The organism is Mediterraneibacter glycyrrhizinilyticus (genome assembly GCF_015560805.1).
Classification (GTDB): Bacteria; Bacillota; Clostridia; order Lachnospirales; family Lachnospiraceae; genus Schaedlerella; species Schaedlerella glycyrrhizinilytica_A.
The window spans coordinates 115344-173014 of sequence record NZ_JADMSO010000005.1 but is presented as its reverse complement, the minus strand read 5'-3'; the positions used below and the strand labels follow the sequence as shown (position 1 = coordinate 173014).

The window sequence follows — 57671 nt, the reverse complement described above, 5'->3', positions numbered from 1 at the left end:
ACATCGACCAGTCGGAAATGCTGATGGATCATTCCGATTCCAAGCGAAAACGCATTCTTCGGAGAACGGATCGTCACCGGCTTCCCATGTACATAAATTTCTCCGTGATCCGGAAAATAAATTCCCGACAACATATTCATAAGCGTTGTCTTGCCGCTTCCGTTCTCTCCGAGCAGTGCAAGGATCTCTCCCTCCCGAAGTTCTAGATCGACGTCTTTGTTTGCGATAACTTTACCAAATGTCTTGGTTATCCTGTGCATTTTGATCGCAAGCTCATTTGATGCACTCAAATCTTCACCCTCTTTCATCATTCTCAGATCTCTTCTTATCGTACCAAAAGATACGGATTTTCACAAGAAAGAATCACCGGAAGTGCCAAAAGGCATATTCCGGGATTGTAAGCAGTCGCCAAGGTCTCGGGCAAGCCCGGACTTTGGCTCGTCGCTTATATAAAAAAACAGGTCTGCCCCGCGACAGACCTGTTTCCAATCACAGTGATTATTCTACCACATTACATCCCTCAACAATATAGCACCAGGACGGAGCGGATTTTTCTTCCTGCTCATGATAGTAATCTCCCTCAGCAATCTCGATAGTCTCGCCTTCCGGGCTTGTTCCTTTCAGCGGTCCCTCAAATACATGGATCTCACCGGAGATCAGTTTCTCTTTTGCTTCGTCAATTGCTTCCTGTGTACCCTCTGCTGCAATATCTGTATTCAGCGGAGACAGATATACGGCTTCATCTCCGAGACCTTTGCACCAGTCTGTCGGGATCTCTTTACCGTCGATCATCGCCTGTACCGCTTCTGTTACATAGATACCCCAGTCGATTCTTGCGGAGATCAGAGATGCTTTCGGCGCAGCCTCGATCATATCGTTGTTGTATCCAACCTGCCATACGCCGTTCTCTTCTGCTGTCGTAGCCGGTGCTGTAGAATCAGAATGCTGTGAGATCACGTCGCATCCGCGCTCGATCAATGCTTTTGCAACCTGAGACTCTACAGTCGGGTCGTTCCAGGAGTTGGTGTACATGATATCCATCGTCACATCCGGATTCACACTCTTTGCTCCAAGATAAAATGCGGTATATCCACTGATCACCTCTGCAAACGGGAATGCCGCTACATAGCCAAGCTTGTTGCTCTCTGTCTTCATACCTGCTGCGATACCTGCCAGATAACGTGCTTCATAAATAGAAGCGAAATAGTTGTGCATGTTGTCAAGTCCGGCATCCGATGCCTGATAACCTGTTGCATGGCAGAACTGCACTTCCGGATATTCTGCCGCAACTTCTTTTACATAATCTTCAAATCCGAAGCTGGTTGCGAAGATGATATTACATCCTGCATCGACCAGTTCGCGAAGCGCTGTGTCGCACTCTGCATCTTCCGGCACATTGTACTTGTTGATGATCTGGTCATCCTCAAGACCAAGCGCTTCCTGCATCTCTTTTGTACCGATCTCCTGATTATATGTATATCCCATATCACTCGGATCGGAAATATGTACAAATCCTACTTTAATATCTTCTTTTGCGATTCCCTCTGCCGCCGCTTCTGTCTTTCCCTCATCTGTCTTCTCTGTGGTATCTGCTGCCGCCGGTGCTCCGCATCCGCCGAGAAGCCCTACTACCATCGCTGCGCTGAGCAATACGCCCAAAACTTTCTTTTTCATAAATGCTTTCCTCCTATTCTAAAGGTCCTCCCCGCCTGTTCCTCCGTCAGTAGGGGATAAGTGTACACACTAATCTTACCTATTTGTATAAGATAAATCAACCGTAAGCCCCCACTTTTGTGATTACATTTACTTATAACTTATAATAAGTACTATTCTGACTTCCGCAATTTCCCGTTTTTTCCGCCTAAATGATCCGTACTGGTCAAAGTGTACACTTCCCTTTTATTTTTTTAGTCACTCGTGACATTGTCCCGTTTTCACTCTTCCCGTATACTAAGAACCAGATAACAACGACACATATTTAAAGGAGGCTGTTTCAAATGGCAAGTTTATCATTAAAAGGAATCGAAAAAAAATATCCGAACGGATTTCACGCAGTAAAGAACTTCAATCTTGATATTGCGGACAAAGAATTTATCATCTTCGTAGGACCATCAGGATGCGGAAAGTCAACAACGCTTCGTATGATCGCAGGTCTGGAAGATATCACAGACGGAACATTGGAGATCGACGGAAAAGTAATGAACGATGTAGAGCCGAAAGACCGTGACATCGCGATGGTTTTCCAGAACTACGCGCTGTATCCGCATATGACCGTATATGACAACATGGCGTTCGGACTGAAACTTCGTAAAGTCCCGAAAGACGAGATTGACAAAAAAGTACGCGAAGCCGCAAGAATCCTCGATCTGGACAAACTGCTCGACCGTAAACCGAAAGCGCTTTCCGGTGGACAGAGACAGCGTGTTGCCATGGGACGTGCGATCGTTCGTAACCCGAAAGTATTCCTGATGGACGAGCCGCTCTCCAACCTGGACGCGAAGCTGAGAGTTCAGATGCGTATCGAGATCTCCAAACTTCACGAGAACTTAGGCGCAACGATCATCTATGTAACTCATGACCAGACAGAGGCTATGACACTGGGTACAAGGATCGTTGTTATGAAAGACGGTGTGATCCAGCAGGTTGATACACCGCAGAACCTGTACAATACACCTTGCAACCTGTTCGTTGCCGGATTTATCGGATCTCCGCAGATGAACTTCATGGACGCAGTCGTAAATGTTGCCGGAAACGACGTAACACTTTCCATCGGAAACCATGTTCTGCGCGTACCGGAGAACAAAAAGAAAGCGCTCATCGACGGCGGTTACAACGGAAAAACAGTTGTCGTAGGTATCCGTCCGGAAGATGTTCATGACGATCCGGATTTCATCGCTGCAAATCCGGGCAGTGTGATCACATCCAAGATCAAAGTATACGAGCTGCTCGGTGCGGAAGTATTCCTGTACTTCGATGTGGAGGGAACTCAGATGACTGCCCGCGTAAATCCGCGTACAGAACTCAGAACCGGAGACGACGCTAAATTTGCTCTGGATATGAACAGAATCCATATCTTTGACAAAGAAACAGAGTTGACGATTACCAACTAGTCATATAAAATAAAAGCAGCGCAGATGCGAGGCATAAATCAGGAGGGGGGCTGTACAAAAGATTGTGCAGCCCTTTTTCTCTCTTTTATGCGGCGCAGCAGCAATAAACGATTAAAAACGAGGTCTATCTATGGAACAGGAAACATATACACCGGACTTACAACATCCGGATTTTTCATCCGGTAGCACGCCTGCTGTCCATCTGCAGATACAGGCTGCCCTGCACGAACTGAAGCGTCTGACCGGTGTGACGCTGACTCTCCCGGCAGAAACTCCCGAGGATGAGGAAGCGGCGCTCAGGCAGATCCGCTGTCTGTGCACTGCCTATAAAGAAAAATATAATAAAGCACAGTTTCTGCTCAGTCTGATGACCGATTCCGTCCCCTCCTATGATGTGGCGGAACGTGCACTGCGTCTGCACATCGCTCCGGATGAAAACCGGATCCTGTTTCTTCTGGAATCGCGCAGTATTTCCGATGATACGGTGCTTGAGATCCTCAAAAATCTCTTCCCCGCACAGAGCAGGATCTATCTGATCCCCGTAACGGAAACACAGCTTGCGGTCTTAAGACCGCTTCACGCTTCGGAAAGTGAAGAGGATCTTCCGCAGATCGCCCACACGATCGTAGACACACTCAATACCGAAGCGCTGGCTCATGTACAGGTTGCATACAGCGGACTTGTAAAAAATCTTCTGGAGCTCTCGCGTGCATACAAAGAGACGTCGCTGGCATTAAAAGTCGGGCGACTGTTTGGTTCCGGACAGAATGTATTTCCTTACAACCGTCTCGGGATCGGAAGACTGATCTATCAACTTCCCCGGTCTATCTGTGAAAATTTTCTCTCAGAGATTTTCGGAACAGAGATCCCGTCCGCTGCGGATGAAGAGATGACCGTCACGATCGACCGTTTTATGCAGAATAACCTGAACATCGCGGAGACTGCACGTCAACTCCATATGCACCGTAATACGCTGATCTACCGGCTGGAGCAGGTAGAAAAAAGGACCGGTCTGGATCTTCGCCGTTTTGAAGATGCCATGACCTATAAAATTGCCTCCATGGTACTTAATTATTTACAGACAGAAAGGAACTCTCAGACATGAATGACGCTTATTATGAACAACTTGTAGCCCGGAAATCCCGACCGCTCGACATGGTGATCCGTTTTCTTACGATTCTCGTGATCGTCGCCGTCGCTGTATTCGGAATGCCGTTTCTCGGAATTTTCTCCTTTTTCCTGGCAGTAGTTCTTGCATTTCTCGCATACTACTTTATCTTTCCCCGCCTGGATGTGGAGTATGAATATGTCCTGCTGAACCACGATATGCAGGTTGACGCGATTTACAGCAAAGCTAAACGTAAAAAAATGATGACATTCGACATCCAGCAGGCTGAGATCATGGCGCCGAAAGCATCGCCCCGGCTTCACTCTTACCAGCCCGCAAAAACATACGACTTTTCTTCCGGACGTGCGGACGCTCACAGCTATTCCATGATGCTGATGATCGACCAGAAGCTGACATGCATCGTGCTGGAACCGGATGAAAAGATGATGGATCATATGAAATCCTGGATGGGAATGAAATTGTATATGGACTAATGATCACGGCGTCAGTGTACAATGGATATACGCGATTGGGGTCTGCTCTTCATCGACCGTTCCACCCTTGTACACCGACGCCGACGCTACACTCTGATCTTTTCCATCACACTTCCGATCGGCGCTGCGATCGCCAGATTTGCGCGCACATCCCGGGCAGTCTCCGATTTGTTGATCAGCACCAGATATTTCCCATGAAAATAATCAATAAAACCTGCTGCCGGATAAACAACAAGAGAAGTTCCGCCGATGATCAGCATATCCGCCTCGCTGATCGCGCGCACCGCCCCGCTGATCGTCGCAGGATCCAAGCCCTCTTCGTAGAGCACAACGTCCGGTTTGATCATACCGCCGCATTTTTCACAGCGGGGGATCCCCTCGGCATTTTTCACATACTCCGCATCATAAAACGTATGACAGTCCATACAGTAATTCCGCAGAATGCTTCCGTGAAGTTCATATACCTGCCTGCTTCCTGCCGCCTGATGCAGTCCGTCGATATTCTGTGTCACAACCGCGGATAGCTTCCCTGCGCGCTCCAGCTCCGCCAATTTCAAATGTGCCGGATTCGGTCTGGCATCCAGAATCATCATCTTCTCTTTATAAAATTCATAAAATGCTTCCGGATGTTTCACAAAAAAGCTGTGACTGACCACTTCTTCCGGTGAATACCGGTATGCCTGATGATAGATCCCGTCTGCGCTTCGAAAATCCGGGATTCCGCTCTCCGTCGATACGCCGGCGCCGCCGAAAAAGACGATCCTGCTGCTTTCATCGATCATCGCCTGCAGCTGTTCGATCTCCTGCTCATACATTATGCCACCCCCTCTACTCGTCTGTCACATTCCCTGCATCGATATGTTTCTGCACGATCTCCTGCATACACTCCCATACTGTTTCTGACGTCTCCGCCACTTTTTCATTCCGCTTGTAAATCTGCGACTTCTTTACGTCATGTTCACTCCAACTGCGTCCGCCGCTCGCATCATTCAACAAAAGCGGCTGAAAATTATCCAGCAAATGTGCATACTTCGCATCTGCACTTTCATAGGCTTCAAATTCATCCCACAATTCCCGGAAATACCGTCCCTGATCTTCCGGGAGCAGTCCGAAGATCCGCTCCGCGGCGCGCACTTCCCGTTCCCGTTTCGTCTTCGCGCCCTCAGAATCGTATGCATAAGTATCCCCTGCGTCAATCTCCACGAGATCGTGGATCAGCACCATCAGCATCACACGCGGAACGTCTACCGGCTCTTCCGCGTGTTCCTGAAGCAAATATGCCATCAGCGCAATATGCCAGGAATGTTCCGCATCGTTCTCTTTCCGCTTGCCATCCGCCAGATAAGTCTGCCGGAAAATATTTTTCACTTTGTCGATCTCGGTGATAAACCGGATCTGCTGTTCCAGACGTGTCATTTTCGTTTCCTCCTGTTTCACTCAGCGATTCTTCCTGTCGTTTCAATCAAAAAGGGATCGACCCGCAGATGCGGCGACTTAGCCGGCTCTTTTGGAATCAATCCCTGCATTTTGTTCTTACAATTCATCCACATCGGCATACAAGGGGGAAAACGGTCGAAAAGCACCGATATCACACGGTTTGAAGCGATTTCCCCTTGTACACTGACACTACAATACGATCTTGCCTGTTGTCTCTTTATTGATCACATAATAAGCCGCGGACTCTTCCGGTTTCAGATAAATCTGAACCTCTTTCATATCGCCGACTTTATTTCTCAGTTCTTTTGTCCATACATTTTTTACCATCTGAAGAATCTCTTTTTCCGCATATTCTTTTCCGGCAAACTGCAGATACATCTCCGTTTTCAGTTCTGCCTTTGCTGCGGTCTTCTTCGCCGGCGCTTTTTTTGCCGTCGTTTTCTTCGCAGGAGCTTTTTCTTCCGTCTTTTCCTCTTTCGCATCTACGAGGACGGCTGCCTTTGTCTCGATCGCTTTTGTTGAATCTTTCTTTGTCTCGATTGCTTTCTGCGCCAGTTTTTCGACTTTCTTTCCTGCGGTTTCTTTGACTGGTTCCGCTTTGACCGCTTCTGCTTTCACTTCGTTTGCTTTTGCTGCTTCCGTTACTGCCTCTTCCTTTGCTGACTCAACTTTTGCTGTCTCGACTTTTGTAGCTTCAGCGGCTGTTTTTACTGCCTTTGCTGCTTTTGCCGCAGCAACTTTTTTTGCTACTCTTTTTGTTGCCATAAACTTACTCCCTCCTGCAAAACACTCAAGCAATTATAGTTTATGCCAGTTTCACTCTGACATCATAAAATTACTTTCCGTATTATAAGGACATTGTTATTTTTGCTACAAACGGTATTATAACGCAATTCCCCAACAAGGTCAAATTTTCCCGATCTCGGCTGTTTTTTACAATTTCTTATCTTCTGTCTTTTTCTCAGCTGCTTTCTTATAACGGAGCGCACAGACGTCGTCGCCTTTCGCGATACATTTCGGCAGTTCCAGAACGCTGTCAAACCGCGCACCGATCCCATGATCCCCGCACATTGCAATGTCACAGAGCTGCGCGATCTCTTCCTCCGAGCATCCGGCTTTCTGCCATGCCTTTACAAGCGGACAATAATGAAAATCCAGATACAATGTTTCGTCGGTATTCTCCAGTACGTCCATCTCAAATACCCACTGCGCCGGTTTCGTAAATAATGTTTTTCTCAGACCTTTCAGGCTCTTTGTCTTTCCCTTTTTCACAAGATTTTTCCCTTGCGCCAGACCGCATCTTTTGATCGCTGCCGCCGCAAAATCATTGGGATCCAGCCCGCGTTTCTTTGCCTCATCACAGAGCAGGTACAGCCATGACGCCCGATGTTCCAGCTGCTCCCGGATTGCCACGATCAGTTTGCTCTTGATCTTAGGTTCATTTTTCACTTTACTCATACGCCTCCGCCTTTCTGTTATCATTAGCGTCAGTGTACAAGGGGGAGCGTATATTTCCTTATAAAATGTTTTATTTCATATTTCTAAAATTCTTTCTTCTCCATGATCTTACTGCTTATTCTATAAGATATAAGAAAGAGCACAGCGACTATGGCGAACATGGCAGCGATCAAACCGCCGATCCCGAGATCGGACATGGAATTTAAAGAAGCGATGATACCAAGTCCGAGCAGCTGATCCAGCTTGACAAATAAAAATCCAACGATGAAAACGGCTCCGAGTACACCGAGAATGGCAATTTTTCCTTTTTCACTTCCGAATTTTAAATGAACCGGAAGCATAAGAAGAAGCAGGAAAAGAAACATCGGGAAAGACATTCCGGCGGTCATCAGCGAATCCGAAATAGAATAATTGCCGAAAATGAGTCCGAATATCATACAGAGGATCAAACTGATCAGGCAAGAACAAGCGCCGGTGAGGAAACCGAAGACATACTTCTCCAGCGCATAAAGTTTGCGTGTGATCGGCAGTGAAAATAAAAATGCGTTTCCATTGTCAAATTCATCGTAGCTGATCGTGCTTAAAGTGAAGACTGAACCGATGAATGTCAGGTATCCGATGATAAAAGACGGGTTTTTGACAAATACGGTTAGCACAACCGCGATCGCAATGATCGATAAAAAGAAATTTTTCTGCATCATCATAAGTTTAAAATCTTTGATCAATAATCCTTTCATATAGCGGCACCTCGAATCATCATAGTAATCACATTGTCGATCGTTCCGTTTTCGATCACGATCTGTGGGTAATTGTCCAGATAAAATTGCTTCTGATCTGTCAGACAGCAATATCCGAAAGATTCCTTTTTCACTTTTAAAATATACTGCTTTTCCAGCGTTTCATACTGTTCGGCATTGACTTTCAGAAGCGCGTAGTCAGAAAGCAGGACGTCGGTGTCTTCATGCAGGACGATCTTTCCGTCATGGATCATATACAGATCGTCGCAGAGACTTTCCAAATCGCTGGAAATATGGGAACTGATCAAAATAGAACGTTCCTCATCCTGTTCCATAAAACTGCGAAGAAGATCTAAAAGTTCGTCCCGTGCAATGACGTCCAGACCTGCCGTCGGTTCATCCAGAAGCAGAAGACGCGCATTGTGGGAAATGGCAACGAGAACTTTCAGTTTCGCTTTCATTCCGGTGGAAAATTCTTTGATCTTTTTCGTGCCGGAAAGTCCGAATTTTTCAAGATTTGTAAGGAAAAATGCTTTGTCAAAATCCGGGTAAAGATTTTTCAGGATCGGCACAAGATCCTGTGGTGTGATATAACCGCTGAATCCGGAATCGGACAATACAACGCCGAGTTTCTGTCTGTCTGCGATCGTCAGTTCGTGCATGTCTTTTCCGAACAGCGAGATCTGGCCGCCGTCAGTGGAGATCAGCCCGAGAATAGACTTAAATGTGGTGCTTTTTCCGGAGCCGTTCTGCCCGATTAGTCCGGTAATACATCCCGGAGCAACGTGCAGGGAACAGTCCAGTGAAAAGGACGGATAATTCTTTTTTAAATGATTGATCTTTAACATGGTCTAATCCTCCAAAATAAGTTCAAATAAGCTTCGGATCTCTTCAGTGCTGAGTCCGTAACGTCTGCCTTTTTGAATGGCCAGTTCCAAATCGGCTTCGACTTCTTTTTTTTGTTCTTCCAATAGAAGTTCCGGGTTTGCTGCAGCAACATAGGTTCCTTTTCCATGGACGGTGACGGCGAATCCCTCGGATTCCAGATGATCATACGCCTTTTTTACAGTCAGAGCGCTGATCTTGAGTTCTTTGGAAAGGGCGCGGACAGACGGAAGACTGTCGTTTTCACGAAGAGAGCCGTCGCGGATCTGCGTCTTGATCTGCTCCATGATCTGTTCATAAATCGGAACCATCAGAGAACTGTTGATAATGATATGCATATGGAAATACCTCCTCTGTACGATAAACAGTATATAACACATAATAACTGTCGTCAACTGTTATATGCTGTTTGTTTGAAAAAGTTTACTTGCGGGAGAGCATTTTTATGTGGTTGGAATCCATGTCCGGAGGTGGTATACTGAATATAAAATTCAATGATAATATAAGTACAGAAAATTGTACATTTTATTTTGGAGGTGAATCCTATGTTAGCAGTCAATTATACCGAATTACGAGGAAACCTGAGAGAATACATGGATAAAGTCTCTGATGACTTTGAAACACTTATTGTAACTCGCAAGAAAAATAAAAATATCGTAATGATATCTGAAGAGACATATAACAACATGATTGAAAATATGTATCTTATGGGAAATCAGACAAACTATAAGTGGCTTATGGAATCCAAGAAACAATTGGAAGACGGCTTGCTTCAGGTAAAAGAACTGCTCGAGGTTGCTGCGGATGAATAAAGTTTTTACAAAAAATGGATGGGATGATTACATCTACTGGCAAACCGAAGACAAGAATACATGGAAGAAAATTAACAAACTCATTGAGGATCTCTGTAGAAACGGTAATTCCGGTCTCGGAAAGCCCGAACCATTACTAGGTGATTTATCCGGATTTTGGAGTCGCAGAATCAACGAAAAAGATCGATTGGTTTATAAGATTGACGAACAGAATGTATATATCATTTCATGTAGATATCATTACTCAGATCACTAAAATCTACCTCATTTTAAATTTTCTTTTCAGAACGAAAAAGCACCGGTAAACCGTGTATTTACGGTATCCGATGCTTTTCATTCAATGCGGAAGAAGAGACTTGAACTCTCACAGGATTAACTCCCACTAGAACCTGAATCTAGCGCGTCTGCCATTCCGCCACTTCCGCTCGACAAGTGATATAATACCATAGCTTTTCATCGTTGTAAAGCCTTTTTTCAAAATTTTATTGGCGGATTTTTATATTCAAATCCGCCAATTTTCTCTCTTATATCATTCAGTCAGTAATTTTATTTTTCTTTTTTTGTATTTGTTTTAATTATCTGATTTCTTCAGAATTATCAACTCTTTTTCACAAAGGTGACTCCACATTTCGGACACCGGACTTCGATCTTTCCTTTTCCCCGCGGGATCCGGATCTTCTGCCTGCATCCGGGGCAAGTATAAATATGGTAGATCCGTCTTTGTTTCATCAATTCCAACTGCTGTTTGAAAAAGCTGCGTATCTTATATGTTCGCGCAAGAAATGCCTGATTCTCCGCATAGCGTTTCGTCACATTCCGCGAAAACATCCGGTAATAGCAGTAAATGATCAATGCCCATCCGACCACATACCAGATCATCCGCACCGTATCGCTGGATGAAAATGACGAGAATAAAACGACGACCAATCCGCAGATCAGCAGGAATTTGGAAAGGGTATCGGTTCCATACCGTCCTTGCATAAACCGGATCAATTTTTCTTTCATGTTCTGATCAACCTCACTTTTCTGATATGTGTCCATTCTCTTCTCTTTTCACGCGTCTGTCAATAAACTGCCGATTAAATAACTATAAATTTTGCCGTCTAACGCTCTATAAGCTTTTCCGATCTGATTGCACTGAATTTTACTGCTCTTCCCCGGCATTTAAAATATTGTCGCAGATTTCCTCGCTGATCAGATAGACGATCCGTGAATCGTTTATCATCACATATCGGTTACCGCTTCCGTCGTCACCGCCGATATAGAGTCTCAGCACATTTTCTTTGTCACTTTCCGTATAAACCGCCTCGACCGTGATCCGTGCAGTCTCATCCAGGCTATATTTTGCCAGATCTGCATCCACCACGGAATAATCTGCTGCCGAGCTTAACTTCACCGCTCCCAGTCCGCCTGCCACTGCCGCGATCGCTTCCGCGTCGTCTTCATTTTCGGAATCGTACGTTGTCGTCCCGCCATTTTGTGTGATCGTTTCTTTTTTCAAATTGCCGCTGCCGATATTCGGATATTCATCCAACTGCGCCATCTCTTCGAGGGAATGTTGAAATACGTCGATCACATTGCCGACCGTATACACCGTCTTCGTATCGTCAACCGTCAGATAATAGCCGTCATCCACCGCATTTCCAAAATACAATGTCGTCTCTGTTCCGTCTTGATCCGTCAGCGTCACCTGATACTGTGGTTCATCCAGGCCATATGATGACAACTCGTCACCGTCTTTCAATTCCCGCTTGACTTCCAGCTTTTCAAATGTGTTCTCCATCTCTTCCGGATACTGCTGTGCCAGTGGGAAATCCGGGTCTTCCATATAAATCCACGTTTCCTGATCTGCCGTTTTTTCAAAAGTCATCCCGTCTGTTCCGCTTTGATACCGGATCTTCGTCATATCCGAAATGTCCGTCACATAAATCTTTTGTTCCGCCGCTTTTTTCGTCTCCGCCTCTTCTGTTCTCCGGTTCACCGTGCGCAGCGCAAATAATGCCGCCAGCAGGATCGCCAGCACCCCGAGCAGGATCACCGCCTGTTTCTTCTTTTTCTTCATCCGATCCGCTTCCTTTCTGTTTTATGCGCGCCGCCTGCGGAACCATACGACAAATCCGGCTGCCAGTACCATGATCGGAATACCGAAGATCACAAACAGGCTTAAAATTCCCGGATACTGTACCGTATTATATTCTACCGCCAGACTTTTCGGCTCGACCGACACATTTTCCACATCGTCAAAATTAGCCGTCACCACATTCATAAACAAGGTTGTATTTTCTAACGTCGTAAATGTATCCGTGATCTGCGCATCGATCAAGCTTCCCGCCGAAATCACCGTCAGACGGCTCTCTTTTTCATCATCCAATGCTTCCGTAGCTGTCGCGCCAAGCGTATAAGAACCCTCGCTCTGGGATTCTTCCGTCACCGCAAACGCATTTTGTGAAGTCTCCATGAACGCCTCGGTCGTGATCGTATCCCGTGCCGCCGCTGTCAGATTCAGACCATGCGCATTCGCCAGAAGCACCATCTCGGACGTCAGACCATTCGCCAGATCCCCGGATGCGGAAAGCATCGGGAAGAAGTAGTAATAGTTGCCCTGATATGCGCGCTGCGGATCCGCGATATAACCGTCTGCCGCTTCCAGTCCGTAAGTTTTCATCAGCGCGGACAGATTCGGCAGTTCTGTGGCATTTGTATCTCCCAGGAGGATCATCACATTTCCTCCGCCGGAAAGATATGTCTCCACCGCCGTTTTTTCTTCCTCCGTCAGGTCTTTGGCAGGCGCATACATCAAAAGAAGATCACAGTCCTCCGGTATTTCCGGATTCATCAGCAAATTTAGCTCTGAAAGCGTATAATTATTTTTATCCATCAGATCGCTCACCGTCGCTGAAAGCGTTGCCTCCCCGTGTCCCGCCGTTCGGTAAATCTTCTTGCTCACGTCGCCGGTCACATAATTGACCGCGCTGGTAAGCTGTCCCTCTCCGTCGAACTCCATTTCCGATGCAGTTCCCGTATAATAGTAAGAATACATATCGGACACGATAATATCTCCAAACGAAATCTGCGTTGTCTTCCCTGTCTCTTCCCCGGTCACAACGATCGTATTTTCCGCAGCCTCATACTCGCTAAGCGCCGACGGGTGCAGCACAGGATCGATCCACTCCACGGATATGTGATCCGATAGACTTGCATATTTACTTAAAAATGTCTTGATCCGTTCGTCGGCATTTTCTTTCACTGCCAGCACCGTCAATGTGACGTCCTGATCCAGTTCTTTTAAAAGTTTTCTGCTCGTCTCGCTGATTTCATAAATGTTGGTACTGCTCACATCGATATTCCGGTATTTTTCCGGGAGCTGTCCGACGATAAGATTCGCGACTACAATGATCGCAAGCACGATCGCTGTGATCCCGACACTATACGTCCCCTGTTTCGTGCCCGTTGTTTTGAATAGATTTTTGATTTTTTCCACAGTCCGCTCCTCCTAACTCCAACGCCTTTTCTGAATCACCTGCACGGTCAGAAATACAAACATCGCCGCAATTGACAGATACAGTACGATCCCGCTGACATCAACGATCTGGTTGGTCGTGATGCCGGTAAATACATTGTCAAGCGCAAGTCTTCCGAGGATCGTGGAAAGAAGATTTTCATACACACTGGATTTTATAAAATACACCGCCACATTTCCGATCACTACGATCGCTTCCAAAACTGCGCTCAAAAACCAGTTTGACGTCATCCTCCAGATATAGAGGACTACCAGGCTCAGCAGGAGAATGATCCCGACCATACAGCCGCTCGCCGAAGACGGCAGAAATCCCAGTATTCCATCCCACAAATATAAAACAAGCAGGATCCCAAACGTACTGATATAAGCGATCATCGGGCTTTCCGTCAGCGCGGACAAAAACATCCCGATCGCAAGATACACGCATCCTAGCAGGAAAAAGACCAGAATGGAAATATAATCTGATTTCAAATAAGCGACTCCGCTCATTTGAATGATCACCGGAAACAGACAGAAAATCAGGTTCGGAATCGCCACGACGGTCACCATCGCAAAATATTTTCCGAGTACGATCTTCGTCAGACTGACCGGCGCAGTCAAAAGAAGCTGATCCGTCTTATTTTTCCGCTCTTCCGAGAAACTTTTCATCGTGATCAGCGGAATCCCGACAAGGAACACGATCAAAGATCCCGACAGCGTATAAGAAAAATACGGATATCCCATGTTTAAGTTGTACGCCGTAAAATAGATTCCGGTAATGATGACAAGAAATGCGACAAACACGCATCCGGTCATCGACTGGAAATACGATCTCAATTCCCGTTTATAAATTGCCCGCATGTTCGTGTTCCTCCTCTCCTTGTGTCAGTTCGATAAAGATTTCTTCCAGACTCGCCTTGGAAGTTTTCAGCATCAGAAGTGGATACTCTGATTTTGCAAATGCATAAAATACCGCTTCTCTGATATCCTGCCCCTCTTCCACTTCCATTTTCGCCAGCGTCGTTTTTTCCTGTGGTTCTCCCTCTCCGATCGTTTCTGTTGTGATCGTCCGGATCCCATGCATATTTGACAGGATCGTCCGCACCGTTTCCGGCTGTGCTTTCGTCTCGATCTCCACCATTTCCGCTCCGTTCATCAAAAGTTCCAGATGCTCCGGCGTGTCGCTTGCCACAAGTTTTCCTTTCGAGATAATGAGGATCTCGTCACAGACTTCCCGTGCCTCCGCCAGAATATGCGTGCTTAAAATGACCGTATGCTTTTTTGCCAGCCCACGGATCAGCTCGCGGATCTCAATGATCTGTTTCGGATCCAGTCCGACCGTCGGTTCGTCCAGAATGATGATATCCGGAAATCCGAGGATCGCCTGCGCAAATCCGACTCTCTGCCGATAACCTTTCGACAAGTTCTTGATCAGACGATGTCCCACTTCCGAAAGTTTTGTGAGCTGCATCGCCTCCTCCAATGCATCTTCCCGCTGTTCTTTTGGGATTCCTTTTAATTCTGCCGCAAATTTCAAATATTCCATCACCGTCATATCGGTATACAGAGGCGGGATCTCCGGAAGATATCCGATATGCTTCTTCGCCTCCTCCGGCTCCTTTAAAATATCATGTCCATCGACGATCACTTCCCCCGACGTCGCGCCGAGATATCCGGTCATGATATTCATTGTCGTCGATTTTCCCGCGCCGTTTGGTCCCAAAAAACCGTAGATCTTTCCCGCTTCCATCTGAAAGTCCAGGTGATCTACGGCAAGATGATCGCCATATTTCTTTACTAACTGCTTTACTTCGATCAAGTCCATACCTCCCTGTCAAATTGTTCCTGTTTGCATGCTATGCAAGTCCGATCCGCCGAATGCATAAAATTCATCCCGGCAGACTCCCCCGGACAGCACAAGAAAAAAATACCAGTTGACTGTGAAGTTTCTGTGTTGGAAATGTGAGGATTTTCTGACGAGAAAACAGCGGTTCATTTTCGACAATTTATTTCGGGTGATTTATTTTAGACAGAAAAGAAATGACGGAACGGAAAATGACGTGCTATAATATACCCAAAATAATTTGATTTTTACAAAGGAGACCGCTATGTCTGAATTACAAATCGCATGGTTAGAATTAGGAATCGTTGGCGGACTTGGGGCAATCTTCGTTTTCGTCGGTATTATAATGGTTGTTGTCATCAGTCGCAAGAATAAATTATGTACACGTCAGACCAACGGCGTTGTTACAGGACACCGATTTCCCGGTCAGGGAAAAATGTATCCGATCATCGAATACATAGTGGATGGAAACAATTATCAGACTAAGAAACAATTTCGCGGGGTCAAGGTAATAAGAATATCCGGCTTTCCTATCCATGTACAATCAAAAGCCTATGAAGATGACAAAGGCTGGCTGCATATAAAAATCGGACCACTCGCAAATTTACGCCAGCTCGCTGAGCAATTATGGCCGATCGGCAGTAAAATGACCGTTTATTATAATCCGGACAATCCGGAAAAGTGTTATGTGGAACGACCGTTTTCAGGAGGTTTTACTTCCACGATGTTCATTGTAATGGGACTGGTAACGATCTCTTTGAGCGTGCTGGTCTTCTTTTTGATACAGTTATAAGTAATAATAAATGAACCTATAAAACAGGCGATATTTCATAAATGATCCACCGCTTATCATCTTATGAAGCACGCCTGTCGGCACATTCAATCGTCTCCCCTCTTTCCTACACCATCAGCCCACGATACCGGTTCAGGCATGCAAAGATCTCCTGCCGTCTCGGCGCTGCCATCGCCGCTACGCTGCTCCGGCTCTCACACAGACCGGCAAGTCCCTCTTTTTCTATCTTCTCTTCCAGCCTGTCGACCGCTTCCTGCATCGTCAGCTTGCCGTTAAACACATGCTGCTGAGCGTATTTCAGACAATATCCAAGCGCCGTTACCTGTTCGCTGTCCACAATCTGCTCCACATAGCGAAGATCTACGGTCTCCCGATTGATCTGCACGGCTTCCTGCCCCATCGTCTTCATCTTGATCCGATCCTGACTTCCGAATCCCCGGCTCTGCCGCGGACGCCGTTCAAAACGCGGATGTCCCGCCGGTTCTTCCGGACCGCTCAGCGCCGGAAAATTCTCCGCCTCCCGCTTTGCCGGATCTGTGATCTCTTTTGGCACATATTTGTCCATCTGAACAATCGTGTCCGCAATATGGAAATATGCCCCCGAACTTCCGGCAACGATCACCGTTGAAATATCGTACTGCTCATACAGTTCCCGGATCCGTTCGATAAACGGCGTGATCGGTTCCATTTCCCGGTGGATCACACGCTGCATCAACTCGTCGCGGATCATAAAATTCGTTGCGCTTGTATCTTCGTCGATCAGAAGCGCTTTCGCCCCGGCTTCCATACTCTCGATCACATTCGCCGCCTGAGAAGTGCTTCCGCTGGCATCCTCCGTGCAGAATGTCCGGGTGTCTTTTCCGTTCGGCAGATCATTGATGAACATCGAAATATCCGCCTGTTTGATGCTTCTTCCGTCTTCGGCGCGCAGTTTTACCGCCGTCGCATCGGTGATCACATATTCTCTTCCGTCTCCGGCAATATGATCATATACGCCCAGTTCCAGTGCCTTTAGAAGCGTAGATTTTCCATGGTACCCTCCGCCGACGATCAGCGTGATCCCTTTCCGGATCCCCATCCCTGAAAGCGTTCCTTTATGAGGCAGATCCAACGTCACTTCCATCTCTTTCGGAGAAACAAACGCGACCGCGCCGCGCATCGGTTTTGCCGACACACCGGATTCTCTCGGGAGGATCGAACCATTTGCCACAAATGCGACGAGTCCCCGTTCTTTCAACTGTTCCCGGATATAAGCCTGATCCTCCGCCAGATCGATCACCTGACGCAGCTTTTTCGCATCCCGTTTCTTATAAAACAGGGCGTTCTCCACGCATTCCGGCACGTAGTCAAATAAGATCTTTTCCAGTTCCCGGGCATTGATCGTCCGACCATTTGCCGGAAAACCAATCTCCATGCGCAGTACCACATCCCCGCTTTTTTCGTCGATCCGGCAGGCAGTCCTCTCCAACACTTCCTGCCCGCAGCCGCTCACGGAGATCAGCCCGCTCTTCCCGGAACCTTTCGCCTGAAACGCATGCTTTCCGGCAAGCATCCCAAACCGTCTTGTCAGATCGTCCTGCAAAGCGATACGCTGGCAGTCTCCGCAATACAACTCTTTCGGAAATCCGGCGGTCGCGCCTTTCACATGTACGCTCACTTTCGACGGAGAAGCAAACGGATCTCCCTGCACATGGTCGATGGAAAGCACATACCCCGGAAACCGGTACATTCCTTTTGTGTCCTTATACGCCGGATAACCTCTGTGATCGATCCGTTTCAATAAATTTTTTAAATCTGTTGATGTCTGCATGTCAGCCTCCTGCATTTTCAAATGTTTTCTGAACTACTCATGCATATAAACTTATCACATTTCCGCCTCAACGTCAAAATCCGGCTTCTCAGTCTGCCGCATAAATTTTCACCGATCCGCTGATTCCGGATTTACAGGTCGGCGTTACATCCTGACCGATATATTTCGCATACGGATTCGGGAATTTTGCCGTCTCACGCTCCAATGTCGTCGCCACTTCGATCGCGAGCTCATTTTCACCGTCTCTCACGGCAGAACTCAGATCATAACGATATGTCGGAACAATCTGGATTCCGAGGCTTGTTCCGTTCACGAACACTTCCACGCCCTCATGCGCGTCACTGATCTCCAGCACATACTGTCCGCCCGCTTTCGCTTCAAAACGATTCTCATAGCGTACGAAACCTGAGAAATACGGTTCTTCCTCGTGCAAAAGATCCGGCAGTGTGATTTCTTTTTTCTCCCCGAAGTTCGGATACTCGATACTTCTGCAAATACTCCGTTTCCATGTCTCAGTTAGTTTGATCGGTTCTCCGGAAGCAATCACCGGACGCTTCTCCTGTTTCAAAAGTTCCTCCACATGTTCTTTTTCATCGAAAATGAAAATCCGGCTTTTCAAAGGCTCCAGTACAAGCCCCACTTCTGTCTGCTCCGCATCGGCATTCCATACCGCATCTGCTTTGTATACAGTATTCTCCCACGCATCATATCCGCAGCATGCCCGTTTGTCCGGGATCGCAGCGCTGCCCTCATAGACCTTGTCCCCCTCATTGACGAACAGATACACCGCGCTTCCGTCCCGATGTTCATAATGATAATAACGTACCCGGTTGTTTTCCGGCGCGATCGAAAGCTCTGCCGCCCTCTGACCACGGAGCCGTGACGCAATCTCCGTAAGCGGTACGACTTCGCCGTCTACGCCGTCCGGCAGTCCGTCGATAAAATATACCGGGAAATGTGACTCCTGCAGTTTTTTTACCGCCTCTTTCATATGCGACGTCACAAACTGCAGCTTCGGAACGATCAGCGCTTGATACTCCTGCGTGTTCACCCGGAACGCCCCCTCGGATATTTCCATATCATACGCATTTTCTTCCAGGAACACATCCTGCGGAATGTAATCGTAATCAATCTGATCATCATAAAACTGATGTCCGACAATATCGGATGCCATCGTCTCCCCCATCCAGTCGCTTTCCCCGTGGTAAAGGATCGCAGCCGGCGCAATATGCCGTCCGCCGTTGATCAGTTCCAGCACCCGGTTTCCATATGCCATCAGCGCGCCGAAATGCCGGTACTGCGGATTGTTTCCGTGCGCATAAAAATGCGGCGGGCAGTCCGGATCCGGATAATCTTTTCCGGAAAATGCATGAGGCACAAAATGGTTGATGCCGCGCACCATAAAATGATCCAGCAGATATTTTTCCAGACGCACGCCCTCTGCCCATCCATACGCGCCGAAAATCTCACACATGGAATCGCCGTTTTTCAACGGTTCGATCGCCGCCGCGGAACTTCCCAGTTTTCCGAGTCCGTAATGATAGAACGATCCGTTCCTGCTCCGAAACGGCGGCATATTTAAGTCCACGTCCTCCTGTCCCGGCATGACCTGACCTCCGATGTCATCGATTCCCGCCATATCCTGTCCGGCAAGTCCCCGGAAGAAATGTCCCAGCGACGATCCGGTTTTCGACGCATGGTTATTGTCCTCGATCAAATGTCCGATATACCGAACGCCGTGCGCCCGGCACCATTCTCCGATCGGTCGGGAAAAATCTTCTTCCACAAGCCGGGACACCTGATCCATATATGCATAACGGACACTTGCCGTCTTTTCTGCATCGGCATCCTGCTCCCACAGCAAGGCAAGCTGTCCCGCAAAATCCTCTCCCAGTTCTTCTTTCAGACGTACTTCCAGTTCCCGGCTCCACGGATAGTCCATGGTCGGAGAACATCCCAGTCCGTTGTCGTGATCGTAAAGATGTCCGTTTCCGAGCTCCGGCTCATCCGAGAAAAATCCCGCGATCGTCTTTCCGAATTCCTCTTTGTAGTGCGCCCAATGCGGTTCATACACAGCCTCGATCTGTACCTGACAGGATGCTTTGTCCATCATATTAATGTAATCCCGGTGAGGTCCTCTGTTGCGCGTCAGCTGCGTCACATAAATCTTCCAGTTTCCCTCGGGAACCTGAAACGTTACGCCCTCCTCCGTGACCATTCCCGAAAGATCGATCCGGTTTTCTTTGTTCGTAAATCCGTCCGCGCCGTCCTGACGAATTGCATACACACCGAGCATCCGGTCATCTGCAAACTGTTTTGTCGCGCCGTCTGCCGAATTATGCGTCATCATTTTCTCCATCATATTCGGCTCAAACGGCTCCGCTGTCTCCAGATCCGCTTTCGGGATCGTGATCGTTTCTCCGCATATTCCCTTATATTGTCTGCATGTGATACTCTGACGATATAACTCGAGCGGCTGATCTTTCATCGCTCCGTTGGCATATCCGGTCGGAAAATGGCTGTCATCCAGGATCCACACTTTCATCCCATATTTCTTCGCCTCTTCCAAAATGATGTCCATATCATGCCACCACTGCTCGCCGCAAAAATCCGGATGGGGTCTGCTCTCCACGCAGACCGCCCCGATATTTGCTTCGTGGATCACCCGCATATAAGTCCGCAACACTTCTTCCGTCTCGCCGTGCTGCCAGAAAAACGGAAAAATATAATTTCCGCCCTTTCCACTCAATAATGCTTTTACTTTCTCACTCATCTTGATTTTCCTTTCCGCTAAATTTCCCGCATCATACTTTCTGCATTTTGGGGTCGCATTTTCACGCTTTCTTGATACCCTGCAAAATGCGGTTCACCTGCTTGATGTTCTCCTCATCGGCACCTGCCTGGTTTAAAAGACTTTCCACGGTCATTCTTCCCATCATACGGATCAGCGCCGGATTGCCCGTAACGGCTTCGGCAACATCACCGCGGCTCTTTGCGCCCTGTTCCATCAGCCGCATCATCACTGCCGCCGCTTCCGGATTTTTCTGAAGCTCGCTGAACTTATCGAATACCGAATAACAGCTCTCATCATAAGAATCCGCGTCAAACCAGTTGGATACCGGCTTCTCTTTTTTCATCCGGTATGCCGGATTCTCTTCCTCAACTTTCCGGATCTCCATCACATCGGAAACTTCGCCGTATCTCGCCTCGATCTGATGTTCGCCGCTGATCGGCAGATGGAACGCAAACACCGTCCTGCCCGTCTTTGTCTCATATTTTCTTCCGTCTACAAAAAGAGTCACCTCCGGCTGATTGGAATACACTTTGATCTCGGTGACGTTTTCCGTCCGATCCGCATAACGTTTTCCGCACAGATGTACAAATGCGTCTTCCCGATTCCAAGCTGCTTTGTACAGATAAAACGCGTCTTTTTTCAGCTTCCGGTCCATCGTCACAAGACCTTTCTGGTTCTCGCCGTGCTTTCCTCCCTCATCTCTTCCGTCCGCCGCAAAATCAAACATATTCCACACGTGGGTCGCCCACAGCCACGGACGCTCTTCAATCATATTCAGCATATGTTCATGGTAGACTGCCTGATAACTTTCCGTGTAGTCTCCCTTTTCCGGTGATGCGGATTGGTACTGCGGATTGGCGTCTGCACCGTACTCGGAAAATCCGATCGCACGATTTGGATATTTCTCGTGATACTCGTCGAAAAATTCCTCGTTCTGCTCCAGATCTCCGAGATACCATCCAAAATACAGATTATAACTGTTCACATCCGGTATTTCCAAGATCGGACTGTCAATCTCCAACATAAATACGTTTGCCATTGTTGTCGGACGCGTCGGATCCAGACGGTGGCAGAGTTCGTTCAGCTGACGATGATTTTCCAGCAGATCTTCGTTGACTGCGCTCGCCGCCGTGATCTCATTGGACAATCCCCAACAGCAGATACACGGATGATTGTAATTCTGCACAACCAGTTCTTCCATCTGGGACAGCGTATTGGCGCGTCCGTCTTTCATGTGCATCGTGATATACGGGATCTCCGCCCACACGACCAGTCCGTTCTCGTCGCACAGATCGTAAAATTCCTGCGCATGCTGATAATGCGCCAGACGAAGCGTATTTGCTCCGATCTCCCGGATGATCTCCATATCTCTTCTGTGGTCTTCGATCGTCAATGCATTTCCCACTCCCGCCATGTCCTGATGACGGCTCACACCACGCAGAGGATAACTCCGACCGTTCAGCAAAAAGCCTTTCTGCGGATCGATCTCAAATTTACGACAGCCAAATCTTGCCTGTATCGTCTCCCCATTTTCCAGAACTGCTTTCGCCTCATACAGATACGGATCATTCAATCCGTCCCAAAGACGGATGTCCTCCATTTCAAAGATGGCTTTTGCATAATTCTCTGTAACCGCCACCACTTTGTCCGCCTGTCCGGTCACGGAAATCGTTACGGTTTTTGGATCTCCCGCCGTCCATACTTCCACCACCGTCCTCGCCGTCTTTGTCTCCGGATCCGTTTCCGCTGTCACCTTGATTCCCGATGTTCCGCAGTAGTCCAGCGCAAAATGCTCCCGCGGTACTCTCAGCAGATTTACGCCCCGGTAAAGTCCGCCGTAAAATGTAAAATCTGCTTTCTGCGGATAGCACACCGTATTGTCTCTGTTGTCCACCGAAACCGCGATTACATTTTTTTCCTGCAGTTTTTCGGTCAGATTGACTCGGAACAGCGAGTAACCACCCTCATGACGGTATAACTTCTCACCGTTCAAATATACTTCGCCGATCATCGCCGCGCCCGGGATCTCCAGATAAATTTCTTCATCCCCGGATTTTACTATATTTCCCAGCTCTTTCACATACCAACAGATGCCGCGGTAATAATCGTTGCCGCCGTCCTGACCGTCCGCCGCGTTCCATGTGTGCGGCAAATCCACATGCTCGCCTGCCGCCCCGACTGCCTCGGACATATTCTCCGCATATTTTACAAATTTCCAGTTTTCATTCATCGTCTGTCTCATCGTTTATCCTCTCTTTTCTGCTACCTCATACCGCCGCCCAACAGCATATGATCCGTGCACAAAAGCAGCTGCATTTTGTACACGGACCATTTCTTTATTCGGAACAACGAGTCATGGTTCCATGCGTGATTCCATTTTCATTGTACGAATCTACGCGCACAAAATACTCCTGCCCTTTGACAAGCGCCCCGATCCGTTTCTTGATCGTTCCCGTCTTGCCATTTCGCAGATTTTCCACATCCCGGTAAATCTGATAGCTGTGATACAGTTTTTCTTCTTCATGTCCCCACAAAATATTATAGCCGACTGCATCTGTCGTCTCCTCGATGGACACGAGCAGATCCAGACCATCCGCGCTCTTCTTTGCCTGATACTCGACAGGCTCCGGCTTCTTTCCGTCTCCGATCCCGAATACACGAAGTCCGGAGATACACGGTTCAACCCCATACGGAATTTCCACGATCGTGAGGCGCAGATACCGGACGCGGATTCCCTGTTCCCGCACGACAAGATCATGAGGCAGGTCGGTCTCCGCTTCGGATTTATCTTCGATCATAAAATATGTATTTCCATCCAGAGAGCCCTCCAGTTTCCATCTTGTCACATGCTTTTGTTCCTCAATATAACGCGGCTGTGTCTGCGACCCCTGAATATCCCCTGGTGACTCGATCGGGAGCGCGTCGTCCGCAAAATTGATCTGCACCGCGCGCACGTCCATCTCCTGTTCCAGATCACTCTCCAGCCATTCGCCCTGTTTTCCCGTCGCTCTCCACCAGGTCTGCGCATCCTCGTCGAACGCCTTTTCCGGTTCTTTTCCGTCTGCAAATGAAGATGCCCCGGCAGGTTTTCCGTAATTCAGAAGAACCCACTCCGGCTCGCTCCACGGATCGGTTGTTCGGTCTTCCACGGCGATCGGCCAGTCTCCGTAATTCTGATTGCAGAACAGTTCGCCGTCCGCATCAAATCCGGATTTCCAAAGACCGACTCTCCGCTCAAACTGATGATTCATGCTGATCCGCATCGTCGCGGTATGCCAGAGATTTCCATTTCTGTCCCACATCGTCGAGCCATGTCCGGCTCCCGGCATAAATCCGCCCGGATGATAGGAGTACGGATTGTTTTTCGCAAGTGTAAACGGTCCGAGCGGCGTATCGCCAATATAGACGCCGTCCGCATATGTATTGTACTCCGTACCCGGACATGCGTACTGCAGATAATATTTTCCGTTGTATTTGTCCATCCACGGTCCCTCGATAAACGGTTTCCTTGTAAACATCCCACGGATCGCCTGATGGTATGCTTTCGGAATCTGCTCCAAAGGCACGCCGCTTTGCTGAACAAATCCCTGTAACATCTTCTCCACTTCTGCCTCACCTCGCGGAAATTCACAGTTATCCACCCCCATCCGCTCAAATCCACGCACATAACCGTCTCCGAACAGCAATTCTTTCCACTCGGTTTTCGGCTTCATCGTCTCCGGATCCAGTTCCACGCCCCAGACCGGCGTTGCATTGGAACATCCCCAGTAGAAATAGATGCTTCCGTCCTCGTCAAAGAACAGATTCGGATCCCAGAAATCAAACGTCCCCGGAATTTCCTCGTAAGGACCGTTTATAATATCTTTCGTCCGATAATAATTGCAGTTCTCCCCACGCTTTGACGCACAAAAATATACATAATCTCCGCACACTCTGGCATCCGGCGCATAATCGTAAAGCGGCAGATTTTCCGGGAGCCTGTGCGGCTCCCAGTTCACAAGATCTTCGGATACCCACACCGAAAGATTCATCGACACGAACATATAGTATTTTCCCTGAAATAAGATCATGGACGGATCTGCTGCCTCCCGGTCGATCTGCAGTTTTCCGTTCGATTTCGGATCCATGTTAAACTGATACCGATACGGAACGTTGATCGGATTACAATAATATGATTTCATTTTCAAAATCCTCCTGCTGTCCTTTTTCTCTTTACTCTTCCGCTTTCAGAGCCTCTTTCTTCGCGGCGATCCGTTTCTGGACTTCCACCATTTCCGCTTTGTCGAGCTTACAGAATTTCATTGCCACAAGCGTACAGATCCATCCGAGGATCGGAAGACCGAAAGTCAAAAACATCGTCAGCCAGAAAATCGCCGGTGTACATGCATCTCCCGGCTGCGGAACGGTCGTCGTATAACCGACAAGAGCAACGGCTCCGGCTGCGATCGCAGTTCCGCAGGATGAAACGATTTTATCGATCAAGCTTGCGGTTCCGGTCACGATTGCCGGCACATATCTTCCGCCACGGTCTAATTCATAATCGATCAGATCCGCCATAAACGCACTGTTTCCGGTTGTAACACACATATTCGCCCCGTTTCTACAGAGAGTCAGCACAACATAAATCGCGGTGATCACGCCCATCTTGGCGATGTCTTTCGGATCTATCACAATAAAGAAAATCCACATCACTGCCGAGATCCCGATACAGATTTTCGTCCAGGTCACGATCGTTTCCTTGTTTCCGTGCTTTCCGGCATATTTTGCGCCGACGATCGCAAATAAAATCGACGGAAGCATACCGATCACGGTCAGGATTGTAGCGATTCCCATATTCCCGATAATGATTCCGCTGAGCATCGTTCCGATCACAGCCTGAGACGCCGTCACCTGCGCGATCTTATCCGATGTAGCAGAAATGATATAGCACTGCAACGGACGGTTTCCTTTGAGTACTTCGATCATATCTTTTACTTTCAATGGTTCCTGTTCTTTTGTAAGTCCACGGAAATTCTCCGGTTTATCGTATGCGCTGACACCGATGCACACAAGAACAACTCCGACTGCCGCGACAAGCAGACATACTTTACAAGCCGCTGCCAAAAATTCCTGACTGTATGTACCGCCGAATTTCGGAAGCAGTACAACATTCAGCAGCATTGTCAGCGCCATCGGAACCATGTAATTGAGCCCGGTGCTCCACACGCTGATCGTCGGACGCTGTCTCGGATCATTCGACAAAAGCGGCGGGATCGTCTGCGCAGTCATATTGTTGATCGTATATCCGATCACATAAATAACATACAGCAGAATAAAGCCGACCATTCCGAGACCTTTGCCTGCTGCCCAGTCATACATGCACGACAGCGCGACCGCCTCGATCACAAAACCGACAATCAGCAAAATCCTGATCTTTCCGAACTTCGTGTTGACCTTGTCATACAGAAATGCCAGCATCGGATCTGTCACGCCGTCTAAGATACGGGTTCCCGTCAGGATCACACCGATCACGGCCGTTCCGATCCCGAATCCGATACTTGCAGTATAACTCGCCATTCCGATCAGCGAATACACCGACATTCCTACCAGTGCATTGCACGCGCATAAAATAATCTGCCACAATTTTGCCCGGCAGTACTGTACGCCGTCGATTTCACTCGCACTTAATTTTTTGCCCATGATTTTTATTCTCCTTTTTGTTTCTTCCCTTTTGTATTACGATATTCACTCGGCGACATGCCCTCTGCTTTCTGAAAACAGGTATAAAAATAACTCCGGCTTCCAAATGCGAGACTGTCCCCGATCTTCTGTATGCTCTCGTCACTGCTTGTGAGCATCACCTTTGCCTGATTGATTTTTTCATGTAAAATATATTCTTTTACACTGACGCCCATCTCTTTTTTAAACTTATGTGAAAAATAATATTCCGCATAGCCCGATTGTTGGGCCAGTTTTTTCACTTGGATCGGTTCCGTCAAATGTGCCTTAATGTATTCACAACTGTTCCGGATGCTGTCCGAAACATCCGGATTTTCGCGGCTTTCCCGAACCCGTGCGACATAATCTTCCAATATCTGCGCGCCTAATTTGGTCGTATCCGCCATCGACTGACATTGTTCGATCTTCTGCGCATAATAATCATTCAAATTGTAGGCGATCTCCGGCGAAAGTCCGCCCCGCATGCTTGCTCTGGAGCAGAGGATCAAAAGCACCAGAATATTATTTTTATGAGAGCGCAACGTATCTCCATAATCCACTTTCATCCCGGAACTCATCAGCGAAGAGGCTTTCAGCATTTCTTTGTAACGCGGACTTCCCTCCTCGATCATCCGACACAAATTCTGCTCCGCTTCCCAGATGCCGAAATGCCGTTCGGACGTACCAAACTGTATATCCTTTTCTTCTCCGGAAATGATATTGACTACTTCGATGTCACTGATATCGATCTTCCGGCTGTTCAGCGTATATTCCAGCATCACCGCATATTGCCGCAGAATATGGAACGGTACGACTGGAATCTCCTCAAATGTGCGGAACATCCGGGTACGGAGCGATACAGAGAGGTTGTACGTATCCAGTTTTTTCCGCAGGATCAAAAGACTGTCTTTTCCGCTGAAGATCGGTCCGATATAAAAAACATGCCGCACCGTATTCTCCCGATGCTCAAATCCGGCGATCCACAACAGATTGTTTCCGGCTTCCAGGATCACCGGATCCATTTTCCCCTCCTGCTGCCGCTCTTTCAGCAGTTTTTCCATTCCGATAAAGGAGAAGAACTCCCCGGAAAATAATTCATTGTTCCAGTTTGTCTCGATCAACCGGTATTCGCCGTCATACTGCCAGAAATGTAATTGATAATTGCAGTTGAGCAATTCCAAAAAGAACCGGATCTTCTCCTGACTCTCCACGTTTTCTCACCTCTCTTTTGCACATCTTGTGTCTCATACTGTTCTTTCACAAGCTCTTCTCATATTAATCTTCTCAGATCGTCTTCTCATATTGAGAAAGAATTTCCCTGTCGTGCGCTCCCACGCCTTTCACTTTCGCCCCCGACAGACTTTCCGGATGTTCGGATAGCGACATCAGGATGAACTGACACAATGTAGATTTCAACGACAGCTGGTCACCCTGTGCCGTCTCAAACCACACCTCATTTTCACAGTTCTGCACATCCTCCAAAAACTGCTTCAGATCCGTGTTGCCCGAATAGGTAAATTCAAATGCATTCATTACCTCACATCCTTTACCGCCAGCTTCCAAGATACGACAGACTTTCTTTCGGCTTCCGTGTCTGGCTACTTCGATCTACCGCGATCAGTCCGAATGTCATCGAATAACCTTTCTGCCATTCAAAGTTATCCAGCAGGCTCCAATAGCAATAGCCTTTTACCGGAATCCCGTCTTCGATGCAGCTCTGTACACCTTGGAGCGCTTTCTCGATAAATGCAGTTCTTCTCATATCGTCTGCAGTCGCGATTCCATTTTCCGTGACGATCAGATCTCCTTTAAACTTTTCCGCAGCTTTCCGGATCACATGTTCCAGCGCTTCCGGATAGTATTCATAGTCCATCTGGGTCAGTTCCGCTCCGTCCGGATTTCCCATCCGCCCGTCTTTTCCGAAACGCGAACGGCTGTAATTCTGTACCCCGAGGAAATCATCACCCTCTATATATGGGAGATAATGCAGGAATTCATCGTCCCATTCTTTTTCCGCAAACGTCTCTCCGCCCTCTTGTGCCACCTGAATATCGTGAAGCGACAAAGTCAGACCAACCTGGATTTCCGGATGCAGTTCCTTGATCGCACGTTTTGCCGCCTGATGTGCTTTCATGACAAGAAGATCTCCTTCTTTTGTGCGCATGGATGTGAAGTTCTCCACTTTCTCCACACCGAATACTTTCCGGTTCTCTTCCGCCTGCGCTTTCTGATTTTCCATCATCTTTTGAAGATTCATTCCCATCTGGACACTGCCGTTGTTCCCATCTGTTTTGCTTCCGCTTTTTTCCAAACCGGCTTTCTGCATCTGCGCCATCATCATTTTTTTGTAACGTTCCGCGATCGCAGCAACCTGCAGCCCCATATTCGCTTCGTTGATCGTACAGATATAATGCAGTTCATCTCCCAGTTTTTCGACCACATAGCGGGTATATTTTTCAAAATCTCCCACAATGCTTTCGGCTTCCCAGCCTCCTTTTGAGATCACCCACACCGGACTGGAAAAATGATGAAGCGTCACGATCGGTTCGATCCCGTTTTCCTTGCAGCACCGGATCACTTTGCGGTAATGTTCGATCTGCTCCTCGTCAAACTTTCCCTCTTCCGGCTCGATCCGCGCCCACTCAACCGAAAAACGATATGCGTTCAGTCCGGCTTGCGCCATCAGCCGGATATCTTCTTCATACCGATTGTAATGATCGACCGCATCCAGCGACGGTTCCACATATGCCGTATGCTCCATCTGTTCCATTGCCCAGCAGTCACTGTTTGTGTTGTTTCCCTCTACCTGATGCGCCGCCGTTGCCGCTCCCAAAAGAAAACCTCTTTCAAATTTTTTCATAACAGACCTCCTCGTCTCCATCTTTTCTGTCTGTATCATACAAGAAATGAAAATTTTATGCGTTCATTTTTTCGTCTTTGTGTTTCTGTATTCGCTATGTTTCATTTTTGAATTAATAATAGAACATTTTCACGAATAAAAGAACCTCTTTTTGAAACAAATTCCTGTACAATAGACAAGTACGGAATACTTCCGGTTTGTTCACAAAAAATGGAAAAGAAAGCAGGGTATTTTATGATAGAAAAAGCAGTACAGCAAATCATGCTCGGGACAGTCTGTAAAACAGAAGCACAGACAAAAGAAACTTTAAGATGTATCAAACAGGCAGGATACGACGGCATCGAACTGAACGGATTTATGATACGCCCTACACCGTTTATCGTGCGGATGCTGACCAAATTTGCCGGAATGCCGGTCGGAAAAGGCGGCAATTATCACTGGAAAGAACTTCTGAAAGAAGCCGGACTGCACGCAGTCTCTCTCCACGAAGATCTTGGCTCGGTCCGGAAAGATCCGGACGCCGTCATCCGGGAAGCAAATGAATTTCAAACGAAACATATTGTCATCACAGGAATGTATCGCTTTGATTATTCCGATAAAGCGGCTGTCTGCAAACTGGCTTCCGATCTCAACCATGCCGCGACAGAATTAAAAAAATCCGGCATTCAGCTTTCCTACCACAATCACAATTGTGAATTTCGGAAAGTTGAACCCGGACTGACTGCTTATGAACTTCTGATCCGGGAGACTGATCCGGATCTGGTTGGATTTGAGTTTGATTCCTACTGGCCGACCGAAGCCGGCGTATCTGCTCCGGACGTCATGAAACGCCTCGGCACACGGATGAAGCTCTTCCACATCAATGACCGTGGAACGAGGATTACCGGTCCGTCCATGACGCCGATCCTCACATCCGACAGCATGGAGCTGGGCGACGGCAACATGGATCTGGACGCGCTTCTTACACAGGCGAAAGCAGTCGGCGTAGACGCCGTGATCCTTGAGACGCATAAAAACTGGATAGATAAATCGCCGCTGAGATCACTGGAACGAAGCGCGGAATATTTGAAACGATGTTCGTTTTGAAAGAGGGAGGGGGATATTTGGCAATTGTCTGCTTGACAAGGGGGGCAGATCCTTTTAAACGGATCCGCCCCCTCTTCCACGCTGCCCTCTCCTACACTTCAAAGATCAGATCGCCGTAAGACGGCATCGGCCATACTTCCTTATCGATGATCATTTCCAGCTTATCAACCGGAGCTCTCAAAGCCTCCATCGCCGGAACGACTTCCGAATGGTAAAAGTTCGCCTGCTCCGGACCTTCTTCTTTTCCGGCAGCCTCTTCCGTCAGTTTCACGAGCACCTGGAGCGCTTCTTTCGTCTCTTTTAGCAGAGCCGACACTTCATTCAGGATCTCCAGCTGTACGCTTGCATCCGCGCCCGCCGCTTTCACCGAGTTGATCGTATCCGCAAGTGTCTTCGTGTAACCGATAAATGCCGGAACAAACTGCTTGCTCGCCATGTCGATCATTGTGCGCGCCTCAATATTGATCGCTTTCGCATAAGCCTCATACTGGATCTCGGCACGGGATTCCAGCTCCGCTCTCGTAAAGACATTAAACCGCTCAAATAATTGCACGGCTTTCTCTGTCGTGATCGCCGGGATCGCTTCCACCATGGACTTGATGTTCGGAAGACCGCGGCGTTCAGCCTCTTTTACCCATTCTTCGGAATAACCGTTTCCATTGAAGACGATCGCCTGATTCTCTGTCGCGTATTCCTTGATCAGATCATGTACCGCCTTGTCAAAATCATCTGCCTGTTCCAATACGTCGCAGGCTTCCGCAAATGCTTCCGCAACGATCGTATTCAGCACGATATTCGGGTTTGCAATGGAATCTCTCGATCCAACCATGCGGAATTCAAATTTATTTCCCGTAAATGCGAACGGCGACGTTCTGTTTCTGTCCGTTGCGTCTTTGTACAGATCCGGTAGTGTTGTAACTCCGGTCTGCAAAGTGCCTCCTTTCAGACTGTGGGTTGCTTCTCCGGTACTGATCAGCTGTTCCAGAACATCTTCCAGCTGCTCGCCTAAGAATACCGAAATGATCGCCGGAGGCGCTTCGTTGGCTCCGAGTCTGTGATCGTTTCCCGGATCTGCCGCCGACTCACGGAGCAGATCTGCATATTGATTTACCGCTTTCAAAATACAGGTCAGCACAAGCAAAAACTGTGTGTTTTCATGCGGCGTCTTGCCCGGTTCCAGCATATTGATCCCGTCGTCCGTCACAAGCGACCAGTTGTTATGCTTTCCGGAACCATTGACTCCGGCAAACGGCTTCTCATGCAGCAGACACTTCATTCCATGCTGGCTCGCCACCCGCTTCAATGTCTGCATCACGATCTGATTGTGATCCACCGCGATATTGACTTTCGTGTAGATCGGCGCCAGTTCATGCTGTGCCGGAGCCACCTCGTTATGCTGGGTCTTTGCGGAAACACCAACTTTCCAGAGTTCAATATTGACGTCGCGCATAAACGCCGCGATCCGCTGGCGGATCGTGCCGAAATAATGATCGTCCAGTTCCTGTCCTTTCGGCGGCATTGCGCCGAACAACGTTCTTCCGGCATAGATCAAGTCTTTTCTCTGCAAAAATTTCTCTGCATCCACAAGGAAATATTCCTGCTCGGCTCCGACAGACGGCGTTACTTTTCTGGATGTTGTATTCCCAAACAACCGGAGCAGACGCAAGGATTCCTTATCGATCGCCTCCATGGAACGAAGAAGCGGCGTCTTCTGGTCGAGCGCTTCACCGGTATAAGAACAAAATGCAGTCGGAATACAAAGTACCGCCCCCGATGCATCCTGTCTTACAAATGCCGGAGAAGTGCAATCCCATGCCGTATATCCTCTCGCCTCAAATGTAGCGCGCAGTCCGCCCGACGGAAAGGAAGACGCATCCGGCTCGCCTTTGATCAGTTCTTTTCCCGAGAAACTCATCAGCACCTTGCCGCTCGGCAGCGGTGCGGAAATAAAAGAATCATGCTTCTCGGCCGTCACTCCGGTCAACGGCAGAAACCAGTGCGTATAGTGAGTTGCCCCTTTCTCGATCGCCCACTCTTTCATCTCATGCGCGATCACATCAGCGGTCTCGAGATCGAGCTCTTTCCCCTCTTCAATGGTCTTTTTCAGATTCTTGTAAATCTTTTTCGGCAGACGTTCCTGCATCACCGTGTCATTGAATACATTTTCACCGAAAATATCCGTAACATTGATCAATTCTGTACCCATAGTCCATCCTCTCTTCTTCATAGCATTCACAGCAGATCAAAGACTGTTTTCTATGAAAAAAGGGTATTCCACTTAACTTGGAACACCCTTGTTCTGCTTTTCGCTTGTCAGTATAGCGCAACATTTTGAAAAACGCAAGTATAAATTTTAACAATTCACCTATAATTATTCAGCTTTTCCGATAGATCCGAAAAGTTCCATCTTCTCTTTTACTGTTGCGATGATCGCGTCTGCGCCCGGTTTCAGAAGTTTTCTAGGATCGAATCCTTTTCCCTCCAGATCTTTTCCAGCCTCAATGTACTTTCTTGTAGCTGCCGCGAAAGAAAGCTGACACTCTGTGTTCACGTTGATCTTTGCAACACCCAAATCGATCGCTTTTTTGATCATCTCTTCCGGAATTCCTGTACCGCCGTGAAGTACGAGCGGCATATCGCCTGTCAGCTGCTGGATCGCATCCAGAGTCTCAAAGCTGAGTCCCTCCCAGTTTGCCGGATATTTTCCGTGGATGTTGCCGATTCCTGCTGCAAGGAAGTCAATTCCAAGATCAGCGATCATCTTACATTCGTTCGGGTCTGCGCATTCGCCTTTTCCTACAACGCCGTCTTCTTCTCCGCCGATGGATCCTACTTCTGCCTCGATGGACATGTTGTTCTCATGTGCGATCTTCACAAGTTCTTTTGTCTTCTCCACATTTTCTTCGATCGGATAATGGGAACCGTCAAACATAATGGAGGAAAATCCTGCTTCCACACATTTCAAACATCCTTCGTAGCTGCCGTGATCTAAATGAAGCGCTACCGGAACTGTGATATTCAGTTCTTCGAGCATTCCGTTTACCATACCTACTACTGTTTTATATCCTGTCATATACTTTCCCGCACCCTCTGATACTCCAAGGATAACCGGTGATTTACACTCTTCTGCTGCTGTCAGGATTGCCTTTGTCCACTCAAGGTTGTTGATGTTGAACTGTCCTACTGCGTAATGACCTGCTTTTGCTTTCTGGAGCATTTCTTTTGCTGATACTAACATAATGTTTCCTCCTATTCTATGCTGCCGTGCCCCCTATTAGACACGGAAGTGTTTTCACTTGTTTTATTATAGACTATAAAATGAAAAAAGACAATCGCGGTTTACGAGTTTTTTCATATACTGGTAGAAAGCGGCTGCTGTTTTCATCAAAACATAGGCAGGATGCATGCCTCTTGCGCCGCATATTTTAAAAAGAAAGGATCTGTAACTATGCCTTACTCTATTATGCTCGACGCCGGTCATGGGGGACGTGACCCAGGCGCGGTCTACAACGGACGGCAAGAAAAAGACGACACGCTTCGCCTCACCCTCGCCGTCGGGGAAATTCTTCAGAACAACGATATTGATGTCGAGTACACCCGCACGACCGACGTCTATGAATCCCCTTATCAGAAAGCGATGGAAGCCAATGAAGCCGGCGTGGATTTTTTTGTGTCTATTCATCGAAATTCATTTCCGACCGACAATGCTGTTTCTGGTGTGGAATCTCTTGTATACAGCCTGTCCGGTATCAAACTGGAAATGGCGCAGAACATCAACGACCAACTGGAAAGTGTCGGCTTTGTCAATCTCGGCGTGAAAGCTCGCCCGAACCTCGTCGTCCTGAAACGAACAAAAATGCCCGCTGTCCTTGTGGAAGTCGGTTTCATCAATTCCGACACGGACAATCAACTGTTCGACAATAACTTCGACGACATCGCCCATGCGATCGCCGCCGGGATTTTAGATACATTCAATCAGTCTCCAGCTCCCGTTCCCGGCAACTACCGGGTGCAGGTCGGTTCTTTCCGGAATCCGGTCTATGCAAACCGCTTAGTCAACGAACTTCAGGCTCAGGACTACCCTGCTTTCATTGAGGAGGGCGACGGCTATTTCCGTGTCCGCGTCGGAAATTTTCCGAGTCTCGATGCGGCGGTCGATATGGAACGGCGCTTAAAACGTGCCGGATACGTCACATTGATCGTCTCTTCCTGAAACAACACTTTCACAAATAGGAACTCCCCAAAAGAATTCGTTTCTAAAAATTCCTTTGGGGAGTTACATTTAATATGATTTGTTTCCCGTCTTTAATTGAAAATGACTGACCATTTCTTTCATCTTCTGCGATTGCAAAGATAACTCTTCACTGGCGGATGCACTTCTTTCAGCCGTCGCCGAATTCGCATGGATTACTTCCGAAATTTGATTGATTCCGGTTGTGATCTGAGTCACTGAGGAAGCCTGCTGATTGCTGGCTGCTGAAATCTGATCGATCAACTGTGTAAATTCTTTCGATCCATTTACCGCTTTATCCAATGATTTTGCCGTTTCATTTACAATTGCTGTTCCATTTTCCACTGACTGAATTGATTTTGCGATCAACGCTGCCGTGCCTTTCGATGCCTCGGCACTTTTGCTTGCCAGATTTCGCACTTCATCAGCAACAACCGCAAATCCCTTTCCCGCACTGCCTGCGCGCGCTGCCTCCACAGCTGCATTTAATGCAAGAATATTGGTCTGAAATGCAATATCTTCAATCGTCTTAATGATTTTTCCGATCTCATCGGAACTATGACTGATGTCGTCCATTGCCTCAACCATTTTTTGCATTTTCTGATTACTTAAATGCATTTCATTTCCAACCTTACCCACTTGTTCTGTCGCTTTCGCTGCAGTATCCGCATTTTGCCGAATCTGATCGGAAATTTCTTCTATTGCAAATGAAAGCTCCTGAATGGAACTTGTCTGTTCTAATGCACCTTGCGAAAGTTCCTGTGAGCCTGATGATACATTCTCTGCTCCGGAAGCCACCTTATCAGCACTTTCGCTGATCTGAAGAACTGTATCACTTAAACGCTCTGCAATTTTTCTAAACGAAAGAAGAAGCGGATGAAAATCGCCAATGTATTCTTCCTCACATTCTGTATCTACCGTAAAATCACCGGATGCCATTTTGCCTAAAAAGATATTTTCATCCTGAATGATCACTTTCAGCTTTCTCACTAACTCCCGAAAATGATTTGACAATACTCCCAGTTCATCTTTGGATTCATAGGAGATAGAAATATCTAAATTTCCACCTGCAATTTCAATGATCGCCTTTTCGATCTGTTTCAGTGGCATTACAATACTCTTCACAACTATGACACATGCGATTCCGCCTGCTACCGTAATTACGATCAGCAAAACCATCATACTTGTATTGGCTGCCGAATAAGTATGACTGCTTTCCTCACTGGCGAGAGTACTTCCTTCCATATTGTAAGAAATCATATTATTCAGCGCATCACTCATTGCATTATACAATTCAACTCCATCGCTGTTCAATTTTGCCAAAGCTGCTTCCGGATTTCCCTTTTCCACAAGCTTCAATATTTCCTGATCCAATTCTTTGTAAGAATTCCAGTCACTTTTCAAAATATCTAATAATTTTTCATCCTCTTCATTAAGTAATGTACTTTGATAAGATTTTAACAATCCTTCCATCGTGTTCATCTCTTTTTCAAGATACCCGATATTCGCGGAAATGTCTTCATTTATCTCTGCCGTTGATATGACAGTCTCATTCAATCGTATATTTGACATTGTCGTATTCATATTCCGTGCAGTACTCAGACTGGGAAGCCAGTTTTCTACAATTGTATGGTTTACATTATTCAAATTCCTCATTTGAAACAGCGACATACTTTGCACAGACAGCAGTCCAAACACTGCAATACCAATCAGTACATACAATTTCTGACGAATTTTAAGATTTTTAATTGTTTTCATAATAAATTCCCTCCCTGTAACAAATCATGTTCGCTCAAAAAATCTCGCCATACTCTTTGAATATCGGACTTATTTGTAAAAATATAAGTGATTTTGTCAATAAAATACATATTTTGTTTCTTTTATGTGGAGAATGTCAAAAAGGCAGGTGCAGAGTAGAAACTCTTTTGCACCTGCCAATCTATTGTCTTAATGATTTTTGATTTTTACGCGGTCAGTCCCTGCTCTTCGATCACTGCGATCACACGATCCACATGCTCTGCACAGATTTCATCGGTTGCAGCCTCCACCATCACGCGGATCACCGGTTCGGTTCCGCTCTCACGCACAAGGATTCTTCCGTCCTCGCCCAACGCTTTCGCCGCTTCTTCCACTGCTTTCTGCACTGCCGGATTCTCTCGCGCCGTTTTCTTGTCTTTTACGCGGACATTTTTCAGAAGCTGCGGATATATCTTGACTTCTTCACATAATTTGGACAGAGACTGCTTCTTCTCAAGAATCACTTCCATGATCATCAAAGAGGTCAGTATCCCGTCTCCGGTTCTTGCATATTTGCTGAAAATAATATGACCGGACTGTTCTCCTCCGAGAACAAATCCATTCTGCAGCATATTTTCGTAGACATACTTGTCGCCTACCGCTGTCTGCTCATATTTCATGCTGATCTTGTCGCACGCTTTGTAAAGTCCGAGATTGGACATGATCGTTGTCACGATCGTATTGCCTGCAAGACGTCCCTGCTCCATCAGATATTTTCCGCATACATAGAGGATCAAGTCGCCGTCCACAACGTTTCCTTTGTCGTCAACTGCGATACAGCGGTCCGCATCCCCGTCAAATGCAAATCCAACGTCCAGATTTTTCTCTTTTACAAATTCCTGCAGCTTATGGATATGGGTAGAACCGCAGTCGGTATTGATATTTAATCCGTCCGGCTCATTGCTGATCACATACGTTTTCGCTCCCAATGCGTCAAATACACTCTTTGCAATATTAAAGGAACTTCCGTTCGCGCAGTCCAGACCGACGCGCATATTTTTAAACGAGCGGGTCGCCAGAGAGATCAAATGTCCGATATAGCGGTTTCTTCCTGCCGCATAGTCGATCGTGCATCCCATATTCTCCCTTGTCGCCAGCGGAAGTTCTTCGATCTCGCCGTCGATATAAGCTTCGATCTTTGCTTCCACTTCCGCTTCCATCTTGTGTCCTTTTCGATTGATCACTTTGATCCCATTATCATAATATGGATTGTGGCTTGCGGAGATCATGATTCCGCAATCAAAATCTTCGGTGCGAACAACATAAGACACACTCGGTGTTGTTGTTACATGGAGAAGATACGCGTCCGCTCCGGATGCCGTCAGACCTGCCGCCAATGCATATTCAAACATATAGCTGCTGCGTCTCGTATCTTTTCCGATCACAACTCTCGCCTTATGATCTTCCTGATTGAAGTACCATCCCAGATATCTTCCTACCTTAAATGCATGCTCCACAGTCAGGACTACATTCGCCTCACCGCGGAAGCCATCTGTTCCAAAATATTTTCCCATAATTTCCTCTTGCCTCACAATCTGCCGGTTCTTTTTTCTGTCGCCGGCGCTGTCATTGATTTACGAATCATTCCCATTATATTCTTTTTTATGAACAGATACAACATTTTTTTGAAAAGGCTAAACTGAACGTTTAGAAAAGTCCTACTATACAAATGTCTCAATTTACGTTAAGATAGCAATGAAAGCTCTTATTTTTTCGCGGTTCTGTATAAATTTTTTACTGATTTCGGAGGTATTTTTTTATGATAAAATTAGTCGCAAGTGACTTAGACGGCACATTGCTTCAGGGGGGAGCTCAGTCCCTCTCACCACGTTCGGAAGATCTGATCCGCAGATTAACGGAAAAGGGGATCCATTTTGTAGCAGCCAGTGGGCGCCAATATGATAATGAACGAAGAGTTTTTGCTGCGCTTCACGATGACATTTCTTATATTGCCGAAAACGGCTCTGTCTGTATCCATCAGGGCGAGGTGATCTCGCGCTCTACGATCGATCCGGATCTCTGCCGACGAATCCTTGAGGAGATCAAACGGGAGGGCAACTTTGAAGTCGTCGTATCCCGGGAAGATTCCTGCTTTATCGAAAACAACGACGAAGCCTTTGTCAATCATATCGTCAACGTCATGCACAATACGACGCAGATCGTCGACGACATCCGTGAAGTAGACGGTCCGATCCTGAAGATTGCGATCTGTAATATGAACGACGGTCCGCATATTGTTGATAAATACCAGAAGCATCTGCAGGATATGTTTTCATCGGAAATCAAGGTGGTAACATCCGGCAATATCTGGATCGATTTTATCGCACCGGGAACCAACAAGGGCGCGGCGCTCGAAAAGCTGATCAACCGGCTTGACATCAAACCGGAAGAATGTATGGCATTCGGCGATCAGTACAACGATGTAGAAATGCTGCAGTTCGTCGGCACAAGCTACGCAATGTCCAATGCCGCCCCTGGAATTTCCTATTATTCTACCTATGTTACCGACTCGGTTGACGATGTACTGGAAGATCTGCTGGCAACGCTTCCGTAATTCAAAACCCACACCGTTTTTCCTCATTTGATTCTGATTGCGGAAAACGGTGTGGGTTCTTTATCCTCTTTTTTAGTCTTCTTTCTTTTCGATGTCCATGATCAGATCTACTCTGCGCTGGTGGCGTCCGCCCTCAAACTCAGTATCGAGCCATGTCTCCACGATCATCTTCGCCAGCTCTGCACCGACAACACGTGCGCCAAATGCCAGAATATTACAGTCATTATGTGCTCTTGACATTTTTGCTGTAAATGGGTCGCTGCACACGGCTGCGCGGACTCCTTTCACTTTGTTCGCCGCAAGAGAGATTCCGAGCCCGGTTCCGCAGATCAGGATTCCTTTGTCCACTTCCCCGCTCACAACAGCACGTCCCACTTTTTCTCCGTAGATCGGATAGTCACAGCTCTCTGCTGAATTTGTTCCGTAATCTACAACTTCATGTCCGCGTGCTTCCAGCAGCTCGATGATCTCCGCTTTTAATTCCAATGCTGAATGGTCATTTCCGATTCCGATTCTCATTTCTGTTTCTCCTCGTATCGCAACGTCAATGTACAAAACATGATATGCCTTTTGTACACGGATGTTGTCTTTTACATATTTATTTTTACGCTTTCGAATTGTATTATACAAAAAAACCCCGGAACTGTAAAGTTCCGAGGTCTTATATGCTTAGATATTGTCTCTACGATCCTTGATTACTCAATGATCTTAGCTACTGTACCAGATCCAACTGTACGTCCACCTTCACGGATAGCGAAACGAAGTCCCTCTTCCATAGCTACTGGGTGAATCAGTTCAACAGTCATCTCTACGTTATCTCCAGGCATGCACATCTCGATTCCTTCCGGAAGATCGCAAACACCTGTTACGTCTGTTGTTCTGAAGTAGAACTGCGGACGGTAGTTGTTGAAGAACGGAGTATGACGTCCACCTTCATCTTTTGTCAGAACGTAAACCTGGCATGTGAATTTCTTGTGGCATGTAACTGTACCTGGTTTGATCAGAACCTGTCCTCTTTCGATTTCAGTTCTCTGGATACCACGAAGCAGAGCTCCGATGTTATCTCCAGCCTGAGCCTCATCAAGAAGCTTACGGAACATCTCGATACCTGTTACAACAGTTTTCTTAACATCCTCGTGGATACCGATGATCTCAACTTCGTCAGATACGTGAAGTGTTCCACGCTCTACTCTACCAGTTGCAACTGTACCACGTCCTGTGATAGAGAATACGTCCTCTACCGGCATCAGGAACGGTTTGTCTGTATCACGCTCTGGATCCGGAATGTACTCATCAACTGTGTCCATGAGTTCCATGATCTTGTCTCCCCACTCTCCGTGCGGATCTTCAAGAGCTTTCAGAGCAGATCCCTTAACGATCGGGCAGTCTGTGAATTCATACTCTTCCAGAACTTCGTTTACTTCCATCTCTACAAGTTCGATGAGCTCTTCGTCATCAACCATATCACATTTGTTCAGGAATACAACGATATACGGAACGTTAACCTGACGGGACAGAAGGATATGCTCTTTTGTCTGAGCCATAACACCGTCAGTTGCAGCTACTACAAGGATAGCTCCATCCATCTGAGCAGCACCGGTGATCATGTTCTTAACGTAGTCAGCATGTCCCGGGCAGTCAACATGTGCGTAGTGTCTCTTAGCTGTCTCATACTCAACGTGTGCAGTAGAGATTGTGATTCCACGCTCTCTCTCTTCCGGAGCTTTGTCGATGTTCTCGAAATCAACTGCTGCGTTTCCTTCAACTCTCTCAGACAGAACTTTTGTGATAGCTGCTGTCAGAGTTGTTTTACCGTGGTCAACGTGACCGATTGTACCAATATTACAATGTGGTTTGCTTCTTTCAAATTTAGCTTTAGCCATTTTGAATGTCCTCCTTGATTATAATCACCTTTTCAGGCTTTTTATTTGGTTCGCTTTTACTCGGCTAACTTTGATTATATTTCAAAGTCAGCCGTTTTTCAAGCCTTTTTATAAGATTTAGTCGTTTTTATTCGCCTTTATTCGCCAATACCTTTTCCTGAACAGACTTCGGTACCTGCTCGTAGCTCTCGAAGAACATAGAGTAGTTACCACGTCCCTGTGTTCTGGAACGAAGATCTGTGGAATATCCGAACATTTCGGACAACGGAACATACGCGCGAACGATCTTTCCGCCGCCGAGGTCATCCATACCCTCGATACGTCCACGACGGGAGTTGATATCACCGATGATATCTCCCATATACTCTTCCGGCATTGTTACTTCCACTTTCATGATAGGCTCAAGCAGAACCGGAGATCCCTGTTTCATAGCATCCTTGAATGCAAGGGAACCAGCAATGTGGAATGCCATCTCACTGGAATCGACTTCATGGTAAGAACCATCGTATACATTCGCATGTACGCCGACTACCGGGAATCCTCCCAGAATACCAGATTTCATAGCTTCCTCGATACCTTCGCCTACTGCCGGAATGTATTCTTTCGGAATCGCTCCTCCGACAACAGTAGACTCGAACTTGTAAGTCTCCTCGCCATTGACATCCATTGGCTCGAATTTAACTTTACAATGTCCGTACTGTCCACGTCCACCGGACTGTTTTGCATATTTGCTGTCAATATCAACCGGTTTTGTAATGGACTCTTTGTATGCAACCTGAGGTGCACCTACATTTGCCTCTACCTTGAACTCACGCAGAAGTCTGTCTACGATGATCTCCAAATGAAGCTCTCCCATACCAGCGATGATCGTCTGACCGGTCTCTTTGTTGGTATGTGCACGGAAAGTCGGGTCTTCTTCTGCGAGTTTTGCAAGAGATTCTCCAAGTTTTCCCTGAGAAGCTTTTGTCTTCGGCTCGATCGCGAGCTCGATAACCGGCTCCGGGAATTCCATGGACTCAAGGATTACCGGATGCTGCTCGTCACAGATCGTATCACCTGTTGTAGTGAATTTAAATCCGATCGCTGCTGCGATATCTCCGGCATATACTTTGTCCAGTTCCTGTCTCTTGTTTGCGTGCATCTGAAGAATACGTCCTACACGCTCTTTCTTTCCTTTTGTAGCGTTCAGCACATATGAACCGGAGTTCATTGTTCCTGAATATACACGGAAGTAAGCGAGCTTACCTACGAATGGGTCTGTCATGATCTTGAATGCAAGAGCAGAGAACGGCTCTTCATCAGAAGAATGTCTCACGATCTCGTTTCCGTCCATGTCAACGCCCTGGATAGCCGGTACGTCAAGCGGAGACGGCATAAATTCAAGAATCGCATCCAGAAGTTTCTGGACACCTTTGTTCTTGTAAGCTGTTCCGCAGCATACCGGAACTGCTGTACATTCACAAGTTGCTTTTCTCAGAGTTGCCTTCAGTTCTTCTGTAGACGGCTCTTCTCCCTCCAGATACTGCATCATCAGATCGTCGTCCAGCTCGCAGATCTTCTCTACCAGCTCTGTACGATACAGCTCTGCATCATCTTTCATGCTCTCCGGAATCTCTTCGATCGAAATGTCATCACCTTTGTCATCATTGTAGATGTAAGCTTTCATTTCAAACAGGTCGATGATTCCTTTGAATTCGTCTTCTTTTCCGATTGGAAGCTGAAGACAGATTGCGTTTTTACCTAATCTTGTTTTGATCTGTTCTACTGCGTTGTAGAAATCCGCACCCATGATATCCATCTTGTTGATGAATGCCATTCTCGGTACGTTGTATGTGTCAGCCTGACGCCATACGTTCTCTGACTGAGGCTCAACTCCACCTTTGGCACAGAATACACCTACTGCACCGTCGAGTACACGGAGTGAACGCTCTACTTCTACTGTAAAGTCAACGTGTCCCGGTGTATCAATGATGTTGATACGATGCTCCAGCGCGCCTGCTTTCGGCTTGCAGTTCTCCTGAAGTGTCCAGTGACATGTTGTAGCAGCGGAAGTAATTGTGATACCTCTTTCCTGTTCCTGCGCCATCCAGTCCATGGTAGCAGTTCCTTCATGAGTATCACCGATCTTATGGTTTACACCGGTATAGTACAGAATACGCTCTGTCGTTGTTGTCTTACCGGCATCGATATGGGCCATAATTCCAATGTTTCTGGTTCTCTCTAATGGATATTCTCTTCCAGCCATGGTTGCCTCCTAGAATCTATAATGAGCAAATGCCTTATTAGCCTCTGCCATTTTGTGCATGTCTTCTTTTCTTTTCACAGATGCTCCTGTGTTGTTTGCAGCGTCCAGGATCTCATTTGCCAGTCTTTCTTCCATTGTCTTCTCGCCTCTCTTGCGTGAAAACATGGTCAGCCAACGAAGTGCCAGAGCCTGTCTTCTGTCAGCTCTTACTTCGATCGGCACCTGGTAAGTTGCTCCACCGATACGTCTTGCCTTTACTTCCAGTACAGGCATGATGTTGTTCATTGCTTCCTCGAACACCTCGATAGCCGGCTTCTCAGCCTTTGCTTCAACTCTTTCAAATGCTCCGTATACAATCTTCTGTGCGATACCTTTCTTACCATCAAGCATGATGTTGTTGATAAGTTTGGTAACAACTTTATTGTTGTATATTGGATCCGCTAATACATCTCTCTTCTGAGTATGTCCTTTACGTGGCACGGTCCTTCCCTCCTTAATCATATTTTCCGGAATCCTCCGGCGGATTAATTCATCGGTACTCACATGTGTCCTCTATGCAAATGCACTTCATGTGCTCGTGGCCGCGTCAAGTACTTAAACTTACCCGCAACCTACGATCGTTCATAGTTCTGTTTGTGATACGATTTAACATATTAGTTACTGTTTGCTTAGAAAATAGTTCTGCCGAATTACTTCGCGTCTTTCGGTCTCTTAGCGCCGTATTTGGAACGAGCCTGTCTTCTCTTAGCAACTCCTGCTGTATCCAGAGTACCACGGATGATGTGGTATCTTGTACCCGGCAGGTCCTTAACTCTTCCTCCACGGATCATAACAACGCTATGCTCCTGCAGGTTGTGTCCTTCTCCCGGAATGTAGCTTGTTACTTCGATTCCGTTAGACAGACGAACTCTGGCGATCTTTCTCAGAGCTGAGTTAGGTTTTTTAGGTGTAGCAGTCTTAACAGCTGTACATACACCTCTTTTCTGCGGTGCAGATACGTTTGTCGCACGTTTTTTCAGAGAGTTGTATCCTTTCTGAAGTGCCGGTGCTGTAGATTTCTTCTCAGAAGTCTGACGTCCTTTTCTAACTAACTGGTTAAATGTTGGCATTCTTTTTCACCTCCTATGAATTCGATATCCCCGCTTTTTCAAAGTATTTTCCGAGCGGAGAGGGTTGCAGATAATCTTCATTATCTATGGTTTGGCGCACAAAAATACAATGCATTTTCATGCACGCTTGTTTAGTTTAGTACGTTTTTTCTGGAAAGTCAAGGGCTTTTTCCGAAATTTAAAAAATGATAGAGAAAAGGAACGCTCCTTTTTCCGGAACGTTCCTCTTAGGATTTCTTAATATGCTTTTCCCCAGTATACCATATGTTTCGCCGGTTTTCCGCAGCAGACACATACGTCTGACAGATGTTCCTGTTCCTCCGGGATGCATCTGGATGTCACACCGCCTGTCTGTTCTTTGATCATCTCTTCGCAGGCATCGTCTCCGCACCACATTGCTTTGATAAATCCGGTCTCTTTTTCTGCCGTCTCTTTCATCTCTTCCATATTAGTCGCCACATGAATATGAGAATCCAAAAATGCTTTTGCTTTTGTATACAGGTCTTTCTGGATCGTCTCAAGGATCTCGGAAAGTTTCGTGGTCACTTCGTCCATCGGCACAACGATCTTCTCTCTTGTGTCACGGCGCACAACAACAACCTGTCCGTTTTCAATATCTTTCGGTCCGATCTCGATACGCGCCGGGATTCCGAGCATTTCCTGCTCACTGAATTTCCATCCCGGACTCTTCTCTGAATCGTCGATCGCCGCACGGTATCCAGCCTCTTTCAATGCTGTGAGAAGTTCATTCGCTTTTTCCAGAACTCCCTCTTTATGCTGCGCAACCGGGATCACGCGAACCTGTACCGGAGCGATATGCGGAGGAAGTACAAGACCGCTGTCGTCTCCATGCACCATAATGATGGCACCGATAATTCTCGTGGACAGTCCCCAGGAAGTCTCGTAGACGCTGTGCAGTTTGTTTTCTTTATCAGAATAGCTGATTCCGTATGCATCTGCAAATCCGTTTCCGAAGAAATGGCTTGTACCGGACTGCAGCGCCTTTCCGTCGTGCATCAGCGCTTCGATCGTGTAAGTGTCCTGTGCTCCCGCAAATTTTTCACTCGGTGTTTTCTTTCCGGTCACAAGCGGGATCGCCAGATCCTGTTCTACAAAATCTTTGTATACGTCACGCATCTGCAGTGTACGTTCTTCCGCCTCCTCATAAGTCGCGTGGATCGTATGTCCCTCCTGCCACAAAAATTCTCTCGAGCGCAGGAACGGACGGGTCGTCTTCTCCCATCTCAATACGGAACACCACTGATTCCATACTTTCGGAAGATCACGGTAAGACTGTACAGTTTTGCTCCACACATCGCAGAACAACGTCTCTGATGTCGGACGGATGCAGAATCTCTCCTGAAGCTGCTCGGTTCCGCCATGTGTCACCCATGCAACTTCCGGCGCAAATCCCTCAATATGATCTTTCTCTTTCTGAAGCAGCGCTTCCGGGATCAGAACCGGAAGATAAACATTTTCTACACCGGTCTCTTTAAAACGCGCATCCAGATTTTTCTGAATATTTTCCCAGATCGCATATCCGTTCGGAAGATAATTCAGACATCCCTTTACTCCGGAATAATCACAAAGCTTTGCTTCTCTTACTACATCTGTGTACCACTGCGCAAAGTCCACATCTCTGGCTGTGATAGATTCTACTAATTTCTTTTCTTTTGCCATGATCTTTTCCTTTCTCTTCTTAATAATGAAAAACGCCGGTTCTTCTGCCCCTGACAAGGGACCGAAAATCCGGCGGTACCACCCTAATTGACCATATCTCATGATACGATCCTCTTTTCACCGTTAACGCCGGTTCTACGCCGTGCTTTCACCCGGAAGCTCCCAGACCGGTTCTATATATTTCCCGCATGAGACTCCCACCTGCCGTCTCTTCTCTGCGCCGGTTCCTACATATACTAATTCTGTTCTGCGCTTCTGTTCTTTATACGATGCAAAATTATCGGAAAACAAACTGCATTCCGCAAATCATCCCGTACACTTTGCTCTTGCAATTCTACCCGATTTCCATACAAATGTCAAGATGATCTAAGTCCGCAAAATTTAGTGAAAATTATCGAAGAAATGTAGTTGAAAACACATGAAAATGTAATAAAATGAAGTCTGTTCACATCACTTCAAAAGTGTTATACTTCTGATGAAATGGGGGTATGGATTATGAAAAACAAACTAAAACATTTCTTATTATTAACTGCCAGCACATTGATCATGGCAGTAGGCGTCTATTTTTTCAAATTTGCAAATAACTTTACATTCGGCGGGATCACGGGGCTTGCGGTACTGATCGCCAAGACCGGAGTCATGTCCGCCGGAGATTTCACATTTATCACCAATATGCTGCTTCTGATCTTGGGCTTTATCATCCTCGGAAGTAAATTCGCCGCGAAAACAGCTTACTGCAGCATCCTTTTATCAGTCGCGCTCTCCGCACTGGAACGTATTTTCCCAATGTCGCATCCGCTTACCGATCAGCCGATGCTCGAACTTTGCTTTGCGATCGCACTTCCGGCACTCGGATCCGCAATTTTATTCAATATCGGCTCTTCCAGCGGCGGCACCGATATCATCGCAATGATCCTGAAAAAATATTCCAGCTTTGACATTGGAAAAGCGCTTCTCGTCACCGATATTTTGATCACGATCGCCGGATGTTTCGTCTTCGATATCGAAACCGGACTGTATTCATTCCTCGGACTTGCGATCCGTTCTTTTATGATCGACACGTTCATCGAAAGTTTCAACCTTTCCAAGTATTTCAACGTTGTCTGTGACCACCCGGAACCGATCTGTGACTTTCTGACCCACGAACTGCACCGGAGCGCCACTGTCTGTCAGGCGCAAGGCGCATTTTCCGGAAAAGACAAGTACATCGTCTTTACCGCATTGAATCGTCCTCAGGCTGTAAAACTCCGCAACTTCATCAAAGAAAACGAACCGGAAGCATTTATCTTGATCTCCAACACAAGCGAGATCATCGGAAAAGGATTTCACAGTGTGTAGGATGCCCCGATTGCTTGAAACCACGTTGCACTTCCAGCATGAAGAAAAAGGCGAACATCACGGAATACTTTCGTTGTGCTCGCCTTTTTCCCTGTCTTAAAATTCCCGGCATTTTGCCGTCAATCAATACTTTATCCCTGCACCTGAAGAAGCTTCTGTTTCAGATCGTTCTCCATCTTCTGCATCTCGATCTCAGCTTCTTTTCGTTTCTGGCGTCCCTCCTGCTGGATCTTCAGCACTTCATCCAGCGTAGAGATCAGCGATTCATTGGTCGCTTTCAGAGTCTCCATATCTACAATGCCGCGCTCAGATTCTCTCGCCGTCTCCAATGTTGCCATTTTTAATTTCTCTGCGTTCTTTTTCAACAATTCATTCGTCATATCCGTCACTTCCCGCTGCGCCTGCGCTGCCTGTGCGGAATGTTCCACACCGAGCGCAAGAACCATCTGACTTTTCCAAAGCGGGATCGTGTTGACGATCGTAGACTGGATCTTCTCAACCATCGTTGTATCGTTACTCTGTACAAGCCGGATCTGCGGCGCTGTCTGAATCGAGATCTGCCGGGTCAGTTCCAGATCATGGATCTTCTTCTCAAACCGGCTGCACATAGATTCCAGATCTCTTGCCGCCTGTGCGTCCTCCGCCGCTCCCGTTGTCTGCGCGCGCCGGATCATCTCTGCCAGCTTTGTTGTACGCACCTCATTGAGCTTCTGCTTTCCTGCAAGAATATACATCGTCAGTTCTTTAAAATAAGTCAGATTCAGTTCATACATCTTATCGAGAAGCGCCACATCCTTTAAAAGCTGAACCTGATGTGAATCCAACACTTTCACGATCTGATTGATGTTCGTCTCCGCTTTGGCATATTTTGCTTTCATCGCATTTACTTTATTGCCGGAACGTTTGAAAAATCCAAGGAATCCTTTTTCCTCTTCTTCATCAAAATCTTTGAGTTCTTTTACAACGCCCGTCAGAAGTTCCCCGATCTCCCCCATATCTTTTGTCCGTACATTTTCCAGTGCGTTCTCGGAAAAGTCCGCCATCTTCTTCTGAGTTCCCGCGCCGTACTGCAGGATCATCTGCGAGTTGGTCAGATCGATCTGCTGTGCAAACTGCATCACCGTCTGCTTTTCTTCCGGCGTAAGAATCGCATCGTCCATCACAGGATCCTGCTTTTCTGCCGGCACCGCCGCTTGTTTCTCTTCCTGAAACGGATCCAGTGTCAATGTAGGTGCCGTCGGCATATTTTCAAATTCGTTCGTCATCGTATCTTCTTCCTTTCCCGGTTTTGCTTCTTATTTAAAATCATCTTCTGTCAGACCTTCCTGTGCAAGCATTGTATTCAATACGGAAATATCCGACGAAACATCCCATGCTTTCTCTTCAAACAGACTGTCCAACAGTTTTTCAAACGCCGTATTCAAAGTGTCCAGTGTCTTTTCAATTTCCTGCTTGGATGAGAGAATATTCGCGCCCTGGATCGGCTGTGCATCCAGATCTTCATATGCCTCCAAAAGCTTCACCGTTGTCGGAAGATAATAGGTCATCAGCCGGTGCAGATCTTCTACCGACTCCGGTTCCTGTTCCACCCGGTCAAATATCTTATCCACCAACATTTCCATCCGTGAGATCTTTGCGGAGATCTCTTCTCCCGGGATTGCTTCATTACATGCATGGATCTTCTGAATATACGCTTCACCGCTTCGGATCACTTCCCGAACTTCAGGCGTCAGCTGCGGATTCCGGCTGCCGGATGTTTCCCGCTTCCTCTGCGCTTCCGCCTCTTCGCGTTTCCTCTGTTCTTCCTGTTCCTTTGTCCGCTTCATCAAATCTGTATACTGATGATATGATTGATTACTGATCATCAGACAAGTACGCTGTTCATCCAGATGCCCTTGTCTAAACCATCCTTTTTCTATCAGATATTCCAGATCTTTTACAACAAAGCGTCTGGATTTCTTCACTTCTCTTTCCAGTTCTTCCAGATTGCAAAACTCTCTTCCTGCAAGTGTACGGATATAAGAGCGGAACCGCTTCACTCTTCCGAGCATTTTCGTTCCAAGCCCCGTCAGAACTCCGAACGCAGCTGCCGGAATCCCGCAAAACAGAACTGCTCCCAAAATCAGAAATCCCGTTTCTTCCATAAATAATCCGGAAATCCCCATCGCAAGCCCCGTCACCAAGAACACGCCTGCTGCCAGACAGCCAACTACGGAAAGCAAGATTCCGGCTGCCCGATTTCCGGTTACAGAACGGTAATATTCTGTCGGCACCGGTGTCTGTTTCTCGCCCACAGTTCTGTTCGCCGTATATTTTTGAAACGCTCCATTCGTATCCGAATTTCTGTTTGCATATCTGTCTGCCGACTGATTCATATGTTGACCGGTCGCATATTTACCGTCGCGATTTGCCGATCGCCCTGTGAATCGATCCGACGGATTCCCCTGATACCGATAGCCTCCGCCTGTGTTATATTGATTCTCCTGCTGCCGCGAACGCATATTCCGGTTCATTGCATCTCCGGCGTTTTTCACAGTATGTGAAAAATAATCTACCGCTCCGTTTACACTATCCGAAATCGTCCGGTTCAGCATACTGTAATCCCGTGAATCGATCGCTTCCTGCACATTTCTTAAAATCTCTTCACCGAATCGTTCCCAATCCTGATTCGCCATCTTTTCCTCCTGCTGTCTGTCCTGTATTTTCCAATAAAACTTGACCATTCAAACCTTTTATATGATAATCAGTTTAGACAGATTACAGTAAAAAGTCAAGACAGGAGACCTTATTTATGAAACCGGATATTTTATATGAAGACAACGATCTGATCGTATGTATCAAACCTGCCGGGATCCCTACACAAAGCAGCCGAATCGGCACACCGGATCTGGTCAGTATTTTAAAAAATCATCTGCACACATCCTCTGTTGGAAATCCCCACCAGCCTTACCTTGCCGTGATCCATCGTCTCGATCAGCCTGTGGAGGGGCTCCTTGTATTTGCCAAAAACCAAAAAACCGCCGCTTCCCTGAACCGTCAGCTCCAATCCGACGGATTCGGCAAACATTATCTGGCATGGCTTTGCGGTTCCTTACCGAGCGACGAGGGGGATCTGATCGATCATCTGGTAAAAGATGGGCGTTCCAACACCTCCAGTGTCTGTACAAAAGACACACCGGGGGCAAAAGAAGCTCGTCTTCATTATAAGGTGGTTCAGCACCGTGAAAAAACATCACTTGTTGAGATCACCCTCGATACCGGGCGGCATCACCAGATCCGTGTCCAGACGGCTCACGCAGGATGTCCGATCCTCGGCGACCGGAAATACGGGAACTCCGGAATCCATTCCTCTTCGTCCTCGTCAGCATCCTCACTGCCGATGCCCCGTCAGCTTCAGCTTTTCGCCTGGCGTCTGACATTTATTCATCCGACGAGCGGCAGAAAGATGGAATTCAAACTTTCGGACGAGCGGCTTCCGTTTTGAAGTTTGCAGATTCACTTTTATTACTTTAAAAATCTTATCTTCACACAGCGGGAACAATTCCCCTGTGTGATCTTGCGGGATTCCGTGTCATTTCTCCCCGCCTAAAATTCTTTTTCGCGAAATGCTTTCATTCTCCTATAAAATGTTGATCTGGATAAACCGGTAATTTCCAACACCTCTTCCAATTCCAACTTTCCGTTTTGAAACTTTCCGATCAGATCGATCAACAGCTCCTCATCCACTTCCTTTCGCTTGCGACCTGCATAAACCCCCTCTTTTTTTGCTCTCTCGATTCCCTTTTTTTGTTCATTTTTCCGGTTTTCTTCATCCATCTGATACATCCTGTAAAAAACAGGAAGCAGCGCCTGATAATCTTTCACTTCCAGATCCACAGATTCTTTTCGGGAGATCAAATGCACACCGTAGTGCATCAGCCGGTTCAGCTGTTTCGTACATTCCTTTGAATTTCGTCCCACAACACGCAGATCCGGCACTTCAATAATATCCCCATATTGACTGTCTTCCAGAACCTTTCTGAAAACTTCTCTTTCTGAAACCGACGTTTTTTTTCTTTCATCCCGTGCTCTCTCAACGATCAGATTGTCAATCGCTGCCCGGAGGTTCGTCCGTATCAGCCATTCAAGACGATCGTAATAATCGAGTCCCACACTCTCAAGCAGCTCCCATAAATCTTCTCTGCTCTCCCCCGGCGTCCGTTCCGTTATAAATACCGGGACGTAGTTTACCCTATAATAATGTTCCAACCGCAGCTCCATATCAATTCCCGGAATCCCCTGAAATACTTTTGGCGACAGTACATCGATAATATCCCAGAACGGAGAAATGATATATTGAAATTCTTCATTTTCAAAACTTTCATAATCGATTCTTGCCACCTGGATCTTTTCTCCCGATGCAGTCACAGCCTTGATAATACCGCTGTTACGATAAGATGGCTTTTCAAGAATCGGCGTCGTATATGTCCCGCCGTCTCTTCCCGACATCGTTCTGTTTCTCCTCACACGTCTCACTCCATTCCTCGTATCTTGCTATTTTCCGGTCAGCATCCGATATGGTTCCTCCAGCATTTTCTCGTATCTTACCCGAAGCATCGTTAAATAAAACGTCTTCCGCAGTGCTGAAATACCGTCTGTTTTTTGTATAAAACGCTCCACATCCGCAAAGGAAATCCGTTCATAAACACGCATCAGCTCCCGATTGCATTCCTCATAACTTAAACTGTGTATCACTTCATAATAGGAACTCTTTTTTCCATCCAGAAGAATCTGTGAAGTCGGGAACTGAAAGATCCGTCTTTCGATTTCCTCTTTGGAATCTAAAACAGCCTGTATTTTTTCATCCGTATTCAGCTTTGGAAACAAGGAAGATCCATTATCATAGACCGGCGCCATGCAATATTTTCCATTCTTTTTCAAAAATCCCCAATTTGCCCCATGGCGATCAAAATTCCCGATCCATGCATCCACAATATACATTTCCCAAAAATACTCTGCCGTCAACGCTACATCGGTCAGTTTCACATTATCCGATAACATCCGCATAATATCGTCATATGAATATTGATAAAGTCTTCGATCCTGCTCCAGTGTACTCTCTCCCACATCATTGAACGGTACAAAAATCTCATCTTCACCGATAAAGTCTTTCATTACAACAACATTGCATCCGTCACATGTTCCCAACAACGTCTGCTGTACTTCCACCCCTGCAAGTGCAAAGATATGAGACCCTAAGTATTCCGAAACATGGCTGTACGTCATTCCCATCGGAGAGTTTTTGGCATACTTCACAATGTAAGCTTCCCCGTTGATCAGGATTCCTTTTTTCCGCTCTGTCCCTGAATAATATCTTCCGCTTGACGGATATCGTGAATAATCCATTTTCCTCACGCGCCTCCTTTTCTGTCACTGTATCACCCTATCCCTTTTATGTCAATAGAATATATTTTAATTTTGAGATTCTCTGCTTTTTCAAAAATACTCTACTCTTCCATTTCGCTTCATGCTACAATATAAAAACAATATTCCCTAGGAGGTTACCGCATGAAGTTCAAGAAAAGTACCGTTATTTTTCTTTCTGTTTTTGTAGTTTTTCTATCCGGAATGTTAACATTTTATTTCTGGTATGAAAGTAAATGCGTCAAATTTCAGGATAAAAACATGGCAGTTCAAACACTTTATCTTGTAGACTCCAAACGAGGAAAAGTTCTGAAAAAGGAAGCCGAACAGATCACAAGCATCTATACGACCGATCCCGACGGAAGATTTATAACGCTTGAAGATTTAAAACAATTCCCGAATCTGACCCGTTTGAGCCTGACATACGATACAGAAGCGATGACGGACGAAGAGAAAGAGGATCTAAAACAATTACATCCGAAAAACGTACAGATGCTCTCAGAGACACTTCCGGATCTGCCGAAACTAAAAGAATTGGATCTTACTTATTTTGACTATTTTGAAAATGTAGACTTTCTTTCAGAATGTGATCAGATTGAGACTTTGGAGATCCGATATAATAAAATCCAAAATATTGACGGCATAAATGGTATGAAGAATCTTCATGTTCTCGATCTAAGGGCAAATCCATTTACCGATCTCACCCCTTTGACGGAACTGGATAATCTGGAAATTCTGATTCTGGATATGGTTCCCGCGAAAAATCCGGAAGTGCTGAAATCTCTTCCATCTTTGAAAATGCTCGTCCTCTCCCCGCAGGATCCGGGACAGGAGATTGTTTTGAATGAATTGAAAAATCAAGGCGTCGCTGTTTACAATGAATACAATCAGGAAGCTTACGATAAGAAACTGGAGCTTCTCGGTCGTGAGAAGATGGGAAATGAAATTTGAATGCGAAGCAGAATAAGGAGGACCAAAGCCATTCATCCCAACGATGACCGCCCCGGTCCTCCTTATTCTTATTTCTTCTTATTTTCTGTTATTTCTTATTTTTCTCTTTTCTACTTCAATCCCAGTTTCTCCATCAATTCTTCCCGGATCCGATATGCGCTGTATTCCATCGGGATCTCATAATCGTCTCCCGGATCGTGGATCGACTCCCATACCTGATTGAAGAATTTGCTCTTCTTCGCGATCTGTCCCGGTTTCCAGGAATCTTTCAGACATTCCGGACACCAGTGTCCGCCGTGAAGCACTGCGTTGACTGACATCATAAACTCATGACCGTCCGCGCATTTCCATTTGATCGGTGTATAAATATCCGGAACTTCCTCTGCCAGACACTCGCCGCCACGGAACTCGGCAGCTTTTTTCAGATCATCCAACGTCAGATTTTCCAGACCTTTTGATTCGTCATATCCATGATCAAGATACGTCTCTTCCTCGCTCGGATGATGCAGATCATATCCATCGTCAAACGCCTTGATTTCTTTCTGCTGCTCTCTGGATCCGAAGAACGCTTTGATCCAGTTCTCCTCGTTATTTTCAAACATCCAGTAAGTTCCCATCCGTTTGCTGCCCACTTCTTTATTATGTGCAAACATCTGCTCCGCGGTCGGGAATCCTGCACGGATCAGCGGATTTGCCGCCATGCGCCGCATTTCTTCACGCACGCCGGCCCAATACTGGTCTGCCGGGATGCACCGGAAATGTAAAATATCGTCGAGCAGATCGGAATCGGTATAATAATGACCGTGGAAATTGTATTTCGCCATCATTCGGGAATCCTGCACGTCTTTTAATCCCATGCCGAATGCGCCTAAGTTGATATCCATCAGTTCCCATGTGGTCAGTCGGTAATCTTTACCGCTGGACAGGTTGTATGCCTTTCTCCAGAAGCTTTCCGGTACCCAGTCTTCACACAGGTTTGCCATACAGATTCCGGATTCGATCGCGGTACTCCACTCCAGCACGTTGTTCGGCGGCTGATGTGTCACGATCGGCAGATCTCCGGCTTCTTTCGCGCTCGGATGCTGTCCGGTCTGACGGATGGATACCCAGTGTTTCAGTCCGCTGTCAAATACAGACCACTCGGAAAATACTTTCGATAATCCGTAGTAATCAAAGATCGACGGATTGATCGGATCTCCCACACGTCCGAACTGGATCGGCTCCAGACGTTGTCCGGTCATTGCCACCGTTGCGACATACGCGAAATGTACGGCATCCGGATCCGGCTGTGCTTTGATCGCCTTGATGATATTTAACGTAGATCCGATGTTTGTCTTCAATGTATCTTCCGGATAGTCATCTGCCATCGGAGATACCATCGCGCCGATGTGCAGCACATAGGAAGCTCCTGTCACGCATTTCAAAATGGTATCGTAATCTGCCATATCGCCCCATACGATTTCCAGTGCCGGACACATATATTTCTTCAAAAGAGCTTTGTTCTTCGCAGAAGCACGTGCAAGGATCCTTACTTTAAACCGGCTACTCCGAGCCAGAAGCTGTTTCATCGTCTCCTGTCCCATCTTTCCGGTCGCTCCGGTTACGAACACGATCTTTTTCGGCTTCACTGCGTCTTTATGTACTTCCGGTTTATCAAATGTGATCGCCACGTCAAACGCTTCTCTTACCGCATCCAGCGCGCGTCTTGCAAGTCCCGCGTCTCCGACGGTAAAATATCCGCATCCGATTTCCAGGCTGGCTGCTTCCAATGCGCTTCCGTCTCTGGATCTGGAACCGACTGCCATCACCGCGTAATCACACGGATACGTCACAGTCTCGCCGTCCTTTGTACCGATGACCATACCGTCTTTGATCTCTGTCACCGTCACTTCCGTCACCGGTGTGATTCCCATCGCATAAACACTCTCTGTCACGCAAGTTTTTCTCGCGCTTCCCATATCTGCGCAGAACTCTTTGAGCATTTCCAGATCTGTCACTTTACAGCCTTTTTCTGCCAGATATTCTGCCACTTCCATACCGACCATACCGCCGCCGATCACGACCACGTTGCCGGATGCGGTCTGTGTTCCGTCCAGAACATCGTGAGAATTCAATACGAACGGAAGATCTGCTCCCGGAATATTCGGAATGATCGGGACCGCACCGATCGCATTGATCACCGTATGCGGGTGGATTTCCTTGATCAGCTCCGGCGTCACCGGTGTATTCAGGCGAATTTCCACACCCAGTTTTTCTGCCTGATGCGCCATCGCGATCACTGCCTGTTTCATCTCTTCTTTACGCGGCGCTTCTCCTGCGGTCCGGAACTGTCCGCCGAGACGATCGGTCGCCTCGCACAAAATCGGCAGATGTCCTCTCTGTTTCAATACGATCGCCGCTTCCAGTCCGGCGATTCCGCCGCCTGCGATCAGTACCGTCTCCGGTTTCTCGGCCGGCAGGATCTCGCATTCTTTCTCTCTTCCGACTGCCGGATTGCGAAGACAGGTGATATGCGGACAATCGGTATTGGCAAATCCGTCCAGACATCCCTGATCACATCCCACACAATAATTGATCTCGTCAAGCCGTCCCTCTTTTGATTTCGTTACAAAATCCGGATCTGCCAGCTGTGCACGTCCCATCACGACCATATCCACTTTATCCGCTTCCAGAATCTCTTCCGCAAATGCAGCGGTGTTGATACGTCCTACGCCGATCGTCAGCATTCCGGTCTCTTTACGGATCCGTGCCGCATTATCGATATTAAATCCTCTCGGCAGATCGATCGGCGGTACTTCAAATTTATTTCCTGCGGAAATAACATTTCCACGGGAAACGTCAAGCACATCAACGCCCGCCTCTTTTGCCATCTTACAGAATTCGATCACTTCTTCGATCGTCAGACCATTTTCCAGATAATCGTCATGCGCATCGATCCTCATAAATACCGGCATATCTTCCGGAATATTCGCGCGGACCGCACGGATGACCTCCAGCGGGAATCTGCTGCGATTTTCCAGGCTTCCGCCGTACTCGTCGGTTCGATGATTGATTCCGCCGGATAAGAACGAATGCGGCAGATAATTGTGCGCCATATGCAGTTCCACGCAGTCAAATCCCGCTTCTTTTGCACGGGCTGCCGCTTTTCCATAACATTCCACCACTTCGGCGATCTGCTCTTTTGTGATTCCCGGCAGCGTCAGTCCCGGTCTCATCGGCATATCGCTTGCAACGAGGATCTGCGCGGTCGGATCCATGCCGACACAGATGCTGCCCTGCCAGAGCTGCAGTCCTGCTTTACCGCCGTTCTCATGGATCGCATCCGTCAGCCGTTTCATCCCCGGTATATAACAATCCTCTGAAATAGAGAGGAATCCGCGCGGTGCGCTCGGCGAATGTACACTGCACACTTCCACGATACTGAGTCCTGTTCCGCCTTTGACTCTGGCAACATGATAATCGATCAACTGATCGGTCACATAACTGGTCTTTCCGGAAAACTTCGTTCCCATTGCCGGAAGTACAATACGGTTTTTCAATTCCATACTGCGGATTTTGATTGGCGTAAATAATTTCTGATACATCACATTACCTCCCGTTTTGATAAAAATAATTTCACGCTTCGTCTGCTATTGTTAATATATCACGTTCCCAAAGTGTACTGTCTATTCATACTTCCAACGATATTCCCCCGACATTTTTATGCATTTTTAACAAAAACCGAACATGTTTTATGCTATAATAAAGAAAATCTATCACAAAACAGTTCCGTAACGGAACGCTTTCATTTTATAGATCGGAGCGTGCTATGAGATTAAAAGAAATTATACAGAAAACAGGACTGAACAAGCGAACCATTCATTTCTATATAGAAGAACATTTTCTGACGCCAAAGACCGATCCATCCAACGGATATTACATTTTTTCGGAGGATGATGTGGAACGTCTGAAAATGCTCCAGCAGCTTCGCCGCGCCGACTTTTCGATCAAGGACATTCATGCGATCTTAAAGCATCCGACTTCCGCTTATATCTACATCAAAAAACAGATGGAAAAG

Annotated in this window: 50 protein-coding genes, 1 tRNA gene and 1 other annotated feature (2 of these 52 cut by a window edge); of the genes, 13 read left to right on the top strand and 38 right to left on the bottom strand. The window is 46.9% G+C overall.

What is annotated here, in order from left to right; all coding sequences use genetic code 11:
• Positions 1-311 carry the 5' portion of an ABC transporter ATP-binding protein gene (locus tag I2H87_RS07070; protein WP_009266624.1) on the bottom strand. Its footprint begins 1327 nt before the window's first position, so the window shows 311 of its 1638 coding nt (coding positions 1-311); it begins with the start codon at positions 309-311; its stop codon lies beyond the left edge, outside the window.
• A 187-nt stretch (positions 312-498) separates the two neighbouring features.
• Positions 499-1674, bottom strand: a complete 1176-nt coding sequence (locus tag I2H87_RS07065) for a BMP family ABC transporter substrate-binding protein (RefSeq protein ID WP_009266625.1) — start codon at positions 1672-1674, stop codon at positions 499-501.
• A 323-nt stretch (positions 1675-1997) separates the two neighbouring features.
• Between I2H87_RS07065 and I2H87_RS07060 the strand changes: the two genes are divergently transcribed.
• The 3 genes from I2H87_RS07060 (at position 1998) to I2H87_RS07050 (ending at position 4712) form a co-directional block, all read left to right on the top strand.
• The gene (locus tag I2H87_RS07060; protein WP_054704975.1) at positions 1998-3110 is read left to right on the top strand and encodes an ABC transporter ATP-binding protein; all 1113 of its coding nucleotides are present in this window, start codon (positions 1998-2000) and stop codon (positions 3108-3110) included.
• A 130-nt stretch (positions 3111-3240) separates the two neighbouring features.
• On the top strand, positions 3241-4215 hold the full coding sequence (locus I2H87_RS07055; protein ID WP_243273892.1) for a PucR family transcriptional regulator: 975 nt from the start codon (positions 3241-3243) through the stop codon (positions 4213-4215).
• Entirely contained in the window at positions 4212-4712 is a 501-nt protein-coding gene (locus I2H87_RS07050; RefSeq protein ID WP_009266628.1) for a hypothetical protein, read from the top strand. The genes I2H87_RS07055 and I2H87_RS07050 overlap by 4 nt, the downstream gene beginning before the upstream one ends.
• Before the next feature lie 86 nt (positions 4713-4798).
• Here I2H87_RS07050 and I2H87_RS07045 read toward each other — a convergent pair whose 3' ends face one another.
• From I2H87_RS07045 to I2H87_RS07015, 7 genes are all read right to left on the bottom strand, one after another.
• Positions 4799-5527, bottom strand: coding sequence for an NAD-dependent protein deacylase (locus I2H87_RS07045; RefSeq protein WP_009266629.1), 729 nt, complete (start codon positions 5525-5527; stop codon positions 4799-4801).
• A 13-nt stretch (positions 5528-5540) separates the two neighbouring features.
• A complete protein-coding gene (locus I2H87_RS07040; protein WP_009266630.1) occupies positions 5541-6128 on the bottom strand; it encodes an HD domain-containing protein in 588 nt (195 codons plus the stop codon).
• Between the two features lie 210 nt (positions 6129-6338).
• A complete protein-coding gene (locus I2H87_RS07035) occupies positions 6339-6914 on the bottom strand; it encodes a DUF6465 family protein (protein WP_195609597.1) in 576 nt (191 codons plus the stop codon).
• Between the two features lie 168 nt (positions 6915-7082).
• Positions 7083-7607 (bottom strand): L-2-amino-thiazoline-4-carboxylic acid hydrolase, encoded by a 525-nt coding sequence (locus tag I2H87_RS07030; protein ID WP_195609596.1) that lies wholly within the window; start codon positions 7605-7607, stop codon positions 7083-7085.
• An 83-nt stretch (positions 7608-7690) separates the two neighbouring features.
• Positions 7691-8344 (bottom strand): ABC-2 transporter permease, encoded by a 654-nt coding sequence (locus I2H87_RS07025; RefSeq protein ID WP_009266633.1) that lies wholly within the window; start codon positions 8342-8344, stop codon positions 7691-7693.
• Positions 8341-9192, bottom strand: coding sequence for an ATP-binding cassette domain-containing protein (locus I2H87_RS07020; protein ID WP_009266634.1), 852 nt, complete (start codon positions 9190-9192; stop codon positions 8341-8343). Before I2H87_RS07020 ends, I2H87_RS07025 begins: the two co-directional genes overlap by 4 nt.
• Positions 9193-9195: 3 nt before the next feature.
• A complete protein-coding gene (locus I2H87_RS07015; protein WP_195609595.1) occupies positions 9196-9567 on the bottom strand; it encodes a GntR family transcriptional regulator in 372 nt (123 codons plus the stop codon).
• A 207-nt stretch (positions 9568-9774) separates the two neighbouring features.
• Here I2H87_RS07015 and I2H87_RS07010 point away from each other — a divergent pair, with 207 nt between their 5' ends.
• Both I2H87_RS07010 and I2H87_RS07005 read left to right on the top strand, forming a co-directional pair.
• Positions 9775-10041, top strand: a complete 267-nt coding sequence (locus I2H87_RS07010; RefSeq protein WP_009266636.1) for a type II toxin-antitoxin system Phd/YefM family antitoxin — start codon at positions 9775-9777, stop codon at positions 10039-10041.
• Positions 10034-10297 carry a Txe/YoeB family addiction module toxin gene (locus I2H87_RS07005; protein ID WP_195609594.1) on the top strand — a complete coding sequence of 88 codons (264 nt, stop codon included), beginning with the start codon at positions 10034-10036 and terminating at the stop codon, positions 10295-10297. Before I2H87_RS07010 ends, I2H87_RS07005 begins: the two co-directional genes overlap by 8 nt.
• Before the next feature lie 85 nt (positions 10298-10382).
• Here the strand turns inward: I2H87_RS07005 and I2H87_RS07000 are convergent.
• The 6 genes from I2H87_RS07000 to I2H87_RS06975 all read right to left on the bottom strand — a co-directional run bounded on the left by I2H87_RS07000 (position 10383) and on the right by I2H87_RS06975 (position 15359).
• Positions 10383-10466 (bottom strand) — tRNA-Leu (locus tag I2H87_RS07000).
• A 172-nt stretch (positions 10467-10638) separates the two neighbouring features.
• On the bottom strand, positions 10639-11046 hold the full coding sequence (locus I2H87_RS06995) for a zinc ribbon domain-containing protein (RefSeq protein ID WP_117550021.1): 408 nt from the start codon (positions 11044-11046) through the stop codon (positions 10639-10641).
• Between the two features lie 139 nt (positions 11047-11185).
• Positions 11186-12103 carry a DUF4340 domain-containing protein gene (locus I2H87_RS06990; RefSeq protein WP_195609593.1) on the bottom strand — a complete coding sequence of 306 codons (918 nt, stop codon included), beginning with the start codon at positions 12101-12103 and terminating at the stop codon, positions 11186-11188.
• Positions 12104-12124: 21 nt separating this feature from the next.
• A complete protein-coding gene (locus tag I2H87_RS06985; RefSeq protein ID WP_117549695.1) occupies positions 12125-13522 on the bottom strand; it encodes a GldG family protein in 1398 nt (465 codons plus the stop codon).
• A gap of 12 nt (positions 13523-13534) precedes the next feature.
• Positions 13535-14401 (bottom strand): ABC transporter permease, encoded by an 867-nt coding sequence (locus tag I2H87_RS06980; RefSeq protein ID WP_009266641.1) that lies wholly within the window; start codon positions 14399-14401, stop codon positions 13535-13537.
• Positions 14385-15359: an ABC transporter ATP-binding protein gene (locus I2H87_RS06975; RefSeq protein WP_195609592.1), complete on the bottom strand. Its 975-nt coding sequence runs from the start codon at positions 15357-15359 to the stop codon at positions 14385-14387. The genes I2H87_RS06980 and I2H87_RS06975 overlap by 17 nt, the downstream gene beginning before the upstream one ends.
• A gap of 289 nt (positions 15360-15648) precedes the next feature.
• Here I2H87_RS06975 and I2H87_RS06970 point away from each other — a divergent pair, with 289 nt between their 5' ends.
• On the top strand, positions 15649-16176 hold the full coding sequence (locus I2H87_RS06970; RefSeq protein ID WP_009266643.1) for a DUF3592 domain-containing protein: 528 nt from the start codon (positions 15649-15651) through the stop codon (positions 16174-16176).
• Positions 16177-16282: 106 nt separating this feature from the next.
• Here I2H87_RS06970 and I2H87_RS06965 read toward each other — a convergent pair whose 3' ends face one another.
• The 8 genes from I2H87_RS06965 to I2H87_RS06930 form a co-directional block, all read right to left on the bottom strand.
• A complete protein-coding gene (locus tag I2H87_RS06965) occupies positions 16283-17986 on the bottom strand; it encodes an ABC-ATPase domain-containing protein (protein ID WP_195609591.1) in 1704 nt (567 codons plus the stop codon).
• 88 nt (positions 17987-18074) lie between these two features.
• Positions 18075-20759: a hypothetical protein gene (locus I2H87_RS06960; protein WP_195609590.1), complete on the bottom strand. Its 2685-nt coding sequence runs from the start codon at positions 20757-20759 to the stop codon at positions 18075-18077.
• A gap of 61 nt (positions 20760-20820) precedes the next feature.
• Positions 20821-23022: a glycoside hydrolase family 2 protein gene (locus I2H87_RS06955; protein ID WP_009266646.1), complete on the bottom strand. Its 2202-nt coding sequence runs from the start codon at positions 23020-23022 to the stop codon at positions 20821-20823.
• Positions 23023-23116: 94 nt separating this feature from the next.
• A complete protein-coding gene (locus I2H87_RS06950; RefSeq protein ID WP_195609589.1) occupies positions 23117-24961 on the bottom strand; it encodes a family 43 glycosylhydrolase in 1845 nt (614 codons plus the stop codon).
• 31 nt (positions 24962-24992) lie between these two features.
• The gene (locus tag I2H87_RS06945; protein ID WP_195609588.1) at positions 24993-26459 is read right to left on the bottom strand and encodes an MFS transporter; all 1467 of its coding nucleotides are present in this window, start codon (positions 26457-26459) and stop codon (positions 24993-24995) included.
• Between the two features lie 5 nt (positions 26460-26464).
• Positions 26465-27688: an AraC family transcriptional regulator gene (locus I2H87_RS06940; protein ID WP_009266649.1), complete on the bottom strand. Its 1224-nt coding sequence runs from the start codon at positions 27686-27688 to the stop codon at positions 26465-26467.
• Between the two features lie 73 nt (positions 27689-27761).
• Complete coding sequence (locus I2H87_RS06935; protein WP_009266650.1) at positions 27762-28010, bottom strand: hypothetical protein; 249 nt, start codon at positions 28008-28010, stop codon at positions 27762-27764.
• A 13-nt stretch (positions 28011-28023) separates the two neighbouring features.
• Positions 28024-29337: a glycoside hydrolase family 1 protein gene (locus tag I2H87_RS06930; RefSeq protein WP_195609587.1), complete on the bottom strand. Its 1314-nt coding sequence runs from the start codon at positions 29335-29337 to the stop codon at positions 28024-28026.
• 234 nt (positions 29338-29571) lie between these two features.
• On the opposite strand from I2H87_RS06930, the gene I2H87_RS06925 reads away from it, so the two are divergent.
• Positions 29572-30423, top strand: a complete 852-nt coding sequence (locus I2H87_RS06925) for a sugar phosphate isomerase/epimerase family protein (protein ID WP_195609586.1) — start codon at positions 29572-29574, stop codon at positions 30421-30423.
• A 91-nt stretch (positions 30424-30514) separates the two neighbouring features.
• On the opposite strand, the gene I2H87_RS06920 is transcribed toward I2H87_RS06925, so the two are convergent.
• Both I2H87_RS06920 and fba read right to left on the bottom strand, forming a co-directional pair.
• Positions 30515-32629 (bottom strand): glutamine synthetase III family protein, encoded by a 2115-nt coding sequence (locus tag I2H87_RS06920; RefSeq protein ID WP_195609585.1) that lies wholly within the window; start codon positions 32627-32629, stop codon positions 30515-30517.
• Positions 32630-32794: 165 nt separating this feature from the next.
• Positions 32795-33661 carry a class II fructose-1,6-bisphosphate aldolase gene (gene fba, locus I2H87_RS06915; RefSeq protein ID WP_195609584.1) on the bottom strand — a complete coding sequence of 289 codons (867 nt, stop codon included), beginning with the start codon at positions 33659-33661 and terminating at the stop codon, positions 32795-32797.
• Positions 33662-33871: 210 nt separating this feature from the next.
• Here fba and I2H87_RS06910 point away from each other — a divergent pair, with 210 nt between their 5' ends.
• Complete coding sequence (locus I2H87_RS06910; RefSeq protein ID WP_054703361.1) at positions 33872-34636, top strand: N-acetylmuramoyl-L-alanine amidase; 765 nt, start codon at positions 33872-33874, stop codon at positions 34634-34636.
• 69 nt (positions 34637-34705) lie between these two features.
• On the opposite strand, the gene I2H87_RS06905 is transcribed toward I2H87_RS06910, so the two are convergent.
• Both I2H87_RS06905 and glmM read right to left on the bottom strand, forming a co-directional pair.
• The gene (locus tag I2H87_RS06905) at positions 34706-36412 is read right to left on the bottom strand and encodes a methyl-accepting chemotaxis protein (protein ID WP_195609583.1); all 1707 of its coding nucleotides are present in this window, start codon (positions 36410-36412) and stop codon (positions 34706-34708) included.
• A gap of 206 nt (positions 36413-36618) precedes the next feature.
• Positions 36619-37965 (bottom strand): phosphoglucosamine mutase, encoded by a 1347-nt coding sequence (gene glmM, locus I2H87_RS06900; protein WP_054703360.1) that lies wholly within the window; start codon positions 37963-37965, stop codon positions 36619-36621.
• 245 nt (positions 37966-38210) lie between these two features.
• Here glmM and I2H87_RS06895 point away from each other — a divergent pair, with 245 nt between their 5' ends.
• Entirely contained in the window at positions 38211-39005 is a 795-nt protein-coding gene (locus tag I2H87_RS06895) for an HAD family hydrolase (RefSeq protein WP_054703359.1), read from the top strand.
• Positions 39006-39077: 72 nt separating this feature from the next.
• On the opposite strand, the gene rpiB is transcribed toward I2H87_RS06895, so the two are convergent.
• The 6 genes from rpiB to proS all read right to left on the bottom strand — a co-directional run bounded on the left by rpiB (position 39078) and on the right by proS (position 45922).
• Entirely contained in the window at positions 39078-39524 is a 447-nt protein-coding gene (gene rpiB / locus I2H87_RS06890; protein WP_009266661.1) for a ribose 5-phosphate isomerase B, read from the bottom strand.
• 176 nt (positions 39525-39700) lie between these two features.
• The gene (gene tuf / locus I2H87_RS06885) at positions 39701-40888 is read right to left on the bottom strand and encodes an elongation factor Tu (RefSeq protein WP_009266662.1); all 1188 of its coding nucleotides are present in this window, start codon (positions 40886-40888) and stop codon (positions 39701-39703) included.
• 127 nt (positions 40889-41015) lie between these two features.
• On the bottom strand, positions 41016-43133 hold the full coding sequence (gene fusA / locus I2H87_RS06880; protein ID WP_009266663.1) for an elongation factor G: 2118 nt from the start codon (positions 43131-43133) through the stop codon (positions 41016-41018).
• 9 nt (positions 43134-43142) lie between these two features.
• A complete protein-coding gene (rpsG, locus tag I2H87_RS06875; RefSeq protein WP_054703370.1) occupies positions 43143-43613 on the bottom strand; it encodes a 30S ribosomal protein S7 in 471 nt (156 codons plus the stop codon).
• A gap of 209 nt (positions 43614-43822) precedes the next feature.
• Positions 43823-44242, bottom strand: a complete 420-nt coding sequence (gene rpsL, locus I2H87_RS06870; RefSeq protein WP_009266665.1) for a 30S ribosomal protein S12 — start codon at positions 44240-44242, stop codon at positions 43823-43825.
• Positions 44243-44479: 237 nt separating this feature from the next.
• The gene (proS, locus tag I2H87_RS06865) at positions 44480-45922 is read right to left on the bottom strand and encodes a proline--tRNA ligase (protein WP_044954649.1); all 1443 of its coding nucleotides are present in this window, start codon (positions 45920-45922) and stop codon (positions 44480-44482) included.
• A gap of 53 nt (positions 45923-45975) precedes the next feature.
• Positions 45976-46181: a binding site (T-box leader), on the bottom strand.
• A gap of 236 nt (positions 46182-46417) precedes the next feature.
• On the opposite strand from proS, the gene I2H87_RS06860 reads away from it, so the two are divergent.
• Positions 46418-47260 carry a YitT family protein gene (locus I2H87_RS06860; protein ID WP_009266667.1) on the top strand — a complete coding sequence of 281 codons (843 nt, stop codon included), beginning with the start codon at positions 46418-46420 and terminating at the stop codon, positions 47258-47260.
• 131 nt (positions 47261-47391) lie between these two features.
• On the opposite strand, the gene I2H87_RS06855 is transcribed toward I2H87_RS06860, so the two are convergent.
• Entirely contained in the window at positions 47392-48525 is a 1134-nt protein-coding gene (locus I2H87_RS06855) for a toxic anion resistance protein (RefSeq protein WP_009266668.1), read from the bottom strand.
• A 30-nt stretch (positions 48526-48555) separates the two neighbouring features.
• The gene (locus I2H87_RS06850; protein WP_195609582.1) at positions 48556-49935 is read right to left on the bottom strand and encodes a 5-bromo-4-chloroindolyl phosphate hydrolysis family protein; all 1380 of its coding nucleotides are present in this window, start codon (positions 49933-49935) and stop codon (positions 48556-48558) included.
• A gap of 116 nt (positions 49936-50051) precedes the next feature.
• On the opposite strand from I2H87_RS06850, the gene I2H87_RS06845 reads away from it, so the two are divergent.
• Complete coding sequence (locus tag I2H87_RS06845; RefSeq protein WP_195609581.1) at positions 50052-50744, top strand: RluA family pseudouridine synthase; 693 nt, start codon at positions 50052-50054, stop codon at positions 50742-50744.
• A gap of 101 nt (positions 50745-50845) precedes the next feature.
• Here the strand turns inward: I2H87_RS06845 and I2H87_RS06840 are convergent, their stop codons facing one another.
• Positions 50846-51766, bottom strand: a complete 921-nt coding sequence (locus tag I2H87_RS06840; protein WP_117549728.1) for a recombinase family protein — start codon at positions 51764-51766, stop codon at positions 50846-50848.
• Between the two features lie 27 nt (positions 51767-51793).
• On the bottom strand, positions 51794-52645 hold the full coding sequence (locus I2H87_RS06835; protein ID WP_195609580.1) for a HipA domain-containing protein: 852 nt from the start codon (positions 52643-52645) through the stop codon (positions 51794-51796).
• A 279-nt stretch (positions 52646-52924) separates the two neighbouring features.
• Between I2H87_RS06835 and I2H87_RS06830 the strand changes: the two genes are divergently transcribed.
• Positions 52925-53614, top strand: a complete 690-nt coding sequence (locus I2H87_RS06830; RefSeq protein WP_165853400.1) for a leucine-rich repeat domain-containing protein — start codon at positions 52925-52927, stop codon at positions 53612-53614.
• Between the two features lie 110 nt (positions 53615-53724).
• Here I2H87_RS06830 and baiCD read toward each other — a convergent pair whose 3' ends face one another.
• The gene (baiCD, locus tag I2H87_RS06825) at positions 53725-57198 is read right to left on the bottom strand and encodes a bile acid Fe-S flavoenzyme BaiCD (RefSeq protein ID WP_195609579.1); all 3474 of its coding nucleotides are present in this window, start codon (positions 57196-57198) and stop codon (positions 53725-53727) included.
• A gap of 224 nt (positions 57199-57422) precedes the next feature.
• Here baiCD and I2H87_RS06820 point away from each other — a divergent pair, with 224 nt between their 5' ends.
• A protein-coding gene (locus I2H87_RS06820) for a helix-turn-helix domain-containing protein (RefSeq protein ID WP_009266675.1) crosses the window boundary here: on the top strand, positions 57423-57671 show its 5' end (the start). 735 nt of this gene lie beyond the right edge of the window; only the first 249 of its 984 coding nucleotides appear in the window; it begins with the start codon at positions 57423-57425; its stop codon lies off the right edge, out of view.

What these genes read in the sequence shown, in the direction of transcription:
- I2H87_RS07065 (WP_009266625.1), bottom strand. Translation starts at nt 1,674, where the DNA reads ATGAAAAAGAAAGTTTTGGGCGTATTGCTCAGCGCAGCGATGGTAGTA.
- I2H87_RS07060 (WP_054704975.1), top strand. Translation starts at nt 1,998, where the DNA reads ATGGCAAGTTTATCATTAAAAGGAATCGAAAAAAAATATCCGAACGGA.
- I2H87_RS07055 (WP_243273892.1), top strand. Translation starts at nt 3,241, where the DNA reads ATGGAACAGGAAACATATACACCGGACTTACAACATCCGGATTTTTCA.
- I2H87_RS07050 (WP_009266628.1), top strand. Translation starts at nt 4,212, where the DNA reads ATGAATGACGCTTATTATGAACAACTTGTAGCCCGGAAATCCCGACCG.
- I2H87_RS07045 (WP_009266629.1), bottom strand. Translation starts at nt 5,527, where the DNA reads ATGTATGAGCAGGAGATCGAACAGCTGCAGGCGATGATCGATGAAAGC.
- I2H87_RS07040 (WP_009266630.1), bottom strand. Translation starts at nt 6,128, where the DNA reads ATGACACGTCTGGAACAGCAGATCCGGTTTATCACCGAGATCGACAAA.
- I2H87_RS07035 (WP_195609597.1), bottom strand. Translation starts at nt 6,914, where the DNA reads ATGGCAACAAAAAGAGTAGCAAAAAAAGTTGCTGCGGCAAAAGCAGCA.
- I2H87_RS07030 (WP_195609596.1), bottom strand. Translation starts at nt 7,607, where the DNA reads ATGAGTAAAGTGAAAAATGAACCTAAGATCAAGAGCAAACTGATCGTG.
- I2H87_RS07025 (WP_009266633.1), bottom strand. Translation starts at nt 8,344, where the DNA reads ATGAAAGGATTATTGATCAAAGATTTTAAACTTATGATGATGCAGAAA.
- I2H87_RS07020 (WP_009266634.1), bottom strand. Translation starts at nt 9,192, where the DNA reads ATGTTAAAGATCAATCATTTAAAAAAGAATTATCCGTCCTTTTCACTG.
- I2H87_RS07015 (WP_195609595.1), bottom strand. Translation starts at nt 9,567, where the DNA reads ATGCATATCATTATCAACAGTTCTCTGATGGTTCCGATTTATGAACAG.
- I2H87_RS07010 (WP_009266636.1), top strand. Translation starts at nt 9,775, where the DNA reads ATGTTAGCAGTCAATTATACCGAATTACGAGGAAACCTGAGAGAATAC.
- I2H87_RS07005 (WP_195609594.1), top strand. Translation starts at nt 10,034, where the DNA reads ATGAATAAAGTTTTTACAAAAAATGGATGGGATGATTACATCTACTGG.
- I2H87_RS06995 (WP_117550021.1), bottom strand. Translation starts at nt 11,046, where the DNA reads ATGAAAGAAAAATTGATCCGGTTTATGCAAGGACGGTATGGAACCGAT.
- I2H87_RS06990 (WP_195609593.1), bottom strand. Translation starts at nt 12,103, where the DNA reads ATGAAGAAAAAGAAGAAACAGGCGGTGATCCTGCTCGGGGTGCTGGCG.
- I2H87_RS06980 (WP_009266641.1), bottom strand. Translation starts at nt 14,401, where the DNA reads ATGCGGGCAATTTATAAACGGGAATTGAGATCGTATTTCCAGTCGATG.
- I2H87_RS06970 (WP_009266643.1), top strand. Translation starts at nt 15,649, where the DNA reads ATGTCTGAATTACAAATCGCATGGTTAGAATTAGGAATCGTTGGCGGA.
- I2H87_RS06965 (WP_195609591.1), bottom strand. Translation starts at nt 17,986, where the DNA reads ATGCAGACATCAACAGATTTAAAAAATTTATTGAAACGGATCGATCAC.
- I2H87_RS06960 (WP_195609590.1), bottom strand. Translation starts at nt 20,759, where the DNA reads ATGAGTGAGAAAGTAAAAGCATTATTGAGTGGAAAGGGCGGAAATTAT.
- I2H87_RS06955 (WP_009266646.1), bottom strand. Translation starts at nt 23,022, where the DNA reads ATGAGACAGACGATGAATGAAAACTGGAAATTTGTAAAATATGCGGAG.
- I2H87_RS06950 (WP_195609589.1), bottom strand. Translation starts at nt 24,961, where the DNA reads ATGAAATCATATTATTGTAATCCGATCAACGTTCCGTATCGGTATCAG.
- I2H87_RS06945 (WP_195609588.1), bottom strand. Translation starts at nt 26,459, where the DNA reads ATGGGCAAAAAATTAAGTGCGAGTGAAATCGACGGCGTACAGTACTGC.
- I2H87_RS06935 (WP_009266650.1), bottom strand. Translation starts at nt 28,010, where the DNA reads ATGAATGCATTTGAATTTACCTATTCGGGCAACACGGATCTGAAGCAG.
- I2H87_RS06930 (WP_195609587.1), bottom strand. Translation starts at nt 29,337, where the DNA reads ATGAAAAAATTTGAAAGAGGTTTTCTTTTGGGAGCGGCAACGGCGGCG.
- I2H87_RS06925 (WP_195609586.1), top strand. Translation starts at nt 29,572, where the DNA reads ATGATAGAAAAAGCAGTACAGCAAATCATGCTCGGGACAGTCTGTAAA.
- I2H87_RS06920 (WP_195609585.1), bottom strand. Translation starts at nt 32,629, where the DNA reads ATGGGTACAGAATTGATCAATGTTACGGATATTTTCGGTGAAAATGTA.
- fba (WP_195609584.1), bottom strand. Translation starts at nt 33,661, where the DNA reads ATGTTAGTATCAGCAAAAGAAATGCTCCAGAAAGCAAAAGCAGGTCAT.
- I2H87_RS06910 (WP_054703361.1), top strand. Translation starts at nt 33,872, where the DNA reads ATGCCTTACTCTATTATGCTCGACGCCGGTCATGGGGGACGTGACCCA.
- I2H87_RS06905 (WP_195609583.1), bottom strand. Translation starts at nt 36,412, where the DNA reads ATGAAAACAATTAAAAATCTTAAAATTCGTCAGAAATTGTATGTACTG.
- glmM (WP_054703360.1), bottom strand. Translation starts at nt 37,965, where the DNA reads ATGGGAAAATATTTTGGAACAGATGGCTTCCGCGGTGAGGCGAATGTA.
- I2H87_RS06895 (WP_054703359.1), top strand. Translation starts at nt 38,211, where the DNA reads ATGATAAAATTAGTCGCAAGTGACTTAGACGGCACATTGCTTCAGGGG.
- rpiB (WP_009266661.1), bottom strand. Translation starts at nt 39,524, where the DNA reads ATGAGAATCGGAATCGGAAATGACCATTCAGCATTGGAATTAAAAGCG.
- tuf (WP_009266662.1), bottom strand. Translation starts at nt 40,888, where the DNA reads ATGGCTAAAGCTAAATTTGAAAGAAGCAAACCACATTGTAATATTGGT.
- fusA (WP_009266663.1), bottom strand. Translation starts at nt 43,133, where the DNA reads ATGGCTGGAAGAGAATATCCATTAGAGAGAACCAGAAACATTGGAATT.
- rpsL (WP_009266665.1), bottom strand. Translation starts at nt 44,242, where the DNA reads ATGCCAACATTTAACCAGTTAGTTAGAAAAGGACGTCAGACTTCTGAG.
- proS (WP_044954649.1), bottom strand. Translation starts at nt 45,922, where the DNA reads ATGGCAAAAGAAAAGAAATTAGTAGAATCTATCACAGCCAGAGATGTG.
- I2H87_RS06860 (WP_009266667.1), top strand. Translation starts at nt 46,418, where the DNA reads ATGAAAAACAAACTAAAACATTTCTTATTATTAACTGCCAGCACATTG.
- I2H87_RS06855 (WP_009266668.1), bottom strand. Translation starts at nt 48,525, where the DNA reads ATGACGAACGAATTTGAAAATATGCCGACGGCACCTACATTGACACTG.
- I2H87_RS06850 (WP_195609582.1), bottom strand. Translation starts at nt 49,935, where the DNA reads ATGGCGAATCAGGATTGGGAACGATTCGGTGAAGAGATTTTAAGAAAT.
- I2H87_RS06845 (WP_195609581.1), top strand. Translation starts at nt 50,052, where the DNA reads ATGAAACCGGATATTTTATATGAAGACAACGATCTGATCGTATGTATC.
- I2H87_RS06835 (WP_195609580.1), bottom strand. Translation starts at nt 52,645, where the DNA reads ATGGATTATTCACGATATCCGTCAAGCGGAAGATATTATTCAGGGACA.
- I2H87_RS06830 (WP_165853400.1), top strand. Translation starts at nt 52,925, where the DNA reads ATGGCAGTTCAAACACTTTATCTTGTAGACTCCAAACGAGGAAAAGTT.
- baiCD (WP_195609579.1), bottom strand. Translation starts at nt 57,198, where the DNA reads ATGTATCAGAAATTATTTACGCCAATCAAAATCCGCAGTATGGAATTG.